The 57,671-nt window shown below is 56.4% G+C and carries 46 protein-coding genes, 1 tRNA gene, 1 pseudogene and 1 riboswitch (1 of these 49 running past the window's edge); of the genes and pseudogenes, 11 read left to right on the top strand and 37 right to left on the bottom strand.

The genetic code is table 11. From position 1 onward, the window contains the following. Positions 1–8 carry the 5' end (the start) of a 4-carboxymuconolactone decarboxylase gene (pcaC, locus tag PHA01_RS25045; RefSeq protein WP_271898999.1) on the bottom strand. Its footprint begins 400 nt before the window's first position, so the window shows 8 of its 408 coding nt (coding positions 1–8); its start codon is at positions 6–8; its stop codon lies beyond the left edge, outside the window. Further along, complete coding sequence (pcaD, locus tag PHA01_RS25040) at positions 5–811, bottom strand: 3-oxoadipate enol-lactonase (RefSeq protein ID WP_271898998.1); 807 nt, start codon at positions 809–811, stop codon at positions 5–7. Before pcaD ends, pcaC begins: the two co-directional genes overlap by 4 nt. 98 nt (positions 812–909) lie before the next feature. On the opposite strand from pcaD, the gene pcaQ reads away from it, so the two are divergent. Next, positions 910–1,833: a pca operon transcription factor PcaQ gene (gene pcaQ, locus PHA01_RS25035; RefSeq protein ID WP_271898997.1), complete on the top strand. Its 924-nt coding sequence runs from the start codon at positions 910–912 to the stop codon at positions 1,831–1,833. Here pcaQ and PHA01_RS25030 read toward each other — a convergent pair. After that, complete coding sequence (locus PHA01_RS25030) at positions 1,830–2,585, bottom strand: IclR family transcriptional regulator (protein ID WP_271898996.1); 756 nt, start codon at positions 2,583–2,585, stop codon at positions 1,830–1,832. The two genes, pcaQ and PHA01_RS25030, sit on opposite strands and share 4 nt — an antisense overlap. Before the next feature lie 122 nt (positions 2,586–2,707). Between PHA01_RS25030 and PHA01_RS25025 the strand changes: the two genes are divergently transcribed. Genes PHA01_RS25025 through pcaF form a run of 3 tightly spaced genes read left to right on the top strand, consistent with a single transcriptional unit; the run spans position 2,708 to position 5,558 of the window. Continuing rightward, positions 2,708–3,568, top strand: a complete 861-nt coding sequence (locus PHA01_RS25025) for a CoA transferase subunit A (RefSeq protein WP_271898995.1) — start codon at positions 2,708–2,710, stop codon at positions 3,566–3,568. 11 nt (positions 3,569–3,579) lie between these two features. Beyond that, positions 3,580–4,353: a CoA-transferase subunit beta gene (locus tag PHA01_RS25020; RefSeq protein WP_271898994.1), complete on the top strand. Its 774-nt coding sequence runs from the start codon at positions 3,580–3,582 to the stop codon at positions 4,351–4,353. After that, positions 4,353–5,558, top strand: a complete 1,206-nt coding sequence (gene pcaF / locus PHA01_RS25015) for a 3-oxoadipyl-CoA thiolase (protein WP_271898993.1) — start codon at positions 4,353–4,355, stop codon at positions 5,556–5,558. Before PHA01_RS25020 ends, pcaF begins: the two co-directional genes overlap by 1 nt. Here the strand turns inward: pcaF and PHA01_RS25010 are convergent, their stop codons facing one another. From PHA01_RS25010 to PHA01_RS24935, 16 genes are all read right to left on the bottom strand, one after another. Next, positions 5,559–7,328: an alginate O-acetyltransferase AlgX-related protein gene (locus PHA01_RS25010; RefSeq protein ID WP_271898992.1), complete on the bottom strand. Its 1,770-nt coding sequence runs from the start codon at positions 7,326–7,328 to the stop codon at positions 5,559–5,561. It lies immediately after the preceding gene. Next, positions 7,325–8,164 (bottom strand): glycoside hydrolase family 16 protein, encoded by an 840-nt coding sequence (locus PHA01_RS25005; protein ID WP_271898991.1) that lies wholly within the window; start codon positions 8,162–8,164, stop codon positions 7,325–7,327. The genes PHA01_RS25010 and PHA01_RS25005 overlap by 4 nt, the downstream gene beginning before the upstream one ends. Continuing rightward, positions 8,161–9,501, bottom strand: coding sequence for a polysaccharide pyruvyl transferase family protein (locus tag PHA01_RS25000; protein WP_114430622.1), 1,341 nt, complete (start codon positions 9,499–9,501; stop codon positions 8,161–8,163). Before PHA01_RS25000 ends, PHA01_RS25005 begins: the two co-directional genes overlap by 4 nt. A gap of 2 nt (positions 9,502–9,503) precedes the next feature. Further along, positions 9,504–12,371 (bottom strand): glycosyltransferase, encoded by a 2,868-nt coding sequence (locus tag PHA01_RS24995; protein WP_271898990.1) that lies wholly within the window; start codon positions 12,369–12,371, stop codon positions 9,504–9,506. A gap of 4 nt (positions 12,372–12,375) precedes the next feature. Next, positions 12,376–13,905 carry a DUF6212 domain-containing protein gene (locus PHA01_RS24990; protein ID WP_271898989.1) on the bottom strand — a complete coding sequence of 510 codons (1,530 nt, stop codon included), beginning with the start codon at positions 13,903–13,905 and terminating at the stop codon, positions 12,376–12,378. A gap of 259 nt (positions 13,906–14,164) precedes the next feature. Beyond that, entirely contained in the window at positions 14,165–15,184 is a 1,020-nt protein-coding gene (gene galE / locus PHA01_RS24985; RefSeq protein WP_271898988.1) for a UDP-glucose 4-epimerase GalE, read from the bottom strand. Between the two features lie 121 nt (positions 15,185–15,305). Continuing rightward, positions 15,306–16,493, bottom strand: a complete 1,188-nt coding sequence (locus tag PHA01_RS24980; RefSeq protein ID WP_271898987.1) for a polysaccharide pyruvyl transferase family protein — start codon at positions 16,491–16,493, stop codon at positions 15,306–15,308. A gap of 38 nt (positions 16,494–16,531) precedes the next feature. Further along, positions 16,532–17,860 (bottom strand): glycosyltransferase family 4 protein, encoded by a 1,329-nt coding sequence (locus PHA01_RS24975; RefSeq protein WP_271898986.1) that lies wholly within the window; start codon positions 17,858–17,860, stop codon positions 16,532–16,534. After that, a complete protein-coding gene (locus tag PHA01_RS24970; RefSeq protein WP_271898985.1) occupies positions 17,857–20,103 on the bottom strand; it encodes a hypothetical protein in 2,247 nt (748 codons plus the stop codon). The genes PHA01_RS24975 and PHA01_RS24970 overlap by 4 nt, the downstream gene beginning before the upstream one ends. Before the next feature lie 17 nt (positions 20,104–20,120). Beyond that, positions 20,121–20,894: a hypothetical protein gene (locus PHA01_RS24965; protein WP_271898984.1), complete on the bottom strand. Its 774-nt coding sequence runs from the start codon at positions 20,892–20,894 to the stop codon at positions 20,121–20,123. A 10-nt stretch (positions 20,895–20,904) separates the two neighbouring features. Then, positions 20,905–22,164 (bottom strand): glycosyltransferase family 4 protein, encoded by a 1,260-nt coding sequence (locus PHA01_RS24960; protein WP_271898983.1) that lies wholly within the window; start codon positions 22,162–22,164, stop codon positions 20,905–20,907. Further along, complete coding sequence (locus PHA01_RS24955) at positions 22,161–23,006, bottom strand: class I SAM-dependent methyltransferase (RefSeq protein ID WP_271898982.1); 846 nt, start codon at positions 23,004–23,006, stop codon at positions 22,161–22,163. The genes PHA01_RS24960 and PHA01_RS24955 overlap by 4 nt, the downstream gene beginning before the upstream one ends. Next, the gene (locus PHA01_RS24950) at positions 23,003–25,276 is read right to left on the bottom strand and encodes a glycosyltransferase family 2 protein (RefSeq protein ID WP_417021036.1); all 2,274 of its coding nucleotides are present in this window, start codon (positions 25,274–25,276) and stop codon (positions 23,003–23,005) included. Before PHA01_RS24950 ends, PHA01_RS24955 begins: the two co-directional genes overlap by 4 nt. A 70-nt stretch (positions 25,277–25,346) precedes the next feature. Next, on the bottom strand, positions 25,347–26,006 hold the full coding sequence (locus PHA01_RS24945) for a calcium-binding protein (protein WP_112531200.1): 660 nt from the start codon (positions 26,004–26,006) through the stop codon (positions 25,347–25,349). Positions 26,007–26,299: 293 nt separating this feature from the next. Then, positions 26,300–27,718, bottom strand: coding sequence for an HlyD family type I secretion periplasmic adaptor subunit (locus PHA01_RS24940; protein WP_271898980.1), 1,419 nt, complete (start codon positions 27,716–27,718; stop codon positions 26,300–26,302). Then, positions 27,715–29,484, bottom strand: coding sequence for a type I secretion system permease/ATPase (locus tag PHA01_RS24935; protein WP_271898979.1), 1,770 nt, complete (start codon positions 29,482–29,484; stop codon positions 27,715–27,717). Before PHA01_RS24935 ends, PHA01_RS24940 begins: the two co-directional genes overlap by 4 nt. 199 nt (positions 29,485–29,683) lie before the next feature. Between PHA01_RS24935 and PHA01_RS24930 the strand changes: the two genes are divergently transcribed. Both PHA01_RS24930 and PHA01_RS24925 read left to right on the top strand, forming a co-directional pair. Next, positions 29,684–30,256 (top strand): MarR family transcriptional regulator, encoded by a 573-nt coding sequence (locus PHA01_RS24930; protein WP_271899038.1) that lies wholly within the window; start codon positions 29,684–29,686, stop codon positions 30,254–30,256. 44 nt (positions 30,257–30,300) lie between these two features. After that, on the top strand, positions 30,301–31,521 hold the full coding sequence (locus PHA01_RS24925) for a glycosyltransferase family 4 protein (protein WP_271898978.1): 1,221 nt from the start codon (positions 30,301–30,303) through the stop codon (positions 31,519–31,521). Positions 31,522–31,526: 5 nt separating this feature from the next. On the opposite strand, the gene PHA01_RS24920 is transcribed toward PHA01_RS24925, so the two are convergent. From PHA01_RS24920 to PHA01_RS24875, 10 genes and pseudogenes are all read right to left on the bottom strand, one after another. After that, complete coding sequence (locus PHA01_RS24920) at positions 31,527–32,687, bottom strand: TrbL/VirB6 family protein (protein WP_271898977.1); 1,161 nt, start codon at positions 32,685–32,687, stop codon at positions 31,527–31,529. Next, a complete protein-coding gene (locus PHA01_RS24915; RefSeq protein ID WP_271898976.1) occupies positions 32,674–32,886 on the bottom strand; it encodes a hypothetical protein in 213 nt (70 codons plus the stop codon). Before PHA01_RS24915 ends, PHA01_RS24920 begins: the two co-directional genes overlap by 14 nt. After that, positions 32,883–35,312 carry a VirB4 family type IV secretion/conjugal transfer ATPase gene (locus PHA01_RS24910; protein ID WP_271899037.1) on the bottom strand — a complete coding sequence of 810 codons (2,430 nt, stop codon included), beginning with the start codon at positions 35,310–35,312 and terminating at the stop codon, positions 32,883–32,885. The genes PHA01_RS24915 and PHA01_RS24910 overlap by 4 nt, the downstream gene beginning before the upstream one ends. Beyond that, the gene (locus PHA01_RS24905; protein WP_271898975.1) at positions 35,312–35,611 is read right to left on the bottom strand and encodes a VirB3 family type IV secretion system protein; all 300 of its coding nucleotides are present in this window, start codon (positions 35,609–35,611) and stop codon (positions 35,312–35,314) included. The genes PHA01_RS24910 and PHA01_RS24905 overlap by 1 nt, the downstream gene beginning before the upstream one ends. A 4-nt stretch (positions 35,612–35,615) precedes the next feature. Next, complete coding sequence (locus PHA01_RS24900) at positions 35,616–35,912, bottom strand: TrbC/VirB2 family type IV secretion system protein (protein WP_271898974.1); 297 nt, start codon at positions 35,910–35,912, stop codon at positions 35,616–35,618. Between the two features lie 4 nt (positions 35,913–35,916). Next, positions 35,917–36,603 (bottom strand): lytic transglycosylase domain-containing protein, encoded by a 687-nt coding sequence (locus PHA01_RS24895; protein ID WP_271898973.1) that lies wholly within the window; start codon positions 36,601–36,603, stop codon positions 35,917–35,919. Next, a complete protein-coding gene (gene virB11, locus PHA01_RS24890; RefSeq protein WP_271898971.1) occupies positions 36,600–37,715 on the bottom strand; it encodes a P-type DNA transfer ATPase VirB11 in 1,116 nt (371 codons plus the stop codon). Before virB11 ends, PHA01_RS24895 begins: the two co-directional genes overlap by 4 nt. Continuing rightward, entirely contained in the window at positions 37,712–39,070 is a 1,359-nt protein-coding gene (gene virB10, locus PHA01_RS24885) for a type IV secretion system protein VirB10 (RefSeq protein WP_271898970.1), read from the bottom strand. Before virB10 ends, virB11 begins: the two co-directional genes overlap by 4 nt. A 1-nt stretch (position 39,071) precedes the next feature. Then, positions 39,072–39,805: pseudogene (locus tag PHA01_RS24880) on the bottom strand (TrbG/VirB9 family P-type conjugative transfer protein). Between the two features lie 71 nt (positions 39,806–39,876). Continuing rightward, positions 39,877–40,590: a VirB8 family type IV secretion system protein gene (locus PHA01_RS24875; RefSeq protein WP_271898969.1), complete on the bottom strand. Its 714-nt coding sequence runs from the start codon at positions 40,588–40,590 to the stop codon at positions 39,877–39,879. Between the two features lie 402 nt (positions 40,591–40,992). On the opposite strand from PHA01_RS24875, the gene PHA01_RS24870 reads away from it, so the two are divergent. Together PHA01_RS24870 and PHA01_RS24865 are read left to right on the top strand one after the other, a co-directional pair. Then, a complete protein-coding gene (locus PHA01_RS24870) occupies positions 40,993–42,255 on the top strand; it encodes an adenylate/guanylate cyclase domain-containing protein (protein WP_271898968.1) in 1,263 nt (420 codons plus the stop codon). A gap of 197 nt (positions 42,256–42,452) precedes the next feature. Further along, positions 42,453–43,514: a nucleotidyltransferase domain-containing protein gene (locus tag PHA01_RS24865; RefSeq protein WP_271898967.1), complete on the top strand. Its 1,062-nt coding sequence runs from the start codon at positions 42,453–42,455 to the stop codon at positions 43,512–43,514. A 53-nt stretch (positions 43,515–43,567) separates the two neighbouring features. Here the strand turns inward: PHA01_RS24865 and gcvP are convergent, their stop codons facing one another. The 4 genes from gcvP to PHA01_RS24845 form a co-directional block, all read right to left on the bottom strand. Further along, the gene (gene gcvP, locus PHA01_RS24860) at positions 43,568–46,369 is read right to left on the bottom strand and encodes an aminomethyl-transferring glycine dehydrogenase (protein ID WP_271899036.1); all 2,802 of its coding nucleotides are present in this window, start codon (positions 46,367–46,369) and stop codon (positions 43,568–43,570) included. Between the two features lie 3 nt (positions 46,370–46,372). Then, positions 46,373–46,741, bottom strand: coding sequence for a glycine cleavage system protein GcvH (gene gcvH / locus PHA01_RS24855; RefSeq protein WP_271898965.1), 369 nt, complete (start codon positions 46,739–46,741; stop codon positions 46,373–46,375). A 5-nt stretch (positions 46,742–46,746) separates the two neighbouring features. Next, positions 46,747–47,850, bottom strand: a complete 1,104-nt coding sequence (gene gcvT, locus PHA01_RS24850) for a glycine cleavage system aminomethyltransferase GcvT (protein WP_271898964.1) — start codon at positions 47,848–47,850, stop codon at positions 46,747–46,749. 156 nt (positions 47,851–48,006) lie between these two features. Beyond that, positions 48,007–48,105: riboswitch (glycine riboswitch) on the bottom strand. A 127-nt stretch (positions 48,106–48,232) separates the two neighbouring features. Next, positions 48,233–49,282 (bottom strand): adenylate/guanylate cyclase domain-containing protein, encoded by a 1,050-nt coding sequence (locus PHA01_RS24845; protein WP_271898963.1) that lies wholly within the window; start codon positions 49,280–49,282, stop codon positions 48,233–48,235. A gap of 207 nt (positions 49,283–49,489) precedes the next feature. On the opposite strand from PHA01_RS24845, the gene PHA01_RS24840 reads away from it, so the two are divergent. Continuing rightward, positions 49,490–50,476 (top strand): ATP-binding cassette domain-containing protein, encoded by a 987-nt coding sequence (locus tag PHA01_RS24840; RefSeq protein ID WP_271898962.1) that lies wholly within the window; start codon positions 49,490–49,492, stop codon positions 50,474–50,476. Next, positions 50,476–51,282 carry an ABC transporter permease gene (locus PHA01_RS24835; protein ID WP_271899035.1) on the top strand — a complete coding sequence of 269 codons (807 nt, stop codon included), beginning with the start codon at positions 50,476–50,478 and terminating at the stop codon, positions 51,280–51,282. Before PHA01_RS24840 ends, PHA01_RS24835 begins: the two co-directional genes overlap by 1 nt. 143 nt (positions 51,283–51,425) lie before the next feature. Here PHA01_RS24835 and PHA01_RS24830 read toward each other — a convergent pair whose 3' ends face one another. From PHA01_RS24830 to PHA01_RS24820, 3 genes are read right to left on the bottom strand one after another with little or no spacing between them, the layout of a single operon-like run. Then, the gene (locus PHA01_RS24830; protein ID WP_271898960.1) at positions 51,426–53,822 is read right to left on the bottom strand and encodes an aldehyde dehydrogenase family protein; all 2,397 of its coding nucleotides are present in this window, start codon (positions 53,820–53,822) and stop codon (positions 51,426–51,428) included. Positions 53,823–53,832: 10 nt separating this feature from the next. Next, positions 53,833–54,837 (bottom strand): deoxyribose-phosphate aldolase, encoded by a 1,005-nt coding sequence (gene deoC, locus PHA01_RS24825; protein ID WP_271898959.1) that lies wholly within the window; start codon positions 54,835–54,837, stop codon positions 53,833–53,835. Between the two features lie 48 nt (positions 54,838–54,885). Continuing rightward, positions 54,886–55,881, bottom strand: a complete 996-nt coding sequence (locus PHA01_RS24820; protein ID WP_271898958.1) for a sugar-binding transcriptional regulator — start codon at positions 55,879–55,881, stop codon at positions 54,886–54,888. A gap of 195 nt (positions 55,882–56,076) precedes the next feature. Here PHA01_RS24820 and PHA01_RS24815 point away from each other — a divergent pair, with 195 nt between their 5' ends. Next, entirely contained in the window at positions 56,077–57,015 is a 939-nt protein-coding gene (locus PHA01_RS24815) for a threonine/serine dehydratase (protein ID WP_271898957.1), read from the top strand. A gap of 247 nt (positions 57,016–57,262) precedes the next feature. Here the strand turns inward: PHA01_RS24815 and PHA01_RS24810 are convergent. Then, positions 57,263–57,339 (bottom strand) — tRNA-Met (locus PHA01_RS24810). Between the last annotated feature and the right edge of the window lie 332 nt (positions 57,340–57,671).

The following is a 57,671-nucleotide window of genomic DNA, read 5'->3' as shown; positions in this document are numbered from 1 at the left end:
GACGTCATGCTCTTTCTCCAAGTTGGAACTCGTCGATGAATGCCCGTATCACCGCCGTCAGCGCTTCCGGCTGCTCCACGCATGGGATATGTCCGGCATCCTTGATCACCTCGTAACGAGCGCGCGGAATGAGCTTCGCCAGCGAAAGCACAACTTCCGGTGGCGTCGACCCATCCTGATCCCCAACGATGCAAATGGTCGGGACCGCGATGCGCGAAGCTTCGGTTGTAAAATCGGCATCGCGCAACGCAGCACACGTCCCGATATACGCTCCTATGGCCTGCCGGGTCAGCATATTGCGATACCCCGCAAGTTCGTCGCGACGCTGCTTGTGGAAGGGTGGAGTGAACCATTTTTCGAGCACACCATCCGCAATGGCTTCAATACCGCCTTGCTCGAGCGTCGCGATGCGAGCAGCCCACATTTCCGCCGAGCCGATCTTATGGGCGGTATCGCAAAGGATCAGCGCACGCACCAGATCGGGCCGCGACGCATAGAGCCCTTGCGCCACCAGCCCGCCAACCGACAGGCCACAGATAATCGCGTTCCTGACCTCAAGATAATCAAGAAGACCTGCAAGGTCAGCGGTATGATCGTCGATGGAGTAGGGTGTCGTACCAATATCCGAAAGACCATGTCCGCGCATGTCATATGTCACGATGGCGAAATCGCCGACAAGGCGAAGGATTACATCGCGCCAGATACGAAAGTCGGTACCGAGCGAATTGGCAAAGACCAAGACAGGCTTGCCTTCCGGCGCCCCGATCAATTGATAGTGCAGTGTTACGCCGTTGCTAGAAACGAATTGCACAGAAGCCTCCCATTCAATAAACCACCTTGGATTATCCATCTGGTTAGGTAAAATGATATTCTATCGCATTCTCTTAACTAATGGGTTATGAAATGCTGATGATCGACAGTCGCATCAAGTTTCGCCATCTTCAAACTTTTCTGGAAGTCGCACGTCAGAAGAGCGTGATGAAGGCGGCAGCTATCCTTCATATCAGTCAACCGGCCGTCACCAAAACAATCCGTGAAATGGAAAGCGAGCTTGGGGTTGCCGTATTCGAACGCGACGGCCGCGGCATCAGGATCACGCGCTATGGAGAGGTGTTCCTGCGCCATGCCGGCGCCGCCATCACGGCACTGCGCCAAGGCATTGATTCCGTTTCCAATGAAAGGTCGAGAGAGGGCGTCCCCATCCGCATTGGCGCTTTACCGACTGTGTCGACCCGCGTGATGCCGCATGCCATCAGTTTGTTTTTGAAAGAGGAAACACAAAGTCGCATCAAGATTGTTACGGGCGAAAACGCGGTCCTGTTGGAGCAGCTTCGCCTCGGCGATCTCGATCTCGTTGTTGGCCGCCTTGCAGCTCCCGAGAAAATGACGGGGTTCTCCTTCGAACATCTCTATTCCGAGCAGGTGGTTTTCGTCGTCGGTGCCAGCCATCCGCTCTTGAATTCACAAGAGGATATCTTTTCGCGTCTCGCCGAATTTCCGATTCTCATGCCAACCAGGGCATCTATTATCCGCCCCTTCGTCGACCGCTTTCTCATCGCTAATGGGGTAGCCACCCTGCCTACCCAGATCGAGACGGTTTCCGATGCATTCGGCCGCGCCTTTGTTCGCTCCAGCAAGGCGGTTTGGATTATCTCATCGGGCGTTGTCGCCGATGATGTCGACGATGGGAGTTTGGCGCTTTTGCCCATAGACACAAGCGAAACGCGCGGACCGGTAGGTCTCACGATGCGTGCTGATATAACGCCGTCACTGCCGCTGATGATCTTGATGCAGACTATCCGCGAAGCAGCAGTAGAAGCATCCACTACCTAGACCAACAAGCCCGCTAGCGTATCGCGCGTTGATTGCATCACCGGTAGATAGGTTGTGACCATTTCATCAACAGTAACCCTCGGTGCCTGCGCACCGACGTTAAGTGCGGCAATGGTGGTGCCCCGCATATTGCGCACAGGGATGGCAATCGAACAGAGACCAATCTCCAATTCCTGATCGATGACGGCATATCCCTGCTCGCGTATTAGTTGCAGTTCAGCCATCAAGTCAGCAATCGTCGTTTTTGTATTCGGCGTATTCGCTTTGCGGTTGCTATTCTCCAGAATACGCTTCGCATCGCCTTCATTCATTGCGGCGAGCAAGACTCGCCCCATCGACGAGCAATAGGCGGGCAGGCGGCTTCCGGGATTGAGATTGATCGACATTACCCGCTTATGCGATGCCCGGGCGATATAGACGATCTCATTACCATCGAGGACGGAAGCCGATGCGCTTTCGCCGGTCTTTTCGGACAGTTGATCGAGAAAAGGCTGCAGCAAGCGGGGCAAGGGAGTCGCTGTGAGATAGGAATGGCCCAGCCGGAGTATTCGCGGCGATAGCGAGAAGAATTTACCGTCATAGTCGGCATAGCCGAGTTGTGCCAAGGTCAAGAGACAACGCCGGGCGGTCGCACGTTCGAGGCCGGTGATCCTTGAGATATCCGTGATTGAAAGACGCGGATTTGCCGCGTCGAATGCCTCGATTACCGAGAGGCCCTTGGCAAAACCACTGATGAAGTCTGTTTCTCGCATGCTCGACCTTAGCACGCTTTGTGCGGTATACGAACAAAAATCAAATAACGCACAAAAGATTTGACCTTCCAACCAATGAAGCACTAATCAACAGATGAGAAATTCGGGACAGGGAGAGAAATGTGGCGCGGATTTGCACGCTTTCCGAAGCGATTGAAGAGAATGTCAGGGGCGGCGATTCCATTGCGATGGAAGGCTTCACGCACCTGATTCCCTATGCGGCTGGCCATGAAATCATCCGGCAGGATCGCAAGGAACTTTTTCTCATCCGGATGACGCCAGACCTGATTTACGATCAGTTGATCGGCGTCGGAGCGGCACGTGGTATGAAATTCTCCTGGGGCGGCAATCCGGGTGTTGGCTCGTTGCACCGTTTTCGCGACGCAGTCGAAAACCAATGGCCACGCCCGCTTGAGATTGAGGAGCATTCGCACGCCGCCATGGCAAACGCCTATGAGGCCGGGGCAGCAAACCTGCCATTCGCCATGCTCCGCGGCTATATCGGCGCGGATCTTGCGAAGGTTAACCCGAATATCAGATCAATTACCTGCCCGTTCACCGGCGAAGTCCTTGCAGCGGTGCCGTCAATTCGACCTGACGTGTCCATTATCCACGCCCAGCGCGCAGACCGCAAAGGCAATGTGCTGATCGAAGGCATCTCGGGCGTCCAAAAAGAAGCTGTGCTTGCGGCCAAGCGCTCGATCGTCACGGTCGAAGCAATCGTCGACGAACTCAATCCGCCGTCCCCCAACGCAGTGGTTCTGCCAACATGGGCCGTCAGCTCCGTTGTTCATGTGCCAGGTGGTGCGTTTCCGTCCTATGCGCACGGCTATTATCCGCGCTCCAACGCTTTTTACATTGCCTGGGACAAGATCGCCCGTGACCGCGATAGTTTCACAGCCTGGATCAAGGAGCATGTGCGTGACGGAAAGCCTGAAGATTTCGCCCGCCATGTAGGTAAGCGTTCTGCCAGAGCAGCGTAAGGAGTATCGTCATGTCGATTGAATTTACACCAACAGAGATGATGACAATCGCTGCAGCCCGTGCTTTGACCAATGATGACGTGTGTTTCGTCGGCATCGGTGCGCCATCGGCAGCCTGCAATGTTGCAAGGCTTACTCACGCGCCGGATATCACACTAATCTACGAAAGCGGCACGATCGGTACCAAACCTGACGTTCTGCCGCTTTCGATCGGCGATGGCGAACTGTGCGATACCGCCTTGTGCACGGTATCCGTGCCGGAGATGTTCCGCTACTGGTTACAGGGCGGACGCATTACGACAGGCTTTCTCGGCGGCGCGCAGATTGACCGGTTCGCCAATCTGAATACGACCGTTGTCGGCGACTATGACAAGCCGAAAGTACGCCTGCCGGGTGGGGGCGGTGCACCCGAAATCGCCAGCAATTGCGGCCAGATCTATATAACCATGGCGCTCAACAAGCGTGGTTTTGTCGACCATCTCGACTTCATCACGTCGATGGGGCACGGAGAGGGCGGCGATCATCGGGCGCGGCTTGGGATGAAGACCAAAGGTCCGACACGCGTTATCACTGATCTGTGCATATTCGAGCCCGACCCCGCAACCAAGGAATTGACGGTTGTTTCGATCCATCCGGGTGTAAGCCGTGCGACGATCGAAGAGAATTGTGGTTGGCCGGTCCGCTTTGCCGAGACAGTCGCGGAAACTCCGGTGCCGACGACAGCCGAAATCTCCGTGCTCCGCGACATCAACGCCCGCACCAAGAAAGCACATGAGGCTGCCTGATGACCGAAGTTTACATCTGCGATTATATACGCACGCCCATTGGCCGCTTTGGCGGAGCCCTGGCTTCCGTTCGCGCCGATGATCTTGGCGCAATTCCGTTAAAGGCACTGATCGAACGCAATAAAGGTGTCGATTGGGAAGCCATCGACGAAGTGATTTACGGTTGCGCCAACCAGGCTGGCGACGACAATCGCAATGTGGCGCGCATGGCGCTGCTGCTCGCCGGACTTCCCATGAGCGTACCCGGAACAACCATGAACCGCCTGTGTGGCTCGGGTATGGATGCCGTCATCACTGCCGCCCGTGCGATCAAGGCCGGCGAAATCGAACTTGCGATCGCCGGCGGTGTCGAATCTATGTCTCGTGCCCCTTTCGTAATGCCGAAAGCGGAGAGTGCATTCTCGCGCCACGCGGAAATCCATGACACGACGATCGGTTGGCGTTTCATCAATCCACTGATGCAGCAAGAATATGGCGTCGATTCAATGCCAGAGACTGGCGAGAACGTTGCCGAGGACTTCAATGTATCGCGTGCCGATCAGGATGCCTTTGCCGTGCGATCACAGCAAAAGGCGGGGGCGGCGATGGCGAATGGACGTCTTGCCCGCGAAATCACGCCAGTCTCGATCCCGCAGCGAAAAGGCGATGCAATCGTTGTTGATCGGGACGAACACCCGCGTCCCCAAACCACAATCGAGCAACTGGCGAAACTGCCGACGCCGTTCCGCAAAGGCGGATCGGTTACAGCGGGCAATGCATCGGGCGTCAACGACGGCGCGGCGGCCCTGATCGTCGCTTCCGAAGCCGCCGCGAAGAAATACGGCCTGACGCCGATTGCGCGTATCGCCGGCGGCGCAACTGCTGGCGTACCGCCTCGCATCATGGGTGTCGGGCCGATCGCAGCCTCGGTGAAGCTCTGTGCCCGGCTTGGCATTTCGCCGAAAGATTTCGATATCATCGAACTCAACGAGGCCTTTGCCTCCCAGGGACTCGCGACACTTCGGGCGCTTGGCATTGCCGATGATGCCGAGTTCGTCAATCCGAATGGCGGCGCTATAGCGCTGGGTCATCCACTTGGCATGAGCGGTGCCCGCATCACAGGCACCGCCGCGCTGGAACTCAATCTGCGTGGCGCGAAACGTGCACTTGCCACTATGTGCATTGGTGTCGGGCAAGGGATTGCCGTCGCACTCGAGGGGGTTTGATTACGCAGATTTGGCTGTACTGGCCTGGCGCGTTTCTTGTGCACGCAGCCGCGCCAGCGTCTTCTCGGCCCATTGCCAATCCGGCGCAAGTTCGGTGCTTCGAACTGCAGCGTCGATAGCCTTGTCGCGTTGCCCGTTCACCTCGTAGAGTTGCGATCTCAGCATGTAGACTTCCGCGCGCTCGCGTGCATGGAAGAGTGTTTCGAGCAGGCGATCTGTGGCAATCAGACCCTGTTCCGGATTGGTCTTGCTGCGAACGCGAAGATTGGAAAGTTTCAGCAGCGGCCAGGTCCATTCGGGCTTCGCATCGGATGCACGCACAAACGCTTCGGCAGCATCTTCGATATTGTTCAAAGCTTCATGGCAGCGCCCGAGCAACTGCCAGGCATCGGACGAATCCGGCCGGCGGGCAATGTATTCGCGCAAAGCGTCAGTGCAGGGCTCGTATTTCTGTTGTCGGAACACGACCTGCGCGAGCTGATAATTCCACCAATCGACGCTTCGATCGAGTTCGATCGCTTTGCGCAATTGCGCTTCAGCCTCTTCAGGTTGTTCAAGCCGCATCAGGGTCAGGGCCAGTTGATGCCGCGAGCGTGCATCCCATGGCTCAGAGTTGACTGCGCGCTCCGCGTAGATACGCGCCTCATCGAGCTTCTCACCAAGCCGGGACAATTCGACCGAGACTATGTGCTGTGCCTCAGGATTATCCGGATGTTGGTTCTTCAGCTCCGCAACAAGAACGGGAGGGACGGCTTTGCCGCTATGTGCGGACAACAGGGCCTGGTAGACAGCGCGAACCGGTAAGATGGCAGGTTCGATGCTGGCCGCTTGTTGTGTCGCAAAAGCCAAATCTTCCTTCGACAGAAGCTTTAGCTTGGTACGAACCACCGAAGCGTAGGTGAAGCGCGGCGTATCGACGGGTGGCTCGATCAAGAAGCGTTCGACGAATTGCGACAGGACAACATCCGGCTGATAGGCTTCGATCAACTCGCGATCAAATGATTTGCCGTAGACATAGACGAGCGTGCTGAAACTCTCCTTGAGGAAAGGCAACAGGTTACCGCCAAAGGAATCGCCGAACATCACGCAGCATGGGAGCGTCGTGTCCTTGTTGACAAAAACCCTGATCCTTCCGCGGTTCGGAATGCGGTTGTCGAAGGCGAGGCGACCAGCGGCGCCTTCGATGCGGGCAGACAAAGTTGGCGCCGAGACAGGTGGTTCGAACTTGATACCCAGATCACCGATATAGGGGACCTCTTCAAAAGCCACGCGTGAGCCTTCGACCCGCAGCGGTTCGATGCCACTATTCGAAAGGCCTGCGCAAAAGGCCTGATAGCCTATATAGGCCCCAAATCCGCTCCAATGCGTATCGCTTTTCGGATAGGTTAACCCTTGCATTTTTGCCGCGCGGATAGCCTCAAGAGGATAAATGATTTTCCGTGCGCGTTGCGGGCCAAGGGCAGCCATGATCTGGTGGATGGGGCGTTGTTCGGCAATTTCCACCCAGTCGGGAAGTTGTTCTGAATAGACGAGCTCCTTGTTCGGAGCCACGAACATCAGATGTTGAGCACCGACCGAAGCTACATATTGATCGCGTTCGAGGATCAATTTTTTCCAGGCGTCGATGCCCGGCTGATCCAGCAGATGACGGCCAGTGATCTGGTCGATAACGCGATTTGAATCATGGTCGAGAAAAATCCAGCCATCTTTGCCCAGGAGATATTTCTTGCTTTTGTCAGCGCGTGACGTGGAAACGAAATCATCACTCATGAGCACCTCCAGAGTGGCACGTCCTGCCACTCGCTGTTTTGGAATACGCGAATGCTTTTCACCAAGGTCGCCGCGCCATCCACATCGCCGTCGTCTTTACCAGCGAAGGACGCGACCGCGTTGCTGAAGAGAAGCTGCGCAGGCGTGTGCGCGAAGGTGTTTCCGACCTCGTAGATTTTCCGGTCATCAAAGAAGAACTGAAACCGGTCCTTGCTCCACAACATGCCGTAGCGATGGAAGGCATCGGCCAGTTTCAAGCGCGGGCGGTAAGTCTTGGATAAAACCTGCCTGTCAGGTAGCCAGCGACGCGCTGTCACTTGAACCAGATTGGGATACTTGGCTTCTGCCACGTCGAGCTCAAAGCGGGTATCGCCTTCACTCTCGCGCACCGAGGTCAGCCAGAACGCGTTGTTGACGCCGGGCTCATTGGCGATCTTCATTTCGCACTCGAAATAACCGTAGCATTGGCGAACATCGCGCGTTCGCACGTATCCGCCGCTGAACGGTCGCTTGTCACTTAACTTGCCTGTGTTGCGGCCAAGTTTCAATGAAAGCCCGGCGCCCGAAATTGCAACATTCCCGGGTATCCGAACGCTCCTTGTCTCTCCACCGCTGTCATTAACCTTGATCCAGCGTTGATCGAAGCCGGCATTGTCGGTGAAATCGTCATTGAACGAGAGTTGCCATTTGCCTCGCGTGCGTTGGAGCGGAACGGGAATATCCGAGCAAAGCGCGTGAGCAAGTGCAGGCCGCGCCAGCAATCCAGCCGAAGCAATCCCCAAGCCCGCAAGACTCAGGAAGGAACGTCGGCTGAATTGCGCGCGGCCGTGCCTCATACCGCGGCCTTGGCTGGAGCTTCCTTGAGGCTGCGCAGGCTGGTTTCGAGATTCCAGGCGCGGTTGCGCAAGGTTTCCACCTCTCCGGTCATGAAGTCGATCTCGCTGCGGAACCATGCCACGGCTTCGTGGATATTGTGCGGAACCTGCACCAGATTGGGTACTGAGAGCGGCTTGTCCGCAGGTGCAGCCACAGGCTTTGGCAGCACGTGGTTCAGCTTGTTCTCGGTCAGGAAGCGATGGTACTCGGCATAGTTCAAGCGATAAATATGCTGGACTTTGGAGAAGTCCGCCTTCTCAAGCATTTTCTCGAGATTGATCGGCAGATAGTCCTCGATCTCGATCGATGGAATTGCAAACAGCGAGGACAATTCCCGAATACGCGAATCATAGGTGAAGAATACCGCCGGAATTCCCTGATGCAGGGCTATAACATTGCCGTGCAGCCGGAAACCAACCATCACATCCACGTTTGCAGCTGCGTCGGCCGCCCATTCTTCGATATCGAAAAAGGCGCTCATACGATTGTTGAGCATCTCTTCCGCTTCAGCGTGCCCAAGCAGATTGAACTTGGTGAGGATGGCCTTGATGTTGTCTTGCTTCTCCTTGCCGGAGGAGAAAATGGCCAGTGTCTCTTCGCGTTCGCCCTGCGAGTAGAGTTTGCTCGAAGGACGCTTGGCGACTGCATCGATCAACGCGCGCTGCATCCGGTTGGTCTTGGTCGCGTTGCTGGCGTAGTCAGCAGAAAGATATTTGTTCAGTGTCAAGCCGACCCGGGCAGTTGCCGGATCGATGGATTTGATCGTGATCGAGGGGCGCAAGGAACGGTAAAAGCTCGGGCAGCCGATCACCCGCACATTCTTGATGCCGAGATCGTTGAATATCTCCGCGCTGTAGAAGCCACGAACGCCAATCGTCTCGCATTTGTCGGCGATGACCTTCCACGCCTCGACGGTACCTTTCGGCACGTTGAGCTTCTTGTACTTGCCGGCTTGTGCGCCGACGCCGATGGCGACGACCGGGCCTTTCAGCTTCTTGAGCAATGGCACGACATGGGCGAGATCGACGGTTTCCGTCAGATAGTTCGAACCGCGAACGACGGTAGCGTCATAAGTTCCGTCTTGCGGCCAGAGCTTTTCGTTGCCAGCGTGCGAGAATTGCACGTTCTTGATATCGTCATAGGCGAGGGCCTTGAGTGTGGCATCATAAACGAGAACGTCGCCTGTGTTGATGCCACCCTTGTTGAAGGCCGCGAGCGGGTCCTCAAACTTCAAATAGGCGGATTTGTTGCCAGGCTTGACCGCGGCGCCACCATTCAGAACAAAAAGTTTCTTCATCGTTAGTTCCTCAAATTATGCGTGTGGGCTGATCCGGCAGCAGCGATCTGCAGCGGCCTGATTTCGGAAATTTCGTCACGCTGCTTTGGCGCTGCCTCGCGCGGAAATCGTTCGAAAGATGGTATCCGCTCGGGCGTAGTTGGCGCTGTCTGTTCTACAAGCTTCAGGGTCGTCTCCACCGGGAGGGTGGGAAGCCGGTCAGGGAACCATGACTTCAACTGGTTCACCAACGGTTCGACACTGTGTTCCCACATGAGGGAACCGCCGCGCTCTGCAGCTGCTTCAGAGAGGCGGCGTAATGCAGCGGGATCTTCTGACAATGCCATGATGATTTCGGTCAATTCCCGGCTGATAACGTTGTCGTCCGTCGACTCGATCAACAGACCATCGACACCGTGGTCGATGAGTTCGCCGACCGCGCCGACTGACGTTGCGATCGGCACGCAACCCAGCCGTTGAGCCTCGATAATGGTCAAGGGTGCACCTTCCCAGCGCGACGGCAACACGACCACGTCGGCCCAGGCGAAGGCTTTGTTCAGATGCCGGCTCGAAAAGACTGGCGGTTCAACGTGAACACCTATTCCAACGAAACGTTCTTTCCACGAACCTCCGGCACCAGCGTCCATGACATCGCTGCCAATGATTTTCCAATCGATCGGGGCAGAGCGCTGGCGCAGGTCGCGAACGGAAGCGAACAATCGCTCGATACCTTTTTGAGCATCGAGCCGTCCTAGGAAAAGAACATTGAGTCTGTCCCGCTGCGGCCTGTTGCGGCGCGCTGCGAGGATAACTTCCTGTTCCTTGGAGGAAAGCGCATAACTTGCGGCATTTTGAATGTGCACGAGTTTGGCATCCGGGACGCCCATGCCATGCAACCACTCAGCCATGTCCCTGGAACAGGTCAGGATGGTGTCGTAGACATGCTCGAAGGCGAGAGTGAGGTACGGATGGCCTGCATCGCGTCCCATTTTCGATTTATCGAGCACGTGAACATAGTTCAGCACCTTCATGCCGCGGCGGCGAAGTTCACCGAGCATGGAATTGACCGGGGCCGCCTGATTGTTGATCACCACATCCAGCCCGGCAAGAAAGCCCATGATCAGCTCGGCTTTCGCGGCCTCATCATGGCCCATCAACAAATCATGCCCGGCAAACTGATTGGGACCGCCCCAGAGCGGGTAATCATCTGCGAGGAAGTTAACTGTCTTGAACACGCCATCGTTTTCGGGAATGCGATTATAAACCGGCTTGCCAAGCAGGAAGAGGTGGACTTCACAGCCTGCATTCTTCAACGCCTGTGCCACAGCATAGGCGACTTTTTCGACACCGCCGAAACTGCCAATGGGCAAAAGGAATCCGACACGCAGCGGATTGGACGCATGAGCGAGTCTTGGCATCACCGGTCTTGCGCCCACAGCATGCCGCAGCAATTCGAAATAGCGGCTGCGATTGGGGAAATAGACGGAACGCCAGAGCCAGCGGTTTTTAGACTGCAATCGATAGCCTGAATCGCGCAGCGCCCCCAATGTAGCGAGAAGGGCGTTGGTTGGAGACAGGGCAGTACTTTGCATTTCTCTCGACGTGAATGGCCCGCTGATCACGATTTCGATCACATTGGGACTTGGAACCGGTTTGTGCAGTGAGCGCGCCCAGTCGTCGGATGCATCATCTGCGCAGGTTGAGAAGATATCGAATGTACACATCCAGCCAAAAGGCTTGTCAGCAAGGGGTTCCGCATCGCTGATCTTGCGTATGTCAATGCCGACCTTAGCGTTGTTCCGCTCGAAGCGAATGGCGACGAAATGGTGTTTTTGAGCAATCCGCTCGCCTAGCCATAGCAAATTGTGGATCAAGCCCAGTCGGTTCAGAGCCTCTCTGTGTGCCGCAGTCATCCATAATAGAAACGGCGGAACACCAAAGGTTTCCGGTTCAGCCTTCGCAGCCCAGAAACGCGTGACAAAATCTTCCAGACTGCATTTGGCATGCTCGACTGTCGGATCGGTGAACAAATCCACCGCATACGTACCCATACCGATCGCAGCATAGCGCGGCGTTTCCTCGTGTTCCCAGGCAAGCAGGGTTTCGGCGGCAAAGAGTTTCTTATGCTTCTGCCGGATGTAGGTCAAAATGCCTTCTCGCGTGCGATTTGAATCGCGCAACATGCTCTCGGCGCGCTGTCGGTATTCGAAGCCGAAGAAAGGATAGTTCGCACCAAGGAAGCCACGTCCGATCGCCTGCAGCCAGAAGTCCCAGTCCTCAAAACCAGCCTTCATGCTCTCATCGAAACGCACGCCGGCATCGAGCATACGCCGCGAAACCAAACTGCCGGCTTCGCATATATTATCGAAGGTCAGGTGCAGCAGGCGCGAATACTGCGTTGTGTAGTTTCCATTCCACTCGATGCCGAACTTGTCGATATTCGGATAAATCCAGTCGACTTTGTCGTCCGACTTCATGAAATTGAGAATGTCACGGATCGCCGTGGGCGTAATGCGGTTGTCGGCATCGAGAAAATAGACGGCTTCGAGATCCGGGAAATTGCGGAGAGCAAACTCGATACCGTAGTTGCGGGCTGAACTCAGCCCTCCATTGGCCTTGCGGAGGTAAAAGACGTTTGGATGAGCCAGCGCATAAGTCCGTCCGATTTCGCCGGTTTCCGGATAGGGACAGCCGTCATCGATGATCACTGCTGCGATGTCGAAAGGCGCTTCCTGCGCCAAAACGGATTCGACAGCTTCGGCGAGAAGCACAGAGTGCTTGTAGGCCGGAATGAGCACGGCGACCCTAGTGGGCGGTGGACCATCCGGGCCGATATCGGACGGCAATCGCGTGCTGATTTGCTCTCGGAGACGTTTGATCTGGTCCAGCATGAAATTATCCATTGACCATGAGACTGATGTTACGGAATTTCGCCCAAGCGAAAGCGTTGTCTCCCGGATTGTCCTTCATTCGGGTCGCGATGTAGATGTTCTGCCACACGCCGACCTGTTCAGTGATGAAGGCGTTGAGCCGTGGCCCTTCACCCGGCGCAACACTGGTCCAACCTGAAAATCCTTCTCCGGTGCCGGGTGACCGTTGCTCATCGAATAGCTGACGGGCAGTTCGAATGTCGCTCGCAATTACTAGCGCAAAATCGACATCCTTCGATTCTTCATTATCGATGACTGCACTGGACGAGATGCGCAGGATATTGGGCGGGCAAGCTGCCGGTATATGGCCGATCGTTATACCGGCTGATGGCGGATGGCAGCCGATGGCCCTTTCCTCGGGCAGAGGGAGAATGGCTGCGAAGTCGAATGAAATCTCGTCCGTATTGGACAGGTCCGCCAGTTCGAGAATGCCGGTTGCCATCGGCATTTCCCGAAAGCCGCCGTCTCTTGCGTCTTGGGATTGAGCCTGCAAATAGTTCGCCCAACTCGGAAGCAGAACACCTGGCATTCCGCACCAGATCTGCATGGCAAGGCTGTTCTTCAGCAGCGGCGCGTCGTTTGCAGCATCTCTGACCTGAAACATGTCGAGCGGCTGAAGTCCGCCAAGCGACAACAGCGGCATTTCATCGTCCATGCCCTCGATACGAAGGCGCAGGCTCAGCGTCCGCCGCAAGCCGGCAAGCGTTCGAGAGAGGCCCAGATAGTTCCAGCCCTGCCCAAGTTTTGAAAGCGGCAACACCCAGCTCTCTACAACACACATGTCTTCCAACGTCACCAGTTGGGCATGCAGAGTGGTATCGTCACGATGCATCAGACGTTCGAAATGGATGGCAATGGCACTCACGCCTGCGCTGGCGACTGGAAGGATTTGCGATACCCCTTCGAATGAAGCATCGGCCAGAACGTTGGAACGCGAGGAACTGCTGACCGGCTCGTTTGAGAAGGCGAGATCGAAGGGTTGCAACCCCTGCCTGTCGACAAAACTCTCGACAGCAGCAAACCTGTTCTGAAGATTGTCATTCAAAGTGCGCAAGGCAAGCAATTCGCGATTTGACTGCGTGATTTTCCTCGCTTCGAACACCACTAGGCTCGCGAGCTTCTGGATAATCAAACCTGCCGTCTCAATCTCCCGCCCGGCATGCCATTCAAAAACAGTTGGTTCGTCGACTACACCACGGCTTTTCAACCAGTCCAGTAGTCGCTTTTCCCGGCCCCGATGAACGGGATTGATGAGCACAGCCAGAGTGCACAAGGGCGCCTCATGCATCTCGAATTTCCTGCCGGACGAATCCGACAACATAGCGGCGTCATCCTTGACACCTTCGAAGCCCAGGATTTTTATGGCTTTCGACAGGCCTTCGGGCAGCTCGTCATGGTCAATGCCCATGCGAAGCAGGATCGGTTCCTTCAACAAATCTATTTCTCTCAAAGATTTCGCAACCGGCGAAAGCTTGTACGAAGTCTGAACCGTCATTTCCCTCATCCTTGACCAACCACAGGCGCCGAACCGTGTCTCTATACAAATAGAATGGCAGATTGATGAAGCTTGTCACATAAATATATTGCAGCGCAACACTAAAGTATTCGATTGTGTGAGTTTTTATTCTTCGCGTAACTTACAATCATTGTGAATGTAATTTATTTCAAAATTCAAAGTATTTGCCGACTTATTGCATGTTACTGTAGCAGCGCCGGCGTTTTGAACATCGCCGCTGCTATCCTCATGGAAATGGCTAGACGGCAATGCGCTTTTCCGACTCGTCATCGGCTCTCATCGATTGCAGTTTTCGTTCCCAGGCAAGAGCATCCCCAACGATCAGATCAAGATTGGCACGCTTGGGTGAGAAACCAAATTCGTTGCGGACGCGATCGTTGCCAGCCACCAAAATAGCTGGATCGCCGGCACGCCGAGGCGCCATGCGCACCGAAAAATCGACGCCCGATACACGTTTGACCGCGTCGATGATCTCAAGCACCGAGTAGCCATAACCATATCCGCAATTGGCAGCGGTGCTCTTGCCGCCAGCTTCCAGGTAATTCAGCGCGCAGAGATGCGCCTGCGCCAGATCGCTGACGTGGATATAATCGCGGATGCAGGTTCCGTCGGCTGTCGGGTAGTCGGTACCGTAGACCTCGATATGAGAGCGTTCGCCCGTTGCAGCCTGGCTGGCGATCTTGATCAGATGGGTTGCGCGCGGAAACGACTGTCCGGAACGCAGTTGCGGATCGGCGCCGGCCACGTTGAAATAGCGCAGCGCAACATAGTTGAAATCCGGATGAGCGGCTGCCGCGTCGCGCAACATCCACTCCGTCATCAGTTTTGACGTGCCATAGGGCGAAATCGGTTGATGCGGCATTTCTTCGGTGATTGGCGTCTTCTCGGGCTCGCCATAGACGGCGGCCGTGGACGAAAAAATGAAATGCTCGATACCTTCGGCGATGGCCGTCTCGATCAACGCGCGCGACTGCACTGTGTTGTTGCGGTAATAGAAAAGCGGATCGCGCACGGAATCCGGCACAACGATAGAGCCAGCAAAATGCAGGATCGCGGTCACAGCGTACGTGCGGATCACATCGCGCACGAGCGCCTGATCGCCGACATCGCCCGCGATGAACGGGACGTCTTCTGGCACCAACCAGGAAAAACCGCAGCTCAGATCATCGAGCACGACAACGGATCTTCCCGCGTCTTTCAACGCAAGCACCATGTGGCTGCCTATATAGCCAGCACCACCTGTAACAAGAACAGTCATTGGGGAAACTCCTGGAATTCTGCTTGAGGGATTGTTTGTAAGCACCTGGCTTCTGCCAATTGGCGAATTTTGGTTAGACCTCCCAACCTGCTGCGTTCCCCCCACGAAAGTCGCGCTGGTATCATGCGACGCGGCGAACCGAATCCGGCATCTGCTTCTCAGTCTCCATCATTTTGTGATCCACACCGTTTTCCGTCAGAAAGCGGTACATTTCGCCATAAGTCCGGTACCAAGCTTGATTATATTTATCGAAAAGCGATTGGTCCCAATAATCCTCCAGCCTGAACTTCCCGCCGCTGAACACATCGAAACTCGGAATATGATAGGTCTCGGCAAACTCCACGGTGCGGCTGTCATAGGTGAAGTAGATAGAAGGCACGCCATTGGCCAAGGCCATGAGATTGCCGTGCAGCCGATAACCGAGAACGAGTTCTTTTGTCCGGACGAGGCTCTCATAATCGGCGACGACGTCGGAATAGAATATGCGTTCGCGGTAGAGCTTTTCCACCGTCTCATCGAGATACCAGTCGGAAGCCCATTTGTTTGCTTTCAGAGCCGCAATCGCTTCCTCTTTCTGGTCATCGGTCCCGAAAACCAGTTTCTTCTCCTCGACTTCACCCTGGGCCATCAGGGTCGCGTCGAAGCGCCCTGCCATCTCCTTGACGAGGTCGCGATGAAACGTCAGATAACGCTCAATATCCTGAGCGTAGGTCGGTGAGACCTCACGCCGGATGGTGATCCCGATATTTTTCACCTCATCAAGCCGCGGCAGGTTTATCCGCATCTCGGGATCGTTGCGGCGGAATGCGGTCGGACAGCCAATAATCCGAACATTTTTTATGCCGATATCGCTCATGACCTGTGCAGAATAAGCTCCACGCACACCGACCGAAGCCGTCGAGTCCGCTATCACCTTCAGAACTGTCTTCGTTTGCTCGGAGAGTTCCAATTGGCCTTCGACTGGAGCTTGAGCCCCTATGCCAAAGGCAATCACCGGCAACCCGAGCCGCTTCAGAACCGCGATGGCATCGGTCCAGTCCATGTGCTGGTGAACATAGTTCGAGCCGCGAAGAATGACGTAGTCATATTCCTCCCGCAGGCGGTCGATGTGATCCATGTTCGGATTCATGATCGGCAATTCAGCCTGCTTTTCGTAGTTCATCAATTTCAATGACGAATCGAAGACAAATGCATCGCCGATATTATGGTAGTGATTGATGCTACGCTGCACATTGCTGTGCTGGTACCAGCGAACACTGTCGTGATCGTAGACCTCGCCCGATGGGCTCATTACCAATACACGTGCCATGGGGTTTCCTTCTCGTGGCGTTGAAAGCTGGCGAAAATTCAGCTTGCTTGCGAAAGAACGACATCGGTCCTTGCGGCTATGTTGATTGGCTTTTGCTGGCCGGATTTGAGCAGGTCGCCATAGAGGGCAACATGTTCTTCGGCGCAATCGATGTAATTTGTCGGCCGGCGGACACTGTGATGAAGACGGTCCCAAATCAATGGATCACACAATACCTCCGTGAAACGGTCAGCAAGATCTTCGGCGCTGCGAACGCGGAAATGCAGGCCATCCTCACCATCACGTACTTTTTCGGCCATCCCGCCAATATTGGAGCAGATGATCGGTCGGCGATGATGCAATGCTTCCTGAATAACGATCGGCGAATTCTCCCACCATATCGAAGGCATGACGACCCAGTCGACCGATTGCATCAGGCGTGGCATTTCAGCGTTCTGATAGGCACCGTAGAAGCGCACGCGCGAGCCGGCCTCGCCGATCAGCTTTTCCATACGTTCCTGAAATTCGCGCGGCTGTTTTTCGAGATTGCCGCCAAAAATCATCAGGCGTGAATCGGCACCCCAAGTCTCTTCCGGCACACGGGACACAGCGTCAACGAGGACATCTATGCCCTTATAGGGTGTCATCTGTCCGAAATAGGCAAAACGGTTACGACGCGGTTTTGGGCCCGTCAGCTCCCTTGGCGGCGTTACGCTTTCAATGGAGATGCCGTTCTCGATCACATGCAACTTGCCCGCATCGAGACCCCATTCCGCATATTTCCGGGCAAGAAAGACACTTGGCGCAACGAAGGCGTCGGCAAGTTCGAGCATTCCGCGGACAAATCGTTCGCGCTTCAGAAAGCGCGCGGGAGGAACGTCGGGGAAACAGGCGTGGCAGTCTATCGGTGAGGCCTCGTTGCAGAGTTTTGACGAGCCGGCTTTTACCATCTGACCGTCATTGTTGCAGATCGACAGATATTCATGGAACGTCACAAGGATTGCCGTATCGGGCAAGGCCTCGCGGATGGCGTAGAGTGTTTCCAAGCCTAGTCCCATTACGTGATGAAAATGCACGACGTGCGGGTTGAGATCGCCGACAAAGCGCAAAAGATCGCGGCGAATTTCATCCGTGTTGTTGTTCGACAAATAGAAGTGGTCATATTCGTCCGCGTGAAAGAGGATCTCATCGCTGCTGCGGCGTAGACTCATCAGCGCCGTCGTGCCATGGCGCGGTATTGGATGACTTGCTCGCGCCAGATAGACGGATTGCACGCCTGGCAACGTATTCAGCCCCTTGTGCAGATTGTAGGATGCGATCTCGCCACCGCCGAGTGAGATGCTCGGATGCGCATGCGAAATCACCAATACCCGGAGTTGTTCGGTCATACCGCTGCCTCCGTCTCCGTCGTTGTCACACGATCTTTTGTGAGAATGTTTGCCCAACGCGCATCGAAGACCTGACGATCGATACGTTCGATAAGTGCAATCGTTGACGCCTTGTCTGCAACGGAAATGTCGTCGGAGCCCAGCATCTGGGCGGACGGCAGCCAGTAGGATTTCAGGCCCGATTGCTTGAGCTTCAGACCGAGGTCGAGGCCTTTTTCATGCGTACCAAGATATCCGCGTGTAAACCCGTCGACCGAAAACAACGCCTCTCGCGGCATCACACAACATTCGAATGTCGCGGTCGCTACCTCCGTAGTTGCCATTCCTGTTACGGCGTCAATAGGATATCCGGCATAACGGCTGATCAGAGCACGGTCGGACTGCGCGCCCGCAACCCATGTGCCAGCCCAGCGGATCGAATCGTCTTCGTAGGCAAGAGTGGGGGAGAGGACGCATTCCTTGCGCGCTTCATAGGCTGCCAGCAATTTGCTGAACCATCCAGGATTGCGCGGTAGCAGTGAGGCGGCGAGAAAAACAACCGTCTCGGTGGAAACGGCCCGGGCGCCCACCTCAAGGGCATCGTAAAGATCTTCCGAGCCGCTGGCCGAAACGAGGCGCAGATGTAGACCGTAGAAATCCGCAAGCCGCCGCACCTGGACCCCGATGCGATCGACAATCTCAGTCGCTGCCGCAATAACGATTGGTGCCCGACGCGTTTCCGGGTCAAGGGCGAGCAAGGCAATGAGCGGCGCAATCTCTTCTACGCGCTCATCAACACCAATAATCAGCGCCGGTCCAAGGACGTCCTCGAACGAGCCGAGATCGACCACGCCAAAGATTTCAGGGGCAGGGCGGTTCACTCCACGTAATAGCGGCACGAGTTGTTGATCGACAATATGCCGTAACGCCCAAGCGTTCGGGTCAATCGCGCGGATCTGCCGGACAACCGCATCGCGCGACGTGATCCGCGTCGGTGTTAGAGGCATGAACGCGCGCCGCCCATCGCTCAGACCAAGTTCCACATAGAAAGGTGCAGTGCTGTCCCCATCGAGTTCGGGTGCGAAGGCAACGAACCCATGCGCGTGCCGATTGGGATCAAGCCCGGCGTTGAACGGCGGTTTATTGTCGAATTCCCGCGTGACATCGGGCCTGTCGATACGTGTCCAGTTTGCGTCAAGCTGCGTTTCGCCCCGATGCCGGCGCAATTTGACGTCCCCGACATGATTGTCGGGATCGAGCAACCAGCCGGAGACGAGCAGGCCGCTACCCTCCACACGAAACACGTGGTCGATGCCCATGCGTACCGGGAAAGGCAGGCTGGAAATCGTCTCCGTTCCGTCGAAGCGATTGGCGGCCGAGCGCATACGAAGGAGAATCTCGGTCGAGCTGCGAACGCGAGGCAGAATCGCTCGCACATGGCTGGGCGTCTCACGCGCGCCTGAAATCAGACGGCGGTCGTAAACCTCGGTGAAACGCCAGCCGCGACGCCCCCGAAACAGAAGACGCTCGATGTCATTCGGCTCGACGATTTCATTGGCGAGCAAGAGCCCAGCAAAACCTGACGATTGCTCGTTCAGATCGGGGCGTGCGAAAACGCTGATTGCACATTCAGCAAGTGAAGGCGACCGGCCGCTGATCAAGAGCCGTGTGACGGAAGGCGTCAGGTCCTGCGCCCAGCCTTGCACGAAAATCTCACCCTCATCGCTGCCACCGATCAGTTCGATGCAACCATCTGAGCGTGCACCCGCCTGCAAAAGGATGGTGATCGCGGAGAGCTTCTTGCGGCCGATCGGTCCCGATATCAGGCCCTCGACGAGTCCGTCGATCACGGAAGGCAAGCTGGAACCGGCAAGGTCGGTGATCATTGCAATCAGCTCGCCGGTCGAAGCGGCGCGGCTGGCAAAAGCATAGCGCGTCACGTTTGCCTTGTGCTGGAACATGATTGTCTTCAACGCGCCGCGTCGCAGAATATTGGTCGGAACGATCGCCACAAACCCGTGGGTACCCGCAGGGGAGCCATCTTTCAGCGGCCAGTTTACAAGGGTCACCTTGACGCTCATGGCGGGATCGCCATTGAGAAAAACAGTGGCCTGTTCGGAGGTTAGGCTGCCGATACCGAGCACAAGAACAAGCGTGTCGTCTATGGGGCAACCAACCACGGTCTCGCCTTGCATCACCACAGGGAGGCGTTCCGCGGGTTTACCGGTCTTTATCGGCAAAACGTTTTTGTCGTCTCGAAGCATTCAAATCTGCTCCATGATCAAGGCATGACTGACATTGACAGAACAGCCCCGGCAGCAAAGCCCACGAGAACGAACAAAAGCAAAATCAACGGCTTAACGTCGCCACCGGAGCGTTTTTGTAGTGACTCCATGCGCTTTTCCATACCTGCGACGACGCCGTCCATTCGCATCAGATGAACATCGAGTTCCGTCAGGCGCTGGTTGACGTCTCCGCGGAGATTTTCAATCGAATTGCTCACATCGGCGGCGTCGACTGCATTGCTACCGCCTGATCCATCGATGACCGGCGCGATACGCTGCAACGAGCGCTGGTTGACCTGCAACTGCCGCTGTGCCGCCATCAACATGTCGAGTTTGTCGAGAATACGCGTCATCGGCGCGGCGATCAGGGCTTCGGCGGCTTGTTCATCAGGCTTTGGAACGCGCAATGCTTGTTCGACGCCTGCACCATTTATGGCAACGACCACCAGGTCCCCAGCGCGCATGGCGGCAAATTGCGGCAGCATCACATCGAATGCATGCGCGCCGTCGCCAATACCTGAACGCTTCAAATCCGGGCGGTCCTTGTCGGCCACAGCTTCGGCAATAGGCTTGCCATCCAGAAGCACGCGAATAGTCAGCCTCTTGGTCGGCGCGGTTGGATCGAAAGCCCAACCGAACAAACGGCCGTCATCGATAGCGTCAACCCGACCCTTTGTCGGCTCAAGCTTTTTGGCCTGCGTATTGTCCTGTTGGGGAACGGCACTTGGCTGTATTGGCGCCTGTGCCGACACATTTGTGATTATTGACATAATGGTCCTCTCAGGCTGCTTCGACATGTGCCGGACGCAGCGTCTCGATCAAATCGAGATAGCGCGCAGCAGTCATGTCGATTGTGTCGGGGTGGCGAGCCTCAAGGACAAGACTCTGGCGTAAGTCAGGATCTTCAGCGATACGTCGGATGGCAGCCGCCAGCGCCATGGGGTCGTTAGGCGGGACTGTCAGACCGTTGACGCCGTCTTCAATCATTTCGGCCATTCCACCGATATTGCTTGTGATTACCGGACAATCCTGGCTTTGCGCTTCCTGGATCACCAGCGGTGCATTTTCCCACCAGATCGAAGGCATGATCGCGCAATCGACTGTGGCGATCAGACCAGCGATATCTTCACGGCGGTAAGCGCCACGGCGCTGCACGGTAGGCGACGTTTCAGCGAAGAGGCGATCTATATCAGCAACGAAGCTTTCGCTCTGGAACGGCGCCGCGCCGTGGACACGCAACTCGAATTCGAAACCCTCGGAAATCAGCTGCTTTGCTGATTCGAGCAGAACAGTCGCACCCTTCCATGGATTGAGATTGCCGAAATAGCCAAAAACCGGCTTGGTACGCTGCGTGACATCTCGTTTTTTTACCTTAACCCGTTCGGGCTGGCCATTGGGGATCACACTGATCAAATGTTCGGAAATGCCCCAATCGACATAGCGCTGCTTGAGAAATTCGCTCGGCGACACGAAACTATCGACAGCACTCAAAAGAGACTTCAGATGACGCTCACGCAGAACGAACTTGTCGAGGGCAATTTCGTTGAAACAGCTGTGGCATCGGTCCGGACTAGCACCGTGGCACAGTTCCTTGCTCGTTGTGCGCACCATCAAACCATCATGGTGACAGATCGGATAATAATCATGCAGCGTCATGACGATCCGGCATTCGGGCAAGGTGCGTCGCACGATATGCGGAAACTCCGCGCCCAAAAGCAGGAGATGATGCAGATGTACGACGTCCGGCCGGAAATCGCGCAGGAGTTCGACGATGTCCGGAACGATGCCATAGAGATCGACCTGACTCATGAAGAACCGGTCGAAATGCCCCGACCACAGCAAAATCTCATCGCCGTTGGTGCCAATGCTCTGGAAGCTCGTTCCCGGCCGTGCCTCGCGGTGGATGTGATTGGTCGCGCCGAGGAAAAGCGCTTCGCATCCGGCCCGCTGATAGGCACGGAAAAGGTCGTGGGCGAATATTTCCGTGCCGCCTGGGTGCAAAGCCGGATGATTATGCGCAGCGACAAGGACGCGGGTCATCGAGCGCCCCTATCGAGCTCTGCCACAAACAGATCCTGATAATGGTCCGAAGGCACACCGCGCCAGTGACCGAACGACTTGGTTGTAATCGACAAACCGGCACGCGTTAGCGCACCATCCAGAAATCCATCGTCGAAACCCACTGCAGCCAGCGGCGGCAGTTCTGGAACGAACCAGCACGGACCTTCGTCGTAACGCTGAAATCCGAGCCGCGCGTCACGTTTTTTCAAGGGATTCTCAGCTGCAACCTTATCGACGACGAAGCATGTCATGAACAGGCGGCCACCCGGCGAAAGGACCCGTTCTACCTCGCGCAGATAGACGCTCACCTCTTCATCAGGCAGATGGGTGACGACAGACGTCATGATGATGAAATCGAATTGCCGGTCTTCATACGGCAGAACGAGTTCGAGCCCATCGATCGCACCCTTCGGATTATACAGCGAGTGTGCGATATCCAGATGGCGGAATTCGAAGTTGGAATACACAGGGCTGATCATCTGCCGACACCAGTTGATCCCGCCGGCAACCGGATCGATGCCGCAATAGCTGCCTTTTGCAAAGTCAAGGTACTGGGTCAGCGGGACAGCCATGCGCCCGATACCACAACCGATATCGAGGACCCGGCTATCGGACCGCACACCACCCTTGCGGATGAAATGACCGAGGAACTCTGCGCCAACGGCCTGGAAATTGCCGTCTCCGACGAAAATGCTATCCGGGTCAGGACAGGGTAGAAACCGGTTGCGCAGGACGGCTTCCATCAACCAATCAACGTGATCGCTATTGAATGCGGGGGAAGGTTCGGTAAAAGCTGTCTTGAGTGCAATAACCTCAGTCAAGCGGCGCTCCTTTCAGACTTTTCCTTGACGAAAGAAGTGACGGTGTCCCCGTTCATTTGATCGGGCACCGCTTCATCGAGATAGGTCGTCATTAATTCAGTGATGTCGTCGTCCCAGCGCTGCGTATGAAGCCAGGAATTATATTGGCTCGCGAGGCCGCGCATGTAGTCGCTGCTACGACGGATAGATCGGCGTTCGAAGTGGTAGAGCGCAACATTCGGCTCGTATGCCACTTGAAAACCGATCTGCCGGATTTTCAGGCATAGGTCACTATCCTCGTAGTCCCCGATGACGTACTCCTCGGTGAATCCCCCGACCAGATCATAGATGTCCTTACGGGTAACAAGGCACGCACCGGTCACGCCCGGCACTGTCCGCGCAATCTGAGCCGGCGAATAATAGCCCGGCATGCCCTTGTAGAAATGATGGTTGAGCCAGACGCCGCGCTGGTCGCGGGCAAAGTACAGTCCAGCATGCTGCAGGGAGCCATCTTCGAAAAGCAGTTTCGGCCCGATCGCACCCAGCTTCTTCTGTTCGAGCAACGGCCGGGTGAGTGTGTCCAGCCAGCCCGGACCGCAGGGGACAACGTCGGAATTCAACATTACGAGCATGGTGCCTGTCGCAAGACTTGCACCGGCATTACAGGCGCGGGCATAGCCGCTGTTGCGATTCATGGTGGCGAGCTTCATCGGCAAATCATGCAGGATATGCAGTCCGCCGAGCATGTGCTCTGTATCGTCCTGGATTTCCGGAGAATCGAGCACAAAGATGACCTCTGCATTCGCCACAAGCCAAGGATCGGTTGCCATGGCCGAAAGCTGGAAACGCAAAAAGTCGAGATTGCGATAGAGGGGAATTACGATCGAGATCAGAGGGGTTGCCGGTCCCACGCCGTATTCCTTGATATCTGCAATCCTTACCGTTTGGCCAAGTTTTTGTTCGACCTCTTTCAGGGCTGGCGCAAGGATGCTTTCGAACACCTGGCTGCGTGCGTGTTGCGGCGGCACCGCCCGCAAGATGCGGTTGCGTTGCGCCGATGGTTCAAAGGGCTGCATTGGAGGCACCAGCATCGCGGTTGCACCCGAGACGAGCCGCATCTGAAAGCGCGGCTGCAGCAATGGCCCAAGATTTTTGGCTTGCGGCAGCCAGGCGACAAAACCGGTCACGTCGGCGCCAAGTCCATCCGCACGTTCGCCAGTCTTGCCGGGAAACTTGTAGAAATTGGGCTGGAGCGGCAGAGCGCTTCCATCTCCCGAAATATATTCGATACGGGACAGCATCGCAGCGGGATCGTGGGTCCAGCCGCCGACGAGCAAGCCGCCATCAAGTGCGATCGCGAGATCGATTTCGGCCGCAGGCTGCGTTCCAGACTTTGCGATCTGGCGAGCTGGCAACGGCGCGCGCATCTGCATATCGACAGCAATGGCAACGCCAGGACCTGGGATCAGTGCCAGTTGACGCACGAGGAATTCACGCAGTTCCATATCGTTCTGCCGCTTTGGCCACCACTTGGAAAAATCAAGCTGGCCATCGCTGTCGGATAATTTGCGGACGGCAATACCGTTTTTCCCGGTAAACACAAAGTGCAATGATTGCGGCAATGCCTGGGCGGACTCCACAAGGAGATGGCACGATTGCCAGCCGTTTTTGGATTGGCGCCCCAGACCCAGCTTCGTCGGCAGCGCAGTTATGGAATTGGCGGCGATTGCATAGATCGCCGTAACATCGCCAAGGTCCGGATCCAGTGCGGTTTCCAGCAGGTGATGACCGTCGATCGGCTGACCGCAACCGCGCACTTGCCGTGGCTCTGGCGTCAATGCCAGGGTGATTTCGCGAACAACGCTGGCAAAAACCTGATTCTGCGACAGGCGAAAGGCACTGCGCCATGTGCTCAGCATATTGTTGAGTAGCTTGATATGTCCGGCAGCCGCGAGATTATCGACAGCACGGTCCACATCGAAAGAGCCAAGTTCAACTGCCGGATAGAGAACTGCTTGTTCGGTCGGCCCGAGTGCACCAGCAGACATCGTAAGACGGACCGGCTCATCTTTGGTGCGCATAGCCCAGAGAACACGCTGACCGCCGGTTTCGAGGGGAATATTCAAGCTGATGAGCGGAACGAATGGTTCCGGCGTCTCCAGCGTACATTTCGTTGATGCCCGTATGGAAGCCGGAAGGTCCCAGATCACGACGGCCACATCTGCACAGAGACGCGAGATTGAAATGCTCTCGATATCGCCAGCAATATCCGTCGAATGGTCGAGGTTCAACACGTTGCCCTTTCATTCACGTCAGAAAAAAGCGTGCCCGGCCGGAGGGCAGGGCACGCCATAATCACTATCAATGAACGACGAAGTAATCGCCGGGATGTTCCGTGACATCGTCGGCATTGACGCCGACGAGCGTGACGGAATCGCCATGACCGAGATCGACGACAACATTGCCACCAACCTGCGTAACACGATCGGCAAGATCGTCAGCCGAATGAATATCCTGCCCGTTGATACCGCTGGAGATCTGGAGGACGTCTTCACCAGGGGTAAAATCGAGAACAACGTCATTACCGCCGCCGCCAGTGAACAGGAATACATCACTGCCTGCGCCGCCGATGAGTGTATCATTGCCTGCGCCGCCGAAGAGAGTGTCGTCGCCGGCACCGCCGGAAAGGACATCGTTTCCAGCATCGCCGAACAAGAGATCAGAACCGGCACCGCCAGTAAGAACGTCATCTCCGTGGCCGCCGAAGAGAACGTCATTTCCCTCGTTACCGCTCAGTATGTCGTTTCCATTGTCGCCGAAGAGGATGTCAGTTCCCTCGCCGCCGAAAATCGAGTCGTTGCCGTTGCCGCCAAACAACAAATCGTCGCCGGCGTCACCGAATATCGAGTCATTTCCGTTCGAGCCAAAAACAACATCATCACCGCCATTGGCGTGGATGAAGTCGTCAAAACGCGAGCCAAACAAAACGTCGTCGTAGGCGCCGCCTTCTAAAGTGGCCATCTGCTTCTCCTTCTGTCCTGCTTTGAGTCTACAAGTTGCCGGAAAGATTCCGACGATCGATGCCTAAACGATTGTGCGCTGCACCAAATCGAATTGCAATCTAGACTAAGAATATAAATGTGGCAATCCATAGTAACAAATTATTACGCCCATGTATTATGACACTTTTATATTGGAGTCTATAATTCCTGTTTAAAGCAAAACTACTTATTATATCGATTTGTATTGAGTGTAATTTAATTCGAAATTTGAAGTATCGCCAAATATGGTGCGTTGCAGTGAGAATCTTCTAACTAGTCCTCTCTGAAGGCACGGTTAAAGCTGTCTGAAATTGGGGAAATGAGGTATTCGATCGCTTTGCGCGCCTTGTGCACGATCAGCACCTCGGCCGGCATCCCCGGGTAAAGTTTGACCGTCGGGTTGGACGCCAGCGATTGAGCGGCGATTTCGGCACGCGCCACGAAGTACGCCGTATCGGTCTTTTCATCGATGACCTGATCCGCGGCGACGTAAGTGACCTTGCCGTCGAGCGGCGACAGCGAACGCTGGTTGTAGGCCGTAAGGCGAACCTGCACCGGCGAACTGACAATCACACTGTCGATGTCACGCGGGCTGATCTTCATTTCGACAACCAACGGTTCATTTTCCGGTACGATATCAAGTATGGCTTCGCCAGCGGCCACCACACCGCCAGGTGTGCGCAAGCGAATATTGGCGACAATGCCGGCCTGCGGCGAGCGTATTTCTACACGGCGCATGACGTCTTTGGCCGCCACGATACGCTCTTCCGTATCGGCGAGATCAACTTGGCTCGTTGTGATTTCTCCGGCAATCTCCGACTGGAGATCGCTTTCGATGCCTATGAGAGAAAATTCCGCGCCTGCCTTTGCCTGCTCGGCCTTGGCTTTGTCACCCGCATACTCACCGCGGGTTCCCGCAAGTTCGCTCAATCTGGTGTCGATTTCAGTCAACTTCGACTTCTGGGCAAAACCTTTTTTAACAAGCCCGGCGATCGCCTCACGTTGTTCATTGATCAACTCGATCTGCCGGTCAGTCGCAGCTATCTGTGCATCCGACGATTTCGCTTGCTCCGTATATTGTTCAATAGTTTTCTTCTGGATGTCCACGCGGCTCATTTTTTGCGCGTAGCGTTTCTCAAAGAATATCCTCTCGGCTCTCATGGCGCTCTCAGCGGAAATGTCGCCCATTTCGCCAAAATTCTTTGGAAATGCGATTTCGGTTTCTCCCGCCTGTTCGGCACGCAGTCGTGCCAACTTTGCGATAAGCCCCACCCGGCGGCTCTGCAGGGATTGCAGCTCGGACCGGGCCTTGGTGTCGTCAAGGCGGACGAGCGGCTGACCGACTTTCACCTCATCGCCTTCCTGCACCAGCAAACGATCAAGAATACCCCCCTCGAAGTGACTGACTGTCTTTCGCTTCGAATCGACGATCACAGTACCGAGCGAAACGGCAGCACTGCCAAGTTCTGCAGAATAGGCCCATCCAAAAAACCCGCCAAACGCGATCAAGATCGTCGATACGCCGGCGATGATCAACTTGCGCAGGGGGGACTTTCTATCTTCGTGCTCAAGATCGGTGACCCATTCCGGACGGACGGACCCAAACTTGGTAGGGACGGTTTCGCCGCCCGACACGGTACGTGGTGCCAATAATTGAGGGGCGCGTTTCTGTAGATTCGTGTTACCGGTCATGATGCGGTGGCTCCCATTCTAGGACCGGTCGGGGTAATGGACGACACGACGTCCGTGCGGGGGCCGAACTGGGTGATGCGCCCGTTCTCCAATACGAGCAGCTTGTCTGCCACCTGCATGATTGTTGGGCGATGGGCAATCATCACCACGATTGCTCCATCGTCACGGGCTTGTTCGATCGCACGCATCAGCGCTCTTTCGCCGACTGCATCGAGATTAGCGTTCGGCTCATCAAGCACGATCAGGCGAGGGCGATTGTAGAGGCAACGTGCAAGCCCGATGCGTTGACGCTGACCGCCGGAAAGCGTCAACTTCCCGTCGCCCACCGGCGTATCGTAACCAAGCGGCAGCCGTCCGATCATTTCGTGAACATCAGCAAGCCGCGCCGCTTCGAGCACCCGATGCGGATCGCCGTCGCCCATGCGCGCGATATTATCCTGGATGGTGCCTTCAAGCAGTGCCACCGATTGCGGTAGATAGCCGGCAATCTCTCCGAAGGATCCACGTTCCCAGAGATAGACATTGTTCCCGTCGAGAAACACGCCGCCCGATGTCGGCTTGACGATTCCAATCATGAGCCGTGCAAGTGTCGATTTGCCGGCGGCGGACGGACCGACAATGCCAAGTACTTCACCTGGCGACAGGCTGAAGGAAATACCCTTGATGATCGGCATCTCGACACCCGGAGCCGCATAAACCAGCTTGTCGATGATCAGGTCGCCATGCGGCCGGGGCGTTGGCATCGTCTGGCGCACGGCAAGATTCTGTGCGAGCAGGGCCTGGATGCGTTTCCAGTTGCCAACCGCATTCACCCATTGACGCCAGGTCTCAACGACATGATCGAACGGCATCAGCAGACGGCCAACGATAATGCTGGTCGCGATCATTGCCCCCGGTGAGATCGCCTGTTCCATCGCCAGCAGGGTTCCGGCACCCAGCGTCGCGACCTGGATGATGAAGCGCAAAGTGCGCGCTATGGACGCCATCGCACGACTGCGGGTGCCTCCAAGATCGAGCAGATCCAGCGCATTCATCTGCAAACCCCGCCAGCGCCTTGCCAGAGCAGGCAACATTCCCATTGCCTCGATGGCCTCGGCATGCCGCAGCGTTGCACCGATTTTTGAAATGGCTTCGATGTTGGCCTGATTTGCATCCTTGAGGAGGCTGCGGGTTAAGAGATCGGTAACCACGCCGCAACAAACAAGGATGATTACGCCCACGACGCCGATGATCCCGAAAACCGGGTGCAGCAGGAAGAGCACGGCGAGAAAGATGGGCGACCAGGCGGCATCCAGTGGCGCGCTGACCGCCGAGGAAGTCAAAAAAGTACGCAGTTCGGTGAGATCGCGCAAGGATTGCGTGGCCTTGGGAAGTCCCTGATCCACCGATGCCTGCACGGCAGCCGTCAGAATCGGCAGATTTAGCCGGCGCACAAGCGCGCTGCCCATGGCCTGGAAAGACAAAGCGCGGATAAATTCGAGAATGCCGTAAACCAGCAAAGCGCCCACTGCCAGGACCGTCAGCATAAGCAGAGTGTCGGTGCTGCGACTGTTCAGCACCCTGTCATGCACCTGCAACATGTAAAGGGGTACCGTAAGTTGCAAAAGGCTGATACAGAAACTAAGCAATACGGCGTAGAGGAGACCTGCCAAAAAAACCCGGCGGGCCTTGAAAATCAGCGTTTGCGGCGTCGGAACTCCCGGCGTCGTCGCTTTTTTTCCCACATGGCTCTTGCCATTTGCATCGATTTGACGAGTATCATTCATGTGTAATCTGCCTTGGAAATGACACAGCTGCCAGTTAGCCCCTACGACCTTGGTCTAAGACCAGAGACTAGTAAAGTAATACCGTGCAGAATGTGACAGAAAAAAGATCATATGACGGGGGAAAAAGCGAAGGAGACCGGAAAATACACTCGCAACTTACTTCAAAATTTGAAGTAAAATGACCATGGAGACCAAGATGATACAAAAACTTCTGCACGAAGGAGTGGAAGTCGAAACATCTATTGATGGATATTACGCCGCCGATTTCCCCGAAATTACCACGGAAAAACAGAGCCATAGACACCACCCAGTTCATACAGTCGTAGTTACACACTTCGAGCTAGCTCGAATGATTGAGAGGGTAAATCGCCGTTTCGCCAGTCTGCTCCGAACAGAAATGACGAAACTGGGGATTGAAGACGTTGGTCCGGCACAGGCAATGGTCCTGATGGCTATCGGCGACGTCGAACTTTCTGTTGGGGAATTGCTGGATCGGGGGCACTATGTCGGCTCAAACATTTCCTACTACCTGAAGCAGCTTGCCGATGGGGGTTACATCGACAGGGTCGCATCTCAACGGGACAAGCGGTCTGCAAGGATTCGACTGACAGAAAAGGGAGAGCAGCTTTGCGCCAATCTGCGTGACGCTGGCGGGGCATATAATCGTGTTCTTGCCAGGGATGCCGATGATCTCCGCAATCTCGAAATCGCGTTCCAGACGCTGCACAGGCTCGAACTGGTTTGGGGCAATGCCGCGCGTTATGGCATCTAACTCAACTTCGATCAGTCTTTTGAGTCCCGGAAGGGGCTGATCTCATGCATGTGGCTTTTGTTCACAGGCGTGGTTTTGGCCAATTCGCAGCTTTGGCTGAGCATCTCGCAACGAGCGGGCATGACGTCAGCCTTATTTGTGAGACAGTGGACCGGCGTCTCCCGTCGGTTCGCGTGATCTTGCACCGTGCAGAACCTGGCCCCCGGGCAGATGCCCGGATGGCCAGGCATCTGGGCATTCCGGACCACCATGTACGCATTGGTCACCGTGTTGCGGAGACATTCGATGCGATGGTGCGCCATGGCGAACAGCCGGATATCGTCATCGGTCATATAGGCTGGGGTAGCATGATGTTCGTCAAGGATATCCTGCCAAAAGTGCCGGCTATCGGCTATTGTGAATTTTTTTACAAGGCCGATGGCGCCGACGTCGGTTTTGCTCCCGATGATCATCCGGATGCCGAAACCCGTAAACGATTGAGACTGCGCAATGTCGCGCAGCTTCTCTCGCTGGAAGCGATCGACGGTGGGATCAGCCCCACCCGTTGGCAAAAAAGCCTTTATCCGGTCTCTGCCCGGAGTCGGATCGCTGTCTGTCACGAGGGCGTCGATACGGAAATTTTCCGCCCTGACCGCAACGCGTCGCTGCGCCTGCCTGATGGGCGCTTGTTGAAAGCCGGCGATCCGCCAATCATCACTTTTGTCGCTCGGGACCTCGAACCCTATCGCGGTTTTCCACAAGCGCTCGCGGCGGCGGCAAAGGTCATACGCCAGAATCCAGATGCGCTCTTCGTATTTGTCGGCGGCAATGGCGTCAGTTATGGAACGCCGCCACCTGGTGGAGGCTCCTGGAAGGACGCGCTACTCGCCAGCCATGATATTCCGCCGGACAGAATTGTGTTTCCCGGAGCCATTTCGCACGATCTCTTGCGTAAGCTCTACCAGATATCAACTGCCCATATCTACCTGACATATCCTTTCGTGCTGTCGTGGTCAGTGATCGAGGCAATGTCTTGTGGCGCCTTGATAATCGGCTCCGATACGCCGCCGGTTCAGGAAATTGTCCGATCCGGGACGAATGGCCTCCTCGTGCCATTCTTTGATACCGATGCTTTGGCCGATACGATCCTTCGAATTCTCCAAAAGCCTGAGGATTTTCTACCGCTACGCATTGCTGCCCGTAAGACAATCGAGAATCGCTTCAGACTGGTGGATTGTCTTTCGCGGCAGAAATCTCTGATCAATTCGGTCGTCAGAGCTGCATGACCCCGCTACCGGTTTCTGCTCTGCCGATTAACCGCCGCATTTCTGTCTTGCACCTCGCGCAGGTTCGTTTCGCCCGTATGTTCGTGCGAAAGTTGTGCGGGCGCAGAAGCGATTGAAGTGTTTCCAGAGGAATTTCGGACGCCGCGTCCTGCAGCCATGGAACTGGCGATGTTTCTGCTGGCATTGCCCGCGTGAGACGCAAGGTTGGTGAACCATTCCTGGCTGCTTGTCGCAATTCGGCCGCTGAGCGGCACGATCTGAGTAAGCAGGAAAAATCCCGTCAGGCAAACGAGCACAAAAGGACCGGCATCCTTCATGGCAGGTATGCTGCCCTTTGCAAGGCTTAACACCAGCGCCTTCACGACATCCTGTATACCGATATTGTAAAAACTGAGGAAGGTTGTCAGAAAGATCGGTATCAGGATTATCTGGATCGTGCCCGTGAGCCAGCCGGAAAAGTACCGTGACGGGATTTGGAACATCAGCAACACGATGAAAAATGGAGCAAGCGCAAGCATGATCCACAACGCAACTTTTGCAAACAAGAGGAGTGCAACCGCGTAGCCGACGAACAACGCTGCGGCGATCCATATGATGGCTGCCTGCACCGAAGAGCTCAATGGCACTGTCAGCGGATTATCCACAGGACTTTTTGATTGGGCAATCGGATTTGATTTTGCCGGGTTTGGCGGGCTGCCTTCTTCGGAAACAGGTTGAGGCAAGGGGGCGGCAGCCGCGACTGCTGACTGCTCGATTTTGGCCGACGCAGTTAGCGCGAAACCGTAGACTGCGTTGAGGTCGTTGGCGACAGTGCCAAATCCCATTGCTTTGCCACTGCGAGGATTGACGATATGATTGAGCATGACGGAACTTACCATGTAGGGCGCGTTGGTGAAAAGTCCGTAGAGCGCGACCTGAAAAGGTCCCCATGCGGTCACGAGCGAGAAGATGATGGCTATGCGGACGAGCTTGAACACCATGCCGGCGATGCTGCCCCCCTGTCCCTGCCAGAACCGGAATCCCCAAAAGATCAGGTAAAGAGTAAATAGCGCGGCCATGACGGGTGTGAGGTAATAGGCGAAGACGCCGTAGGTCGCCGCCGTAAAATTTGTACCCAGGCTGTCGATATTACTCGATAGTGCAGCGATAGAATTAGCTCCCTCCACTGGACACTCCCGATTGCGGCGGCGGCAGGATAACAATGTCGAACGCCTCGTTGACCGGTCGCAGCGGGCCGCAATCGGGAGCACCATAGGACAAGGCCGAGGCGGGCAGGTCACAAGGCGTCTTCAGTTTGTGACCGCCCCCGCACCCCACGCACAATGCAGCGGCGAAAAGCACGACGCTAACCGATATGATTCTCACGACCTGTCTCCTTGACCGCAAAACACCGGCAGCCATTGTTTTGGATCATCCCCGAGCTGCTCGCGCAGAACCGTCAGTTCGTGGACTGTTTCAGCCCGGCCGGACAGCACCTTCAGGAGATCGTCCATGCCATTGAGGCGAAGTCTGGCTATCACCGATTCCTGGCCGTGTTTGATCAGAAAGGAGCGGCTTGCCGGATCCGTTGTCTTGATCCATTCGACTTCGCGAGAGGAGAGCCCGAGCCCACTGCCGTGACTCTCCAGATCGGCGCGTGGATTGGGGAAGAAAATATGCGTCGCGCTCTGTTCGATCAGCGTGTTGGCGATTTGAGAATTAACGATATCCGAGGCGCTTTGCGTACCGAAACCTATAATCCCGTTGAACTTGCGGATCGTCTTCATCTTGTCACGGATGAAGGTCGCGAACACCGGATCTTCGAGCAGCCGCCAGCCTTCATCGAGAAAGATCAGGACAGGATTACCGTCGAGCAATTCGTCCAGCCGATGAAAGATATACATCAGTGCGGCGCTACGGGTGAGGGGATCGTCCAGGATTTTCGTCATGTCGAAGCCTGAAATCTCCGACCAAGTGAAACGATCTTGCGGATTGTTGAACAACCAGCCCAATTGGTCAGGGCGGAGCCATTTTTCGAACCGGGCCAGAAGATCGTCATCGCCGGCGCGTATCCGGCCACGCAGCAAGGTTGCAAAGGCCGGCAGAGACCGGCCATCCGACCCGGTCGACATGATCTGACCGATTGCTGCGCGGATGACGCTTTCCTCGCTGGCAGGCAGCGACAAACCATCCGGGCGGCGCAGCATCAACGAAAACAACTGGAACAGAAACTCGCGATTTCCCGCAGTGTCGGGCAGGGCGAGGGGATTGAAACCAGTCGGCGCACCTGGTTGAAGGACTTCGTAGTTGCCTCCCAGTGCTCGAATGAAAATTTCGCCGCCCCGATCCTTGTCGAAAAAAATGCAGCGGGGCGTTGGTTTGATGCGCTGCGACTGCGCCATCAGAAAAGAGAGGGCCACCGTCTTGCCTGAGCCGGATGGTCCTACCATGGTGAAATTACCGAGATCACGGACGTGAAAATTAAAGAAGTAAGCGCTTTGGCTAGTCGTCTCCAGTAGCGAAATGGCGCTGCCCCAGTGGTTGCCCTCCTTCTGGCCGCTGGGAAAATTATGCAACGACAGAAACCCGGCAAAATTCTTCGACGAAATCATCGCCGCCCGGGCGATATAAGAAAAATTACCGGGCAGCTGCGCCCAGAATGCTGGTTCACAGTTCAGATCCTCGCGCAGCCAGATAATGGATTGATCGGTGAGCGTAGCTCCGACGGAGCGGATGCAGCGATCAAGCTCAGCCTTGTCATCGCCAAGGCACATGACCGACAGGTGGTGTTCGCCATAGATGGAGCGCGAGCTCAGAAGCTCATCGCGTGCCCCGGCGAGTTGATTTCCGACAATCGAACCAGCCTCATCGGCCATGGAAATCTGGCGGTAGACACGCTCCATCTGGTTCTGCGCCACAGGCTTGTCAACAATGGCAAAACTCTGGCTGACGATAAATTCGTGCGGAACCTTCAGCAGCCCGTCGAGCAGGAGGGGGCCCGTATAGGATGGATATTCGCGCACCGACAGCATGGCACCGAGCCGTGAGTCTCTTGGCGGCGTCGCGCCGACGAACTCTACAGCATTGCGCCCGAAGTGCAGCCGCTTCATCGCAAGCGCACCATCGAGCGGCATGCGCGGCAAACGCATCGAAACTGGATCAAGCCCATTGAGTATTTGAACCAGAAATTCCAGCGGCTCGGAGAAATAGTTCCCTGGCTCAGGTTCACGGATACCGAGAATACGCGCCTGATAATCCTGCAGGACCTCACGCACACCTAGAACGGCGTCGTGCAGTTCGCGAAGCTCCTCATCCTCTCCCCGCCGGGCACCCTTCGCGTGCTCTTTGGTACTACGACCGGCAAACAGGCTGCGCGTCAAGCTGTCTATCAATCCGACCTGACCGCGCAGAGGACGGCGGACGACCGTGATATACATGTCATTGACGAACATGCGCCGCTCTTCGAGCTGCGCCATGTATCGGCGGTTCAATTCAGCTGCAAATTGATTGTCGAATTCGCCCTCAAGCTTCGGCTCGAGCCGGCGCCGGATCATGTGACCATAGACCGCGTAGCGGCTGCTGCCGAGTGAACGCAAGATCATATTACGCCCCTCAAGCTTGCCATTGATCTGCGCCATGTCCGCAGTCTCGAAACAAAAGCCATCGAGCTTGAGTGTGCATAAGAGCAGCCCGTCCTTGGTGCGCAATACCGTGTCATCGACATGGCGTGCGTAGGGCACGTGCGTGGCAACCGAACGCTCTCGCTTGGCTTGCGCTCCAAAACGCATCTCTTTGCGCACCAGACGGGACATCATGCCTGGTCCCCCGGTGCATAGCTTTTAACGCCCCACAGGACTTTCGACTGTGGGGGAGTTCTTGCACCCTTGACACGGAGAATGTTGAAGATCTGCTCATCGCGCAGCGTCAAAAAATAGCCGAAACTATGGATAGGCAAGACCAGGAATAGCGTGAAAAGGCTCTTTGTTGCCAGGAAGACCACCGCCGTTACCACCATGTTGAACATGGCGTACATATATGGCACGCCAAAAAGCGTCGGTGCTCTCGTTAGGGCCTTGACCAGCGGGGTCATGTCCGGCGCATCCTCGGTCATCTATTCAATGGCCCAAAGCGCTCTGAAAGAACGCCACGATCTGCGTCGAGCCGAACACCAGCACAATCCCCATGATCACGGAACCGGCGATGCTCCAGGTGAAACGCCCCGACCAGGCTAGAAAGCCGCAGCTGATGACGGCCAGGATTGCGAGCATCGAGGCAATCGGACCTGTAAGAATTGAAATGAGGGTCTGCAGCACACCTGTCACCGGTTGCAGGCTCTGTGCAAAGGCATCCCCGGCAAAAATTGTGAACGATAACAATAAGAAAGCTTCGAAAACTTTTGAACGTAAAAACATTGAACTACTCCACATGAAGAACAAATCCTTGGGACCACGTTTCCCGACTGCCATCCTCGGGCTTTTCTTGTATGTTTATGGCGTCATTCCCACGCGCCTTGGCTGTCGGCCGTTCAAGTGGTTTCCATCCATAGAGATCGGTGAGAATGGCAGAGACGTACCGAACGGTTTCTGGATAAAGCGGAACGCCGCGGCTTTGCTCGACAGCCCCTTCACCGGCATTATAGGCAGCCAGCACATAGAGCGGGTTTTGGTATCTCTTCTGCAGCAGACGCAGATAACGGATCGCGCCGCGCACATTGTCTTCAGGATCGCAGATATCGACATCAAAACGCTTCGCCGTTCCCGGCATCAATTGCATCAAGCCAACCGCGCCTGCACTTGAGATGCTGTTCATGCGAAAGCCACTCTCCTGGCGGGCGATCGCCAGCACGAGATCAAGATCGAAGCGTTCCTCTCCGGCAATCTTGCGAACAATGGCCTCGCCCTGAACTGCATCGATTGGAGATCCAAGTTTGCAGGGCGCTGCCGCAGAGGGCCGCGGCGCCGGCGCTGCGTCCGTGTTCGAAACTACGTCGTCCTGAATTACTGTAACCTTCAGAGGCTGTTCGTCGGACGCAGCATGTCCCGAGCTGCAAAAGGCCGACCCGAAAGCGACGCTGATAGCGGAAAACAAAACGCGCCTGTTCATTGGTTTCGACCTATCGAAACAATCCCAGTGTTCTCAAATCTGGTTAGATCGTTGCTCATAAGTGCGACCGGCCGCTGCAGATTGGCGCGAACGAAGGGATCGTAGAAAATCTCCGTGACAAGGCCCGGACGGCCATCCCGGCGGCCAAGCTGGATGACCAGTGGCAATGTCGTGCGCAGCGTATCGATGATCTCGGTCTTGCTCAGACCGAGCCCGCCCCCGGCGCCGCTTTGCATAACGAGAAGCGCCAGCCGCGTGTAGGCGGCAGACGGAGAGTTGGCATGGACAGTCGAGAGCGAGCCGGGGTGGCCGGTATTGATTGCCTGGAGAAAATCAAGCGCCTCGCCACCGCGTACTTCGCCAAGCAACAATCGATCCGGCCGCATGCGCAGGGATGCCTCGACCAGGTGACGCGGCTCGATGCGGGCGATATTTTGATTGCCGCGCGTCGCGATGAGACGGACATGGTTCTCCTGTGGAGGCGTCAGTTCCGGGGTATCCTCAATGGTAATCAGTCGCTCGTGCGCCGGGATCTCCTGCATCAGCGCATTCAGAAATGTTGTCTTACCAGACCCCGTACCGCCAGAAACCATAATGGACACGCGGCGTTGCACGGCTTCACGCAGAAACGTCCAGATATCTCCCGCAGCGAGCAATTTGCATAGATCGTCTTCGTCGTCTGTAAACTGATGCGCACTATCCGTCACCAAAGCAGAGTCCAGCGCCCCTGAAGCTGCGTAGTCGGAAAGGAAAAGGCTGCGCGCGACCTGCCGGCGGAGGACAATAGCTCCCCCTTGCGGCGCTGCAGGCGGCAGTACAACCTGAATACGCGCGCCATCCGGCAGCGCGGCCGACAATAGCGGCTCTTCGTCGTTGACGAATTGGTGACTTGCCGCGGCAATGCGCTCCGCCATGAAGCGGATCCTTTCGGCCGTCAATTCCGGCATCGCGTGGCGCACCATCGCAGCACCCGAGCTTCCCCCTGCATGTTCGATGAACACGGCGCCCGGCTGATTGATGCATATCTCGACGACATCCGGCGTCTGAAGAAAGTGCCGCAGGGGGGTAAACGCCAAATCGATCAATGCGGAGAGGGGTGCTGCAAGGCTCACGGCGTGCCCCCCTTGTAAACTGGCTGTGTACCTTCTTCTGTATCCCAGCCGCGTCCCTTCTTTAGCTCCTTGAGCTTCTGCATGACCGGATCCGGGTAAAGATCGGAGAAATCGAGATCGCGCCGCACGAAAATCGACACCGGTGTTCCCTGATCAATGGTAATGGTTGGCGGAATGTTGATCTGCGCTTTCAGGGCCTCTTGGGCGAGCTGCGTGAAATTCTGGACCGCGAGAGCCGCACCTTGCATGGCTAGATCGCCGGTCCGATCATCATTGTCTGGATAGGTCGTAACCGGCCTGAAGCCACCCGGATACTTGGCATCAGGAACCAGCGTCTGTATGGGTCCGGTGTAGGTGGTCTTGTGCGTGCTACCAGCGGCCATCAATTGCGTACCCGCACTGATAATGCTCAGCACGCCAGCGGCGCCAAACCGCTTCAGATAGTGGTTGTTGACATCGCCGGCAGATCCCGACCGACCGAGTTCATCGGTGCCGATCGAACCGAGATTCATTGAAACGCCGTCAGCACGCAGGAGCCGCGTCCAGACGATGAAGGCGCGGGTCTGCCCCTGTGCAACGCCGGCATTGTATTCGCCGATCATGCGCGATGCAGCAGGGATGAGAATCCGCCTTCCGTCGAACGACCATATATCCTCGGTGGTCACGGCCCGCACCATGCCAGGCAGATCCGTCTGCACGGCCGTTTCAAGAACCCCGCGGATCATCGTTCCCTGCGGCACAAGTGCATCGATGCGCTTTGTCCGTTCGGCCTTTGCAACTTCAACCGTCTTGGTTGCCATGGCAGACAAAAACTGCCCGTTGGGATTAGCATCCTGGAATGTAGCGGCGGCTTTCTCCGCATCCGTCGGTGGTTTTGGCTGCTCGGCTGCCAGTCCTTCGGTTTGACCGGTTTCGGTCACGACCATCGGGGAGCGATAGCGTTCCCACTTTTTCTCGTCGGTCTCTGATTCCCGCGCCAGTCGCTCCGCCTCTGTCATTCGCCGTGCTTCCTCCTCCGCCTGCAATCGTGCCCGCTCGGCAGCGGCATCTGCGTCGGCCTGCGATGGCTGCTGCACCGCTGGCGTAGGCTCAGGCGCGGGAGATGGTTCTTTTAATGCGGGAGGAACCGCCAATTGAACTTTGCCGACTGGCGACAGCAGGTTCTCATCACCGGTATCGACATTATCAGGCGTTGACGGACGTTGAAGCCAGAAGGGCATTGCGAGCAGTGGTAAGCTGACCAACGCGAGCAGCACGATCAACACTGTCTTGTTCAAACCACGCTTTGGCTCGGCCAGCTTTGATCGTGCAGCCTCTTCGAGTTCTACATTGAGATGGTAATCGGGATCAGGCATCTCACCTCATCCTTTTGTCGGAGGAATTGCTGGCAATGGCGGCAACCGGGGTGCCTTTTTTCAGATTGAAAAGGCAGAGCGCATAATCGCTGCGACGCAACATCCATTGCCTGGCGACCTTGTCGACAACGATGTAATCACCCTCACGGCGGAAGTTGGCGAGTATCTCGCGCTTTCCACCCTCTACAATAAAGATGGCTGGGATATCGCTTTCAAAACGAAACCAGGTCTTCACGCCATCGTCAAAAGCGTTCGTGGTTTGAGTTCGGCGTCGCCGCGAAAACTATAGTTGGTATTGGTATCCTGAAACTGGAAGTTGTCGCGGTTCGGCTCCGAAACAAGCCGTTGCGCTTCTGCCAGAAGCTTTGAATCGGCCTCTTCATCGGGATAGCGAAATTTGACCATGTATGTCTGATCGCCTTCCGATTCCGCGTGAGCGCGCAGGATAAATGTGTAAACGTGTTTGTCGCTCACAACATTCATATTCGTGGTCGTCTTTGCTTCGACAGGTTTCAGAAAGATGATGTTGCCGCGCTTGTTGGGTTCGATCTTCCACGAAAGGCTATCACCGACCGCCACAGTCTCGATCTTTTCGGCATCCCCCAGCACGATCATCGTCGAGACGCCGTGACTTGCATCGACAGAAACCACATTGGCCGAATTATAGATGACCGTGCGGACGCGCGCATCTGCCGCACCACGTCGCGGAGCTATCTCGGCAAGCGCTTGCGTCATTGATCCCGCAAGACACAAGGCGATCAGCACCAGCCGCATGTAGGGCGCGATCGGTTGCGGGAGCCCCGCGATCATGGTTGGCCACCGCTTGCGGGGACGCTTTCCTGATCGCGGCGGTAATCGATAACCTGGAAACCCAGCGGATTGTCGAAACGCCATTCATTGGTCATCGGCTCGCGCGAATAGCGGAAATGCATCAGTGCAACCCAGTGTTCCTCCGGTCCTGTATCCTGCCCTATGCGCTGCGTCGAAAACCGCACGATTGCTGTACGGTTGTTGGGGATTTGTATCGACTTGATGGTCGGCAGTACACGCGTCGCGCTGCCAAAGCGATTTACGGGATTGGTCGGACTGGACGGCCCGTAAAGGTTCAGAAGGTCGCGCGCAGCATCGCCGGTCGACAACATCTGCGCCATATCGAAATTGTCCTGTACAGCAGAAGGATCATAGGTCTCCCGCGCTCGTATGTAGCGCACGACATTCATCCTTGTGACCGCTTCCGATTGCGTCAGATCGCCTTCTGCGAGAGGCCGTTTGATCTCCATGAAACCGGTGGTCTTGTCGACCTCGATGACATAGGGCTCGAAGCTTTTCAATGGCAGAAGCAAAGCCAGACAAGCCATAGCCGTAACCGCCAGCAGTGCGCTAATACCGGCGACGATCCAGGCCATGGAGCGGGAACGCTCGACCGAACGGATGACATCGTTTTCCCAGCGGACCGCCTCGCTAAAATAGCGGGCGTCAGGGCCGGTTTTCTTTTCATGGTTTGACGCGTGGTCGCTCATGGAAAAAAGCTGGAACATAACGCGAGGCACGCACGCGACACTTGAAACACTGGATTCAAAATCATTCCGCCTAAATCGGTTGAATTATACGCTTTACGTTCAAAAAATGCGGTTTAAACAAATTCAAAGTCAGTTGAAATTAGCCCATGCGAGAGCCTGCAATACAATGCGAGTATTTAGTTGACCTACTTCTGTCAATGAGACTTAAGTATTATGAAATCGTCGCTCTATGCTACCAAATCTGGAAATTTTAGACGATTTACAGTGAGTTAGGTTGTATTTTTACCAAGATACCTATCGTTGAAAATATTGAAAAACTCCGGCACGATACGGCGCCACAATCTTTTTCAAACAACCGTAACGTGTTAAGCCGTGGCCATCAGCAGTGCGAGCGCCAAAACCATGAACGAAGCCGATATCGTCGAAATCGAAACCTGGCTTGATCTGCAAGGATTGTCGGGCATGTCAGAGATGGACCTGTTCAACGGCTTCTGCGCGCGATGCCTCGCTGCAGGCGTTCAGCTCGAACGTGCGAGCGCCTTTGTCGATACGCTTCATCCGATATATGAGGGCAGGGCATTCCCGTGGCGTCGAGATGGGGAAGTCGAGAAAGCCATCATCGAATATGGCTCCTCACAACAAGGCGAAAGCGCTGACAACTGGCAGAATTCCACTTTCTACCATCTCCTGCAGATCGGTGAGGACGAGATGCGCCATCGGCTTGCCGAGGTTGATAATATCGGCTTCCGTCATCTGACGACTCTCAAAAGCGAGGGTTGTACCGATTATCTCGCTTTCATGAATCGGTTTTCGAGCGAAGGTAGCATCGGCGAGATGGACTGCTTCTATTCCTCCTGGTCGACCGCTGATTCAGAGGGTTTCTCCGAGAACGATGTAGACGCGCTCAGGCGATTGGTGAGGGGTCTCGCTCTCGCCGTCAAATGCGCTTCGCTCACGCGCATCGTCAGAACACTGGCCGATGTCTATCTCGGCCGTGATGCAGCGAAACGCGTGCTTGCAGGGAGGATCAACCGCGGTTCGGCCGAGCGCATCGAGGCGGTTTTATGGTATTCCGACTTGCGGGATTACACTCGCATCTCCGATGCAGCTGCACCTGATGCGATCATCCCCATGTTGAACGACTACGCTGAAGCCGTCATTTCATCGGTGCAGGAGGCGGGTGGCGATGTATTGAAGCTGATCGGGGATGGCATACTTGCGATTTTCACCGAAGAGGATTCGGCAAGCGCGGCTACCGCCGCATTGAAAGCGCAGATGCACCTGCGCAAGCGCGTGGTGGTACTCAACAAGACGCGCAAAGCCAGCGGTGCACCCGCGACGGATGTTTATCTTGGCGTTCACATCGGTGAGGTTTTCTATGGCAATATCGGTAGCGATACGCGGCTTGACTTTACAGTCGTCGGACCTGCAGTAAACGAAGTCAGCCGCATTGCCTCCATGTGCCGGTCGGTTGATCAGGACGTTCTCCTTTCCGACCGTTTCGCCGCAGCTCTGCCTGAAGAACTACGCGCAAAACTGGTATCCGTTGGCCGCTTCGCGCTGCGCGGCGTAGGCAGAGCGCAGGAATTGTTTACGATTGATCCGATAATCCTCGAAAAATATAGAGCGGCTGGCCGAGCACAACACGCCGCCCAGTCTGAATAGGCATTTGCGTGACATGGCGCACTCGGGCCAGCTGTACCAAGAAAATTGCATAAGCTTAATTATGGAACTTATGACATTATCCCTTTGTGCGCCGGATTTGGAATCTTAGGGATAATACGTTGTGAATCAGTATTTTAATCCCGAATATATGTGATATTATCCCTTTTACGCTCAGTATGCTACCTCATAGGGATAAGATGAGTAAATTCAATGAATTATCCTCTGAACAAATACGCCAGCACATCGATACTACGCAGGCTTATGAGGTCTATCGGAGTAGCTTGAAGGAATATGAGCAGCGCTTTTCCGGGTCGATGTCGTGGAAGAAAAGCACGAATGACATGGAATATCTCTACAAAAAGACCAACGGAATATGGAAATCTTTGGGCCCGCGATCGCCTGAAACCGAGACGATCTATAGCCAGTTCCATGCTGGCCGCGACAATTCCAAGGAGCGCGTAGCGCGCCTTGCACAACGCCTGGATGAATTGGCTCCGGTCAATCGCGCCATGGCTTTGGGCCGTGTACCGCTTTTGACGGCCCGTATTCTCCGTGCACTCGACAAGCTCGGTCTCATAGGCACGGCCATTGATGTTGTCGGCACCAATGCACTGTTTGTCTATGAACGCATGGCCGCCGTTCACATCACCAGCGGATTGCTTTCGACGCAGGATGTCGACCTGTTGATGGATTCGCGGTTCAACCTGCGGTTGATAACCAAGGACTTTTCCCACAAGGGATTGATCGGCCTTCTGCAGAAAATCGACCATTCGTTCGTACCTTTGGCCAGGAACGGCTATAGGGCAGCGAACCGGGACGGTTTTCTGGTGGATCTCATCAAGCCCGTACCGAAAGACGTCATGTCATCAAAAGAAAAGACGCGTTTCAGCGTTGATGCCGACGATCTGCAGGCGATTGAAATCGAGGGGCTGTCCTGGCTCGTCAACAGTCCAAAGGCACAGGCTATAGTAATCGATGAGCGAGGCTACCCGTTGGCCTATTCCTGCCCGGATCCCCGAGCCTTCGCGCTGCATAAATTGTGGTTATCACGGCGAGCCGATCGCGATGCGGCCAAGCGTATACGGGATGAACAGCAAGCACGGATCGTAGCCGAACTCATCGCCAAGCAACTGCCGCATCTTTCTTTTGAATCCAGCGACTTGCAGGCTTTGCCGCTTGCATTGCGTCAGCTGGCAACGCAACTCGATCCGGTCACGGGCAACAACAATGACGAATTGCGCCTCACACCAAATTGGTGACTGAAACGCTGAGGCGCCGGGATACGTTCCGGCGCCTTAGCAATAGGCGATATCTAGCTATAAGCCTGCATAGGCGGGCAGGAGCAAACCAGATTGCGGTCGCCAGCGACATTGTCGACGCGCGAAACCGGAGGCCAATACTTGGGATTGTCTTCGCTTTCGTCAGCCGGGAGGCTCGCCTCGCTGCGACTGTAGGGATGTGACCAGTCATCGGCCAGAACGTCACCGGCTGGATGCGGTGCATTGACCAGCGGATTATCATCCTTTGGCCACTCACCACTCGCCACTTTTGCCGCCTCGTTGGCAATGGCAATCATCGCATCACAGAATCGGTCGATCTCACGTTTCGATTCCGACTCGGTCGGCTCGACCATCAGCGTTCCAGCAATGGGCCAGGACATGGTCGGCGCGTGAAAGCCATAGTCGATGAGCCGTTTGGCAATGTCTTCGACGTTGATCCCGGCGCTTTCCTTCAATACCCGTGTATCGAGGATACACTCATGCGCCACACGGCCATTGCGCCCCTGGAACAGCACGGGATAGGTATCTTTCAGCCGTTCGGCGATGTAATTGGCATTGAGGATCGCCATCTCGGTCGCACGCTTCAATCCGTCGCCGCCCATCATGCGAATGTACATCCAGGTGATAGGCAGGATCGACGCACTGCCGAATGGTGCTGCCGAAACCGCATGCCCTGAACCCTTAGCGACGTGCCCGGGCAGGAATGGTGCCAAGTGCTTTTTGACGCCGATTGGCCCTACACCCGGCCCGCCTCCGCCATGCGGAATGCAGAAGGTCTTGTGCAGGTTCATATGGCAAACATCTGCCCCGATATCGCCGGGACGAGCCAGACCAACCAGCGCATTGAGGTTAGCGCCATCGAAATAAACCTGTCCGCCGTGGCCGTGGATAACCGCGCAAATATCTTTCACGCCCTCCTCGAACACCCCGTGTGTCGAGGGGTACGTGATCATCAGCGCTGCGAGGTTGTCACTGTGCATCTCAGCCTTGGCCGTCAGATCGTCGAGATCGATGTCACCCGCTTCTTCGCAAGCGACGACGACGACTCTCATGCCTGCCATGTGCGCGCTGGCCGGGTTGGTGCCATGCGCCGATTCAGGAATGAGGCAGATATCGCGATGATCGTCACCGCGGTCGAGATGATAGCGGCGGATGGCAAGCAAGCCCGCATATTCGCCTTGACTGCCTGCATTCGGCTGCAGGGAAACCGCATCGAATCCGGTAATCTCGGACAGCCACGCTTCAAGATCATCCGTCAGCGATTTATACCCGATCGCGTGATCGGATGGCGCAAAGGGGTGCACATTGGCGATGCTCGTCCAGCTGACGGGCAGCATTTCGGCTGCGGCGTTGAGCTTCATCGTACAGGAGCCCAGCGGGATCATGGCACGGTCAAGTGCCAGATCCTTGTCGGCAAGCCGGCGCAGGAAACGCATCATCTCGGTTTCGGAGCGTTGCTGATGAAACACGGCCTGGGTCATAAACCCTTCAGCTGGCCGTGTATTTGGCAGCTTTAGACCGGGATCATTCGGCAAGCTTGCACCGAACAGCGCTGCAACTGCGCTGAGGTCCCCGTCCGTTGTCGTCTCGTCAACGGTAATGCCGAGCCGGTCCTGATCAATGACCCGGAGCAAGCGCCCGCCCTTTTCGGCAGCGTCAGCAATGGAAGTCGCCGTGCCGGGGACGCTGACCGTTATCGTATCGAAGAAGCGTTCGCCGCCAAGCTTGAGGCCGGCAGCCTCAAGTCCCGCTGCAAGACGCGCAGCTCTTGCATGAACTTGGGCTGCAATAGCCCGAAGTCCCTGCGGACCATGCCAGATGGCGAAGGACACCGCCATATTGGCAAGCAGTGCCTGAGCGGTACAGATATTCGATGTCGCCTTGTCGCGGCGGATATGCTGCTCGCGAGTTTGCAGCGCGAGGCGGTAGCCCGGTCGCCCCTTGCTGTCTACCGACTGGCCAACCAGACGTCCTGGGATAAGCCGGGTAAGATTATCGCTCACTGCGAGATATGCTGCATGCGGTCCACCATAGCCGATCGGAACGCCGAAGCGCTGCATGGAACCAGCGGCAATATCCGCCCCAAGCGAAGCAGGGGAAGCTGTGATCGTCAGCGCGAGGGGATCAGCGACCACAATAACCAGCGCGCCGGCCGCTTTTGCAGCCTTGATGATCGCCGAGTGATCGCCATAGACACCATAGGTGTCGGGCCATGGCACGATGATCGCCGCGACGCTGGCATCGATCTCGCCGCCGTTCACGCTCATGCCAAGAGGCTCGGCGCGGGTCCTGACCACATCGAGGATCTGCGGATGCACTTCTCCCGCAAGCACGATGCGGTTACGCTTTTCGCGATGATGACGGTAGGCGATGCCAACGGCTTCCGCCACTGCGGTCGCCTCGTCCAGCAGCGATGCGGATGCAACCGGCAAGCCTGTCAGTTCTGTAACCAATGTCTGGAAATGGAACAGCAACTCCAGCCGTCCCTGACTTATCTCTGACTGGTAGGGCGTATAAGCCGTGTACCACGCGGGGTTCTCAAAGAGATTGCGCTGGATGACCGCGGGTACGTGCGTGCCGTGATAGCCCTGCCCGATGAAGCTCTTATGGGTCTTGTTCTGACCCATCTTGAGGCTGAGTTCCGCCAGTGCTTCCGCCTCATTGGCAGCTTCGGGAATGTTCAGCGGCCGTTCCAGACGAATGGATTTCGGTACAGCCTGTGAAATCAGGGTTTCCAGCGAGGGAATGCCTAGTGCCGCCAGCATTGCGCGTGAGCCATGTATGCTCGGGCCGATATGGCGGTCGGAAAACGGAAAAATGCTTTTATTCATGATCGATCAACCAATAATCGCTTTGTAGCCGGCTTCGTCGAGCAAACCGGTCAACTGGTCCGTGTCGGACAATTTCATCTTCCATAGCCAGCCATCGCCGGTTGCCGAAGAATTGACCAGCGCGGGATCGCTTGCCGTCGCTTCGTTGACTTCAGTCACTTCGCCGTCCAGCGGCGCATAGACATCCGAAGCCGCCTTGACCGATTCCACCACAACAGCGGCATCACCCTTCGACAAGTATTGACCGACATCCGGCAATTGAACGAAGACGAGATCGCCGAGCTGGTCCTGCGCATGATCGGTAATGCCGACGGTGGCGATGCCGTCTTCGACGCGGACCCATTCGTGATCTTCGGTAAAATAAGTGGCTGCCATCTGAATTATCCTTTGTGGTAGCGGTGTGGAGTGAAGGGAAGTGAATGAACGTGGAGTGCAATGCGGTTACCGCGCACTTCGGCGAAAACCTGGGTACCGATGGGGGCGAAATCCTTGCCGACATAGCCCATCGCAACAGGAAAGCCTGCCGAGGGCCCGAAACCGCCCGATGTCACGACACCGACCGCATTGCCGTGGATATCGACCAGAATGGAATCAGACCGCACAGGCTGGCGGCTATCGGGTTTCAGACCCACGCGTTTTCTTCCCGGCCCCTTGGCGATCTTGTCGAGCAGAGCTTTGGCGCCGATGAATCCGGCCTTTTCACGCACTGGCTTGGCGATCGCCCAGGTAAGACCTGCATCGACGGGATCGATGTCCGGCGTGATGTCCTGGCCGTGCAGGCAGAGGCCGGCCTCCAGTCGCAGACTGTCACGCGCAGCAAGCCCGACCCACGCCACGCGTTCGTCTGCAAGGAGCACGGTCGCGAGTTCGCGCGCTTCATCTGCTGGCAGGCCGATCTCGAAACCGTCCTCCCCTGTATAGCCCGAGCGGCTCATGAACCAGCCAGGCTTGGGCTCGAAGCCATGCATGAACGCAAGCTCTGTTCCGGGAACTCCGGCCACACGCAGCACATCCACCGCCTGCGGTCCCTGAATTGCCAGGAACACGCGATCAAGCGCTTCGATCTTGCAATCAAAGCCCTTCGCAACGTCGCGCAAATGCGCTTCGTCAGCGGCTGCATTGCCGGCATTGGCGACGACCATGAAATGGTCTCCGCCCAATCTCGTGACAATCAGATCATCGAGAATGCCCGCCTGTTCGTTGAGAAAGAATGTATATTTGGATTGCCCTGTCGCCAGCGCATCTGCATCTAACGGGCAAATATGGGAAAGCAGCGCCGCTGTTCCGGGTCCTGCAATATCGAACAGCTGCATGTGCGAGATGTCGAACAGCCCGGCTTTCTCGCGCGTATGCAGATGCTCTTTCATCACCCCCAATGGATAAGTGATTGGCATGGACCAGCCTGCAAACCCGCCAAAGCGCGCGCCGGCGGCTTTATGCAGATCATCAAGCGGCAATGATTTCAGGTTTTTTTCAGCGCCCATTTTTACTCCAGAGTCGTGCAAAGATCCCCGCCACAAGGACGGACCGTTTCTTTGCCCCTCTGTCGGAAGCCTGAGAGACTCGCGCAGCTTAGGACTTACGTCCGGCTGCACTTACACCTTCGGCGCGAGGTTTCCCTCGACTTTCCAGAGTTGTCTTATCCTTTTGCGGTTCTTGCTACCTGAGAGATTTCGGGCGATTTCCCCTTCGGTGGACCTGCACATCGCTGTGCAAAGACACTCTCCCGCAAATTGACAGGGCCCTTGATTCTACAACCGAAGACCCTCGACGAAGGAGACCATATCGCACCGCACAAGCGCTGTCACCGCCCAATCCGCCGATTTGACGCTTTGTGGACAGAAATTGTCGAGGGCAGAATATACGTTAGGCACTCCGAGCCACCAGCTTTAGTGCAGGTTCCTTCTCCCGTCTCAACGCCATGACACCGAGCGACTGGCCCCTGCCCTTCAGCGCATGCTGGCCGAGATATTCAGCTTTGATGTCGCCCGAAAATTCCAGGCGTTTCGCCAGATCGCTCGAAATCAATATCGGCACGCCGAGTGTGCGGCTCAGGCCTTCCAGACGTGCTGTCGTATTCACGGTATCGCCAAAATAAGCGATCTTGTGGTGATCCACTCCGACTTCTGCGGTGACAATGGGCCCGCCATGCAGAGCTATGCGCAGACGCGGCACCCGACCGAATTTCTGCAGCCATTTATCAGCGTCGGCCTCGATCGCGTCCACGATCGCGAATGCACACTTCACGCAGTTATCTTGTCTCAACCCGCGCGCCATCGGCCAGGTTATAATCGCCGCATCACCAATATAATCGTCAATGGTGCCTCGATACTGTCGCACCGGTTTGGCGAAAGCCGTAAAAAGCGCGCTGAGAAACTGTTGCGCGCGCAAATCCCCGAATTCCTCGGCAAAAGACGTAGATCCGACAAGATCGATGAACAGGAACACCCGCTCTTCTTCGATGGGTTTGCGGTACCGGCCAAGAAGCAGACTGGCGAAGACATCGCGGCCGAGCAGTTCGCGGACGCGGGTGACAAAACTGAGGATCAGCGACACCCCCATCGTGTAGAGCAAGATATCCGCCGGCAAAATGACAGCCTCCTGCCAAGTGACCACCTTGAGACGCCCTAAGAGCCAAAGCAGTCCACCACAGGCCGCGAAAGCCACGCTGACCATCAAATAGAAAACCAGAAGGGAGAAAATAATATAGGCCGGGGTCGAAAGAGATGTAACCCAGGCGTTCAGACGCGGCAGCAGCAGTCCCCGCTCAAAGGCAATGACCGGAACACAGACAAACAGGGCGAAAACGGCGCCAATCAGCGACCAGTCATCATAGAATATTGCGCCGTAAACCACGCCGCTGATGGCGACGACGCACAAAACGAATATCCAGAAGCCGAAGGAATATCTGTTCATGATACCAGCATTGTGAACATTGAAGCTTTCCGAATAATTATTGCACGGTATTTCTTTCTGTCATTCGTCGTGCGAGACGGCAGATTTCAGGCAGCTGCCTGCGACACTTTGACAGAAAACGCCATCATTGCTATCAGTGCCGCCCCGCCGCTGCCCATCTTGCCGCTGACTCATAGTCGGCCAACTGCAAATCGAAGGACCGTGACGATGCCCGATACCGCCCAACCGCCGAAAAGTGCCGCCATCGAAGCGCGCGGCCTCTCAAAGCATTTCGGCGATGTTCGTGCCGTGGATGGCATAGATCTCGACGTTCCTCGCGGCATGATCTTCGGCATCCTCGGACCGAACGGTGCCGGGAAGACAACCTTGCTGCGTATGCTGGCGACGCTGCTGCCGCCCGATGCAGGCTCTGCGAAGGTCCTTGGATACGACCTCGCGAAATCACCACACGATGTGCGCGGTTCCATCGCCATGACCGGGCAGTTTGCCTCGCTTGACGAAGATCTGACCGGACGTGAAAACCTGATCCTGCTGGCTCGCCTCTGGGGCTTTCGTGGCCAGTCAGCGAAAGAGCGCGCCGATGACTTGCTAACCGCATTTGATCTTGCAGATGCCTCCACCAAACAGGTCAAGGATTATTCCGGCGGTATGCGGCGCCGGCTGGATATCGCAGCCTCGCTCGTGGTTACGCCGGGCGTCTTGTTCCTCGACGAGCCGACGACCGGGCTCGACCCGATGGCGCGCAAGAGCGTCTGGCGCATGATCCGCTCACTCTCCGAGGCAGGCGTAACCATTCTTCTCACGACGCAATATCTGGAGGAGGCCGACCAGCTTGCCGCGCGCATTGCCGTGATCGATCACGGCAAGAAAATTGCCGAGGGCACCAGCCGTGAGCTCAAGGCGGCAACGGGGTCGGGCTTCCTGCATCTGACATTGGTCGATGCAACACGTATCGAGGAAGCCGAACGTCTGCTGGCAGAAATAACCGGCAGCAAGGCGCAACGCAGTTCTGAAAGCGCGGCGCTGTCACTGATGGTTGATACGCCGCAAAACGCCAATCGTGGTCTGGCCGCATTGATCGCCGCAAATATTGAACTTGCCGATTTCTCGATGGGCGCGCCCAGCCTCGACGAGGTGTTCTTCGCTTTGACCGGGCACATCACCGAAAGCCAGCCTTCTCCGGGAGAAGCATGATGGACAACGAAACCGCAACGACTTCGCTCATCTACGCCACCCGTCCGCCACAGCCTTCGGCGCTGTCCAATGCGCTCGTTTTCGGTTGGCGCGCCGTGCTTAAATTCAAGCACGTCCCGGAACAGCTCTTCGACCTGGTCATGACGCCGATCATGTTCACCCTGTTGTTCACCTTCGTGTTCGGCGGCGCCCTTTCAGGTTCTACAGCGGCCTATCTGCAATATTTTCTTCCCGGCATTCTGGTGCAGACGGTGGTGTTCAATTCGATGTACTCCGGTATGGGGCTGAGTACAGACCTTGGCAAGGGTCTGTTCGACCGGTTCCGTTCATTGCCGATCTGGTCGCTGTCACCCTTCGCCGGCTTGATGGTGGGGGATATTCTGCGTCACCTGATCGCGTCGCTGCTTATCCTGTTCATCGGCGTCCTCCTCGGCTACAGGCCGGAAGGCGGCATCATGGGCGTCGTCGAAGCGCTCCTTCTGCTAGTGGTGATCGGGTTTGGGTTCGGCTGGATATTCCTGGTGCTCGGGCTGGTCATGCGCACGCCCAGCACCGTCATGACGATGGCCTTTACCGGCATCATGCCCTTGGTCTTCGCCTCCAACATCATGGTAGACCCTGCAACAATGCCAGGCTGGTTGAGGCTCTTCGTCGATGTCAATCCGGTGTCGCTGATGACGACAGCCATGCGCGGTCTGATGGCCGGAAACGCGACCGCCACCCAGCTGGGCGCAGCGCTTATAGCCCCGATATTACTGACTATCGTGCTCGCACCGCTGACGCTGTACCTCTATCGCCGCAAGTAAGCGATGAACGAGTATGAGCCACCTGAAAATTCGTCAGCGCGTGGCGAAAATGTTGATTTTCGAGCCCCGAAGCGGAGTGTACTTTTGGGTACATGAGCATCGGAGCGGAGAAAATCGCCATTTGCAGCCCGCTCTGGCGGATTTTACTCGCCATAGGGGACCCAGATGTTTTTAATCTGCACAGCGCGTCGCAAGTATTCCTTGCCCTGCCCTTGAGCACTGAGCCAGTCGCGCTGGCGTCCATTGTTGACCCATGTCGCCTTGAGGTTCCCGCACGAAGCTTTTTCCACCATCGTGCTTCCCTCCTTCGTGCCGACATACCAGATCGCATCGACCTCATCATGCTCGGCCAATGTCCTGGCTAGAACATCGCGTTCGCCGGTAACGATGTTGACCACGCCGCCCGGAATGTCTGATGTGTCGAACACCTGATAGAGACTGGTTGCCAATAGCGGATGCCGCGACGAAGGAATGGCGACCACGCGGTTGCCCATGGCGATCGCCGGCAAGACCAGCGATACGAACGACAGCAGCGGCACTTCGTCGGGGCACACGATACCCATGACACCCCAAGGCTCATTCATCGCCAATGTCACATGGCGTGATTTGGTCGAGTGAACCGCACCATCATATTTGTCCGCCTGCGCCGCGTAGTAGAAGATGCGGCGGAGCGCGACGGCAAACTCCTCGGCTGCGGCCTTTGCCGAAACGCCGGTACTTATCGCCAGCAGTGCTTCGAATTCGGCCTGACGCGCGCTCAGGTTTTCGCCGAGATAATACAGCACCTGCGCGCGGTTATGCGCCGTCGTGCCACCCCATGCGCCGGCTTTGGCCGCCGCCTCGACGGCGTTGCGAATGTCCTTGCGGTTGCCGAGTCCGGCCTGGCCAATGACCTGTCCGCCCTTGCCTAGCACCGAATAGCTGTAACCGCCGTCCGGACGCGCCTGCTTGCCGCCCACATAATTCTTCGCCGTGCGGTCGATTGTGCCGCCGGCCGTGACCTTAGCATCTCCATCCGGCGCCGCTGAAGGCTTGAATACCGGTCCGGATTTTGCCAGCGGCAACCGCTTTTCCCAATTGGCTGTCAGGTACTCATAGAGACCCTCACGGCCGCCTTCACGGCCGAAACCGCTTTCGCGGTAACCGCCGAAACCAGCGCCGGCATCCAGCAGGTTGGTCGAGTTGATCCAGACGACACCGGCCTTGACACGAGCAGCCATATCGAGCGCAAGATTGATATTCTCCGACCAGATCGATGCGGCAAGCCCGTACTTCGTGTTGTTGGCAAGCGCTATCGCTTCGTCCGGCGTCCGGAAGGTGGTGGCTGTGGCCACGGGCCCGAAAATCTCGACTTCGCAAACTGTCGATGCAGGTTCTATGTCGGTAAAGAAGCCGGGCGCAAAATAACTGCCCTTGGACGGAAGTTTCACGGGTGCCTGCCACAGCGTGCCGCCCTGGGCCTTGCCCTGCTCGACCAGTGCCGAAACGCGTTTCAGCTGTCCTGCCGAGACAAGCGCACCGATATCCATGGTCTTGTCCAGCGGATCGCCGACGCGCAGCGTCTCCATGCGCTTGCGCAGCTTGTTGTAAAACCGTTCCGCGATGCCTTCCTGCACGAGGATGCGCGAACCAGCACAGCAGACTTCGCCCTGGTTGAACCAGATGGCATCGACCACGCCTTCCACCGCCCCGTCCATGTCCGCGTCTTCGAAGACGATGAACGGTGACTTGCCGCCGAGCTCCAGCGACAGCTTCTTCTCCGAGCCGGCAATCTGATCGCGGATGATACGTCCGACTTCGGTCGAGCCCGTAAACGCCACCTTATCGATATCCTCATGGCCGCAAATCAGCGCGCCGGTTGCGCCATCGCCATGGACGATATTGACCACCCCTGCCGGCAAGCCGACCTCGTGGCAGACCTCTGCAAAGGCGATCGCTGTCAGCGGCGTCAGTTCGGCCGGCTTGAGGACGACCGTATTTCCTGCAGCCAACGCCGGAGCGATCTTCCACGCCAGCATCAACAGCGGGAAATTCCACGGGATCACCTGTCCGCACACACCGACCGGCGAGAAGCCATCGAACTCGGTCTCGACCATCTCGGCCCAACCGGCATGGTGGTAAAAATGCCGGGCAACAAGCGGGATATCGATGTCGCGTGTCTCGCGGATGGGCTTGCCATTGTCCATGGTCTCGAGCACCGAGAAGAAGCGCTCACGCTTCTGGATATGGCGGGCGATGGCATAGAGATATTTGGCGCGCTCATGGCCCGGCAATTTGGACCACTTGCCGAAGGCAGAGCGTGCTGCCTTCACCGCGGCATCGACGTCCGCTTTCGCACCGTGCGCAACCTTCGCCAGCACTTTTTCGTTGGCCGGATTGATCACTGCGAAAGTCTGGGGGCCTTCACTGCCGGTAAATTTGCCATTGATGAAATGACCGAAGCCCTTTTTGTTGGCATCAAGCCAAGCCTGAACGTCGCTGTTGCTCTCCGGTGCCGGGCCATATTCCATCGTGCGAAGAATATCCTTGATCTGTCCCATGAAATTTTCCTTAAGCAAGCGCGTGGCGCGAAGACGCGGCGTAGCGGCCCGTCAGGTAATGTTCCAGCTGCCGTTCGATATCGCCGAGCATCGAACTCGCACCGAGGCGGAAAAGCTCAGGCTGCATCCACCGCAGGCCCAGTTCTTCCTTCATCAGGATCAGCCAGTTCATGGCGTCCTTGGCCGTCTTCATGCCGCCTGCCGGCTTGAAGCCGACAGTCTGGCCCGACAATTCGCCATAGTCGCGCAAGGCGCGCAGCATGATCAGGCTGACTGGAAGCGTGGCATTCACTTCCTCCTTGCCCGTCGATGTCTTGATGAAATCGGCGCCGGCCTGCATCGCGACCATCGAAGCGCGATAGACATTGCGCAGCGTGTTAAGGTCGCCGGTTGCCAGGATCGCCTTCAGATGTGCATCGCCTGCCGCTTCCCGCATCTGCACGATCTCATCGTATAACGCTGACCAGTTCTGGGTTAGCACGTGTTCGCGGGTGATGACGATGTCGATTTCAGCAGCCCCCTCACCCACAGCATAGTGGATCTCGGCAAGGCGCTGCGGCAGCGGCGTGAGGCCAGCCGGGAAACCAGTTGCCACCGAGGCAACGGGGATTCCAGAACCACGCAGTGCCTTCACCGCATGCGGCACCATTGTCGGATAAACGCAAACAGCACCCGTCGTGATGTTCGCATCGGTCAGGCCAAGAGCCTTGAGGATATCCTCCCGCACCGGGCATCTTGCCTTGGCGCAAAGCCGATGAACGCGACCCGCCGTATCGTCACCGGCAAGCGTCGTAAGATCGATGCAGGTGATAGCCTTTATCAGCCACGCCGCCTGATATTCCTTCTTCACCGTCCGGCGTGTCGTCAGCGTGGCAGCACGGCGCTCCGTCGCCGAGCGATTGACGGCGATATCGTCGAACCAGTCAAGCGCGAGCTTGGTGCCGGTGTTGCGCGCTAGGGAATGCTGGACTGCCAAGTCCGTCCCCTTCGATACCAAAATATCCTGGCGGTTCATGCGCGATCCTTCCTGTGATCGACACGGCAATTCGTCGCCTCACGCGTGTCAGACACCATTTTGATTTTCCAATGCATAGAGTGCTGTTGCTTCATCGGTGATGATGACCGACACATAGCCCGCTTTCAACGCTGCAACGGCGACCCGGTGCTTGTCTTCACCCGCAACCACGCCGATGGCTTGCTGCTTGGTCTTCAGATGTTCGAGCCGCATGCCCACGGTGCGATCGTCGATAGCCTCATCGATTATTCTGCCATTCTCATCGACAAACCGCCCAAGTATGTCGCCAACAGCGCCCGCATCCTTCAGCCTGTCCATATCGGCCTCATCAAGATAGCCGTTGCTCAGCAGTACCGATTGATGGTTGATGCCGCCCATGCTGAAGCACACTACATCTGCCTGCATGGCGAGTTGCAGCACACGCTCGATGATCGGGTCTTCTTCCAGCACCTCGCGCGTGCTTTTCTTGCCGACAATTGCCGGCACCGGCAGCAAGGTCGCGATCCCGTTGGCGGCGCGGGCAAATTCTTCCGCAACCGCGCTTGAATGCGTCGACGTCGAACGCAGATTGGTCGCGCCGTTGACCAGCACCACATGCACACCCGGGTTCCAGTTGCTCGGCAAAAATCGCGCGACGGCAGACATGGTGCGGCCCCAGGAAACGCCGATCAGTTCGGATTTCGGCGTGAGCCCGGCAAGATAGGTCGCCGCGGCCTGCGCCACGCGTTCGGTCAAAAGCGCAGAGTCCGTCATGTCCCCGGACGGAACGACAATCGCGTCTTTAAGGCAATATTGCTGCTGCAATCGCACTTCGAGATCGGTCCGGCGCATGACCCTTGGAGTGATCTCGATGCGGACGACGCCGAGCTCCCTCGCCTCGGTCAGCAACCGGCCGATCTGCCAGCGGGTCAAGCCGAGTTCAGCCGCGATATCCCCCTGCGTCCACTCAAGGTCATAATAAAGCTTGGCGACGCGGACCATCAAATGTTCGCGCTGCTCGTCCGAAGGAAGCCTGTTCGATGATTGAAGGCGAATTTCATTCATGATCGACCTCCTTTCATTCGCGGTTCAAGTAACAACAAATGCAGACTTATTGCTCTTTTGTGATTTTATACTCCCGGACATGGTTCGAGTCAATGACGGTTTCACGCGGCTTACCCGACGATCAACCGTTTGCACTTGCCTCCCCGCCTCCTCCACCACTATTCTTCGCACCTGTCTTTCCCGAGCGAGAATCCCATGAACTCCCTGATCACGCCTGAACGAATTGCCGAGATCGAGCGGTTGATCCGCCCGCATATCCGTCACACACCAACCTTGCGGGTCGACATGAGCGATTTCGGGCTTGCACCGCGTCCGGTCGATCTCAAGCTGGAATATCTGCAGCATTCAGGTTCGTTCAAGGCGCGCGGTGCCTTCACCAATCTCTTGACCCGCTCCCTTCCGGAGGCTGGTGTCGCGGCAGCATCCGGTGGCAATCATGGCGCCGCGGTCGCCTACGCCGCGATGCGGCTTGGCGTACCCGCGACGATCTTTGTACCGGGCGTTACCTCCCCGGCCAAGGCTGAACGCATCCGCGGCTATGGCGCAGCTCTCATCATCGGCGGCGATCGCTACGCCGACGCTCTGGCCGCGAGCGAGAAATTTGTCGAAAGGAACGGCGCCCTGGCCGTCCATGCCTATGACCAACCCGAGACGCTGCTCGGTCAGGGCACTCTCGGTGCGGAGATCGAAGCTGATCTACCCGACATAACGACACTGTTGGTTGCGGTTGGCGGCGGCGGACTGATCGGCGGCATCGCGGCATGGTTCAGAGGCCGGGTGAAAGTCGTCGCCGTTGAACCGGAGGGCTCACCAACTCTTCATATGGCGCTTGAAGCGGGTCAGCCTGTCGATGCGCCGACTGAAGGTATTGCCGCCGATTCGCTGGCACCGAAGCAGGTGGGCAAACTGATGTTTCCGATCGCTCAGGCTTTCGTCAACCGCTCGGTGCTCGTCTCTGATGACGATATCTGCGCGGCGCAAATTGCGCTGTGGGACAAGGTGCGTATCGTGACCGAACCCGGTGGTGCCGCCGCCTTCGCCGCTATCTTATCCGGTAAGTATGTTCCGGCACCAGATGAGCGGGTAGCAGTTCTCATCTGCGGTGCAAATACAACTGCTGTGAGTTTCGACTGAGTATCTCAGTTGTCTGAGGAACTACAAACGCAAAAAACGCCGCTTGATGCGGGGTTTTTGTTTGATCTCGGTCGATTGAGAAGCTGGAATGATGTGCGGGGCGAGGATTTGCCCGTTCGGGCCTTCCAACAGTCCACAGGACTGTTTGACCGGCGAAGCCGGATGTTGTTCACCCTTCAGGTTTTGAGCCTGGCGAGCGAGGTTGTTTGCCGATGCGCGCCGATGGGTGTTTTGTGGGAAAGTGATCTGGTTGCGGGGACAGGATTTGAACCTGTGACCTTCAGGTTATGAGCCTGACGAGCTACCGGGCTGCTCCACCCCGCGCCACCAAGATACGGCAAAGTTGCCGCTGCAGCCCGGATTTTTCCGTTCGTCCGGCCGCAAAAGCGAAGAGTGCTTTTGTCGAGCTGGACGGGGTGCTGCTACCCCGCGTCACCATATCGGCGTTTTGCCGAATGTCGTGCCTTTGCTTGTAAGTATGCGCTTACGCATTGTGTTTTGCAAAAGCAAAAGGCCGCATGCGCGGCCTTTTTTGAATGTCTGTGTGTTGTCGAGAAGATGATTTTGTTTCGCATGCGACTTTTTGGGCGCCTGCGTTATGAACGTTGCGTTTGGCAGACCTGGCAGCGACCTACTCTCCCGCGTCTTGAGACGAA

This window comes from Candidatus Phyllobacterium onerii (genome assembly GCF_028331445.1).
Taxonomy (GTDB): domain Bacteria; phylum Pseudomonadota; class Alphaproteobacteria; order Rhizobiales; family Rhizobiaceae; genus Phyllobacterium; species Phyllobacterium onerii.
Note: the sequence above shows the minus strand (reverse complement) of the source record. Positions and strands in the feature narration are given on the sequence as shown.

Bases quoted from the DNA above. Each gene is read 5' to 3' on its own strand.
- pcaQ (WP_271898997.1), top strand. From the start codon at position 910: ATGATCGACAGTCGCATCAAGTTTCGCCATCTTCAAACTTTTCTGGAA.
- PHA01_RS25030 (WP_271898996.1), bottom strand. From the start codon at position 2,585: ATGCGAGAAACAGACTTCATCAGTGGTTTTGCCAAGGGCCTCTCGGTA.
- PHA01_RS25020 (WP_271898994.1), top strand. From the start codon at position 3,580: ATGTCGATTGAATTTACACCAACAGAGATGATGACAATCGCTGCAGCC.
- pcaF (WP_271898993.1), top strand. From the start codon at position 4,353: ATGACCGAAGTTTACATCTGCGATTATATACGCACGCCCATTGGCCGC.
- PHA01_RS25010 (WP_271898992.1), bottom strand. From the start codon at position 7,328: ATGAGTGATGATTTCGTTTCCACGTCACGCGCTGACAAAAGCAAGAAA.
- PHA01_RS25005 (WP_271898991.1), bottom strand. From the start codon at position 8,164: ATGAGGCACGGCCGCGCGCAATTCAGCCGACGTTCCTTCCTGAGTCTT.
- PHA01_RS25000 (WP_114430622.1), bottom strand. From the start codon at position 9,501: ATGAAGAAACTTTTTGTTCTGAATGGTGGCGCCGCGGTCAAGCCTGGC.
- PHA01_RS24995 (WP_271898990.1), bottom strand. From the start codon at position 12,371: ATGCTGGACCAGATCAAACGTCTCCGAGAGCAAATCAGCACGCGATTG.
- PHA01_RS24990 (WP_271898989.1), bottom strand. From the start codon at position 13,905: ATGACGGTTCAGACTTCGTACAAGCTTTCGCCGGTTGCGAAATCTTTG.
- galE (WP_271898988.1), bottom strand. From the start codon at position 15,184: ATGACTGTTCTTGTTACAGGTGGTGCTGGCTATATAGGCAGCCACATG.
- PHA01_RS24980 (WP_271898987.1), bottom strand. From the start codon at position 16,493: ATGGCACGTGTATTGGTAATGAGCCCATCGGGCGAGGTCTACGATCAC.
- PHA01_RS24975 (WP_271898986.1), bottom strand. From the start codon at position 17,860: ATGACCGAACAACTCCGGGTATTGGTGATTTCGCATGCGCATCCGAGC.
- PHA01_RS24970 (WP_271898985.1), bottom strand. From the start codon at position 20,103: ATGCTTCGAGACGACAAAAACGTTTTGCCGATAAAGACCGGTAAACCC.
- PHA01_RS24965 (WP_271898984.1), bottom strand. From the start codon at position 20,894: ATGTCAATAATCACAAATGTGTCGGCACAGGCGCCAATACAGCCAAGT.
- PHA01_RS24960 (WP_271898983.1), bottom strand. From the start codon at position 22,164: ATGACCCGCGTCCTTGTCGCTGCGCATAATCATCCGGCTTTGCACCCA.
- PHA01_RS24945 (WP_112531200.1), bottom strand. From the start codon at position 26,006: ATGGCCACTTTAGAAGGCGGCGCCTACGACGACGTTTTGTTTGGCTCG.
- PHA01_RS24940 (WP_271898980.1), bottom strand. From the start codon at position 27,718: ATGACCGGTAACACGAATCTACAGAAACGCGCCCCTCAATTATTGGCA.
- PHA01_RS24935 (WP_271898979.1), bottom strand. From the start codon at position 29,484: ATGAATGATACTCGTCAAATCGATGCAAATGGCAAGAGCCATGTGGGA.
- PHA01_RS24925 (WP_271898978.1), top strand. From the start codon at position 30,301: ATGCATGTGGCTTTTGTTCACAGGCGTGGTTTTGGCCAATTCGCAGCT.
- PHA01_RS24910 (WP_271899037.1), bottom strand. From the start codon at position 35,312: ATGTCCCGTCTGGTGCGCAAAGAGATGCGTTTTGGAGCGCAAGCCAAG.
- PHA01_RS24905 (WP_271898975.1), bottom strand. From the start codon at position 35,611: ATGACCGAGGATGCGCCGGACATGACCCCGCTGGTCAAGGCCCTAACG.
- PHA01_RS24900 (WP_271898974.1), bottom strand. From the start codon at position 35,912: ATGTTTTTACGTTCAAAAGTTTTCGAAGCTTTCTTATTGTTATCGTTC.
- PHA01_RS24895 (WP_271898973.1), bottom strand. From the start codon at position 36,603: ATGAACAGGCGCGTTTTGTTTTCCGCTATCAGCGTCGCTTTCGGGTCG.
- virB10 (WP_271898970.1), bottom strand. From the start codon at position 39,070: ATGCCTGATCCCGATTACCATCTCAATGTAGAACTCGAAGAGGCTGCA.
- PHA01_RS24875 (WP_271898969.1), bottom strand. From the start codon at position 40,590: ATGAGCGACCACGCGTCAAACCATGAAAAGAAAACCGGCCCTGACGCC.
- PHA01_RS24870 (WP_271898968.1), top strand. From the start codon at position 40,993: ATGAACGAAGCCGATATCGTCGAAATCGAAACCTGGCTTGATCTGCAA.
- PHA01_RS24865 (WP_271898967.1), top strand. From the start codon at position 42,453: ATGAGTAAATTCAATGAATTATCCTCTGAACAAATACGCCAGCACATC.
- gcvH (WP_271898965.1), bottom strand. From the start codon at position 46,741: ATGGCAGCCACTTATTTTACCGAAGATCACGAATGGGTCCGCGTCGAA.
- gcvT (WP_271898964.1), bottom strand. From the start codon at position 47,850: ATGGGCGCTGAAAAAAACCTGAAATCATTGCCGCTTGATGATCTGCAT.
- PHA01_RS24845 (WP_271898963.1), bottom strand. From the start codon at position 49,282: ATGAACAGATATTCCTTCGGCTTCTGGATATTCGTTTTGTGCGTCGTC.
- PHA01_RS24840 (WP_271898962.1), top strand. From the start codon at position 49,490: ATGCCCGATACCGCCCAACCGCCGAAAAGTGCCGCCATCGAAGCGCGC.
- PHA01_RS24835 (WP_271899035.1), top strand. From the start codon at position 50,476: ATGGACAACGAAACCGCAACGACTTCGCTCATCTACGCCACCCGTCCG.
- PHA01_RS24830 (WP_271898960.1), bottom strand. From the start codon at position 53,822: ATGGGACAGATCAAGGATATTCTTCGCACGATGGAATATGGCCCGGCA.
- deoC (WP_271898959.1), bottom strand. From the start codon at position 54,837: ATGAACCGCCAGGATATTTTGGTATCGAAGGGGACGGACTTGGCAGTC.
- PHA01_RS24820 (WP_271898958.1), bottom strand. From the start codon at position 55,881: ATGAATGAAATTCGCCTTCAATCATCGAACAGGCTTCCTTCGGACGAG.
- PHA01_RS24815 (WP_271898957.1), top strand. From the start codon at position 56,077: ATGAACTCCCTGATCACGCCTGAACGAATTGCCGAGATCGAGCGGTTG.